This window comes from Streptomyces gobiensis, from assembly GCF_021216675.1.
Taxonomy (GTDB): Bacteria; Actinomycetota; Actinomycetes; order Streptomycetales; family Streptomycetaceae; genus Streptomyces; species Streptomyces gobiensis.
The window spans coordinates 171334-226380 of sequence record NZ_CP086120.1; the positions used below are offsets into that span (position 1 = coordinate 171334).

The 55047-nt window shown below is 70.4% G+C and carries 54 protein-coding genes and 7 tRNA genes (1 of these 61 only partly in view); 20 read left to right on the forward strand and 41 right to left on the reverse strand.

The features are described 5' to 3' along the window. A protein-coding gene (locus tag test1122_RS00810; protein WP_232267215.1) for a hypothetical protein crosses the window boundary here: on the forward strand, positions 1-579 show its 3' end. 1089 nt of this gene lie to the left of the window's left edge; only the last 579 of its 1668 coding nucleotides appear in the window; its start codon lies off the left edge, out of view; the stop codon is at positions 577-579. Positions 580-605: 26 nt separating this feature from the next. Here the strand turns inward: test1122_RS00810 and test1122_RS00815 are convergent, their stop codons facing one another. From test1122_RS00815 to test1122_RS00825, 3 genes are all read right to left on the reverse strand, one after another. Next, positions 606-1190 (reverse strand): HIT family protein, encoded by a 585-nt coding sequence (locus tag test1122_RS00815; RefSeq protein WP_232267216.1) that lies wholly within the window; start codon positions 1188-1190, stop codon positions 606-608. Positions 1191-1321: 131 nt separating this feature from the next. After that, a complete protein-coding gene (thrS, locus tag test1122_RS00820) occupies positions 1322-3301 on the reverse strand; it encodes a threonine--tRNA ligase (protein ID WP_232267217.1) in 1980 nt (659 codons plus the stop codon). Positions 3302-3392: 91 nt separating this feature from the next. Continuing rightward, positions 3393-4271, reverse strand: a complete 879-nt coding sequence (locus test1122_RS00825) for a hypothetical protein (protein ID WP_338423499.1) — start codon at positions 4269-4271, stop codon at positions 3393-3395. 149 nt (positions 4272-4420) lie between these two features. Here test1122_RS00825 and test1122_RS00830 point away from each other — a divergent pair, with 149 nt between their 5' ends. Beyond that, a complete protein-coding gene (locus test1122_RS00830; RefSeq protein WP_232267218.1) occupies positions 4421-5107 on the forward strand; it encodes a 3'-5' exonuclease family protein in 687 nt (228 codons plus the stop codon). 3 nt (positions 5108-5110) lie between these two features. Here test1122_RS00830 and test1122_RS00835 read toward each other — a convergent pair. The 3 genes from test1122_RS00835 to test1122_RS00845 form a co-directional block, all read right to left on the reverse strand. Beyond that, positions 5111-5182, reverse strand: a tRNA-Val gene (locus test1122_RS00835). Positions 5183-5221: 39 nt separating this feature from the next. Next, positions 5222-5680 carry an SRPBCC family protein gene (locus tag test1122_RS00840; RefSeq protein WP_232267219.1) on the reverse strand — a complete coding sequence of 153 codons (459 nt, stop codon included), beginning with the start codon at positions 5678-5680 and terminating at the stop codon, positions 5222-5224. Between the two features lie 125 nt (positions 5681-5805). Then, positions 5806-5877: transfer RNA gene (locus tag test1122_RS00845), tRNA-Val, on the reverse strand. Positions 5878-6153: 276 nt separating this feature from the next. On the opposite strand from test1122_RS00845, the gene test1122_RS00850 reads away from it, so the two are divergent. Together test1122_RS00850 and test1122_RS00855 are read left to right on the forward strand one after the other, a co-directional pair. Continuing rightward, entirely contained in the window at positions 6154-6567 is a 414-nt protein-coding gene (locus test1122_RS00850; protein ID WP_003959770.1) for an SsgA family sporulation/cell division regulator, read from the forward strand. A 188-nt stretch (positions 6568-6755) separates the two neighbouring features. Next, positions 6756-7316, forward strand: coding sequence for a CGNR zinc finger domain-containing protein (locus test1122_RS00855; RefSeq protein ID WP_232267220.1), 561 nt, complete (start codon positions 6756-6758; stop codon positions 7314-7316). Between the two features lie 34 nt (positions 7317-7350). Here test1122_RS00855 and test1122_RS00860 read toward each other — a convergent pair whose 3' ends face one another. Continuing rightward, positions 7351-7539, reverse strand: a complete 189-nt coding sequence (locus tag test1122_RS00860; protein WP_232267221.1) for a hypothetical protein — start codon at positions 7537-7539, stop codon at positions 7351-7353. A gap of 68 nt (positions 7540-7607) precedes the next feature. Beyond that, the gene (locus tag test1122_RS00865; RefSeq protein WP_232267222.1) at positions 7608-8042 is read right to left on the reverse strand and encodes a hypothetical protein; all 435 of its coding nucleotides are present in this window, start codon (positions 8040-8042) and stop codon (positions 7608-7610) included. Between the two features lie 82 nt (positions 8043-8124). Here test1122_RS00865 and test1122_RS00870 point away from each other — a divergent pair, with 82 nt between their 5' ends. After that, positions 8125-8649, forward strand: coding sequence for a DsbA family protein (locus tag test1122_RS00870; protein ID WP_232267223.1), 525 nt, complete (start codon positions 8125-8127; stop codon positions 8647-8649). 6 nt (positions 8650-8655) lie between these two features. Here the strand turns inward: test1122_RS00870 and test1122_RS00875 are convergent, their stop codons facing one another. From test1122_RS00875 to test1122_RS00885, 3 genes are all read right to left on the reverse strand, one after another. Beyond that, positions 8656-9513, reverse strand: coding sequence for a GNAT family N-acetyltransferase (locus test1122_RS00875; RefSeq protein WP_232267224.1), 858 nt, complete (start codon positions 9511-9513; stop codon positions 8656-8658). Positions 9514-9578: 65 nt separating this feature from the next. After that, complete coding sequence (locus test1122_RS00880) at positions 9579-10397, reverse strand: aminotransferase class IV (RefSeq protein WP_232271694.1); 819 nt, start codon at positions 10395-10397, stop codon at positions 9579-9581. A gap of 10 nt (positions 10398-10407) precedes the next feature. Continuing rightward, positions 10408-11463 carry a chorismate-binding protein gene (locus test1122_RS00885; protein ID WP_232267225.1) on the reverse strand — a complete coding sequence of 352 codons (1056 nt, stop codon included), beginning with the start codon at positions 11461-11463 and terminating at the stop codon, positions 10408-10410. A gap of 140 nt (positions 11464-11603) precedes the next feature. On the opposite strand from test1122_RS00885, the gene test1122_RS00890 reads away from it, so the two are divergent. The 5 genes from test1122_RS00890 to test1122_RS00910 all read left to right on the forward strand — a co-directional run bounded on the left by test1122_RS00890 (position 11604) and on the right by test1122_RS00910 (position 12057). Then, a tRNA-Gly gene (locus test1122_RS00890) sits at positions 11604-11676 on the forward strand. A 34-nt stretch (positions 11677-11710) separates the two neighbouring features. Then, positions 11711-11781: transfer RNA gene (locus tag test1122_RS00895), tRNA-Cys, on the forward strand. 4 nt (positions 11782-11785) lie between these two features. Continuing rightward, positions 11786-11857, forward strand: a tRNA-Val gene (locus tag test1122_RS00900). Between the two features lie 21 nt (positions 11858-11878). Further along, positions 11879-11950 (forward strand) — tRNA-Val (locus test1122_RS00905). 32 nt (positions 11951-11982) lie between these two features. Next, positions 11983-12057, forward strand: a tRNA-Val gene (locus test1122_RS00910). Positions 12058-12151: 94 nt separating this feature from the next. Here test1122_RS00910 and test1122_RS00915 read toward each other — a convergent pair. The 3 genes from test1122_RS00915 to test1122_RS00925 all read right to left on the reverse strand — a co-directional run bounded on the left by test1122_RS00915 (position 12152) and on the right by test1122_RS00925 (position 13860). Then, positions 12152-12436 (reverse strand): TFIIB-type zinc ribbon-containing protein, encoded by a 285-nt coding sequence (locus test1122_RS00915; RefSeq protein WP_232267226.1) that lies wholly within the window; start codon positions 12434-12436, stop codon positions 12152-12154. 56 nt (positions 12437-12492) lie between these two features. Continuing rightward, positions 12493-13452: a phosphotransferase gene (locus test1122_RS00920; protein WP_232267227.1), complete on the reverse strand. Its 960-nt coding sequence runs from the start codon at positions 13450-13452 to the stop codon at positions 12493-12495. A gap of 186 nt (positions 13453-13638) precedes the next feature. Beyond that, positions 13639-13860 (reverse strand): hypothetical protein, encoded by a 222-nt coding sequence (locus tag test1122_RS00925; protein ID WP_232267228.1) that lies wholly within the window; start codon positions 13858-13860, stop codon positions 13639-13641. A 784-nt stretch (positions 13861-14644) separates the two neighbouring features. On the opposite strand from test1122_RS00925, the gene test1122_RS00930 reads away from it, so the two are divergent. Then, on the forward strand, positions 14645-15862 hold the full coding sequence (locus test1122_RS00930) for a serine/threonine-protein kinase (protein WP_232267229.1): 1218 nt from the start codon (positions 14645-14647) through the stop codon (positions 15860-15862). Between the two features lie 294 nt (positions 15863-16156). On the opposite strand, the gene test1122_RS00935 is transcribed toward test1122_RS00930, so the two are convergent. From test1122_RS00935 to test1122_RS00970, 8 genes are all read right to left on the reverse strand, one after another. Next, complete coding sequence (locus tag test1122_RS00935) at positions 16157-16969, reverse strand: TrmH family RNA methyltransferase (RefSeq protein ID WP_232267230.1); 813 nt, start codon at positions 16967-16969, stop codon at positions 16157-16159. A gap of 40 nt (positions 16970-17009) precedes the next feature. Next, positions 17010-18239, reverse strand: a complete 1230-nt coding sequence (gene cobA, locus test1122_RS00940) for a uroporphyrinogen-III C-methyltransferase (RefSeq protein ID WP_232267231.1) — start codon at positions 18237-18239, stop codon at positions 17010-17012. Between the two features lie 84 nt (positions 18240-18323). Then, complete coding sequence (gene cobT / locus test1122_RS00945; RefSeq protein ID WP_232267232.1) at positions 18324-21398, reverse strand: nicotinate-nucleotide--dimethylbenzimidazole phosphoribosyltransferase; 3075 nt, start codon at positions 21396-21398, stop codon at positions 18324-18326. Between the two features lie 244 nt (positions 21399-21642). Beyond that, on the reverse strand, positions 21643-22938 hold the full coding sequence (gene cbiE / locus test1122_RS00950) for a precorrin-6y C5,15-methyltransferase (decarboxylating) subunit CbiE (protein WP_232267233.1): 1296 nt from the start codon (positions 22936-22938) through the stop codon (positions 21643-21645). Positions 22939-23023: 85 nt separating this feature from the next. Beyond that, complete coding sequence (locus test1122_RS00955; RefSeq protein ID WP_232267234.1) at positions 23024-23662, reverse strand: GNAT family N-acetyltransferase; 639 nt, start codon at positions 23660-23662, stop codon at positions 23024-23026. Between the two features lie 115 nt (positions 23663-23777). Continuing rightward, positions 23778-24629, reverse strand: a complete 852-nt coding sequence (locus tag test1122_RS00960) for a MetQ/NlpA family ABC transporter substrate-binding protein (protein WP_232267235.1) — start codon at positions 24627-24629, stop codon at positions 23778-23780. 66 nt (positions 24630-24695) lie between these two features. Further along, a complete protein-coding gene (locus tag test1122_RS00965; RefSeq protein WP_232267236.1) occupies positions 24696-25367 on the reverse strand; it encodes a methionine ABC transporter permease in 672 nt (223 codons plus the stop codon). Continuing rightward, a complete protein-coding gene (locus test1122_RS00970; RefSeq protein ID WP_232267237.1) occupies positions 25364-26413 on the reverse strand; it encodes a methionine ABC transporter ATP-binding protein in 1050 nt (349 codons plus the stop codon). Before test1122_RS00970 ends, test1122_RS00965 begins: the two co-directional genes overlap by 4 nt. 436 nt (positions 26414-26849) lie before the next feature. On the opposite strand from test1122_RS00970, the gene test1122_RS00975 reads away from it, so the two are divergent. Both test1122_RS00975 and test1122_RS00980 read left to right on the forward strand, forming a co-directional pair. Further along, on the forward strand, positions 26850-27218 hold the full coding sequence (locus test1122_RS00975) for a hypothetical protein (protein WP_232267238.1): 369 nt from the start codon (positions 26850-26852) through the stop codon (positions 27216-27218). After that, positions 27190-27639 carry a hypothetical protein gene (locus test1122_RS00980; RefSeq protein ID WP_232267239.1) on the forward strand — a complete coding sequence of 150 codons (450 nt, stop codon included), beginning with the start codon at positions 27190-27192 and terminating at the stop codon, positions 27637-27639. Before test1122_RS00975 ends, test1122_RS00980 begins: the two co-directional genes overlap by 29 nt. Before the next feature lie 28 nt (positions 27640-27667). On the opposite strand, the gene test1122_RS00985 is transcribed toward test1122_RS00980, so the two are convergent. The 3 genes from test1122_RS00985 to test1122_RS00995 all read right to left on the reverse strand — a co-directional run bounded on the left by test1122_RS00985 (position 27668) and on the right by test1122_RS00995 (position 29971). Continuing rightward, a complete protein-coding gene (locus tag test1122_RS00985; RefSeq protein WP_232267240.1) occupies positions 27668-28171 on the reverse strand; it encodes a GNAT family N-acetyltransferase in 504 nt (167 codons plus the stop codon). Between the two features lie 90 nt (positions 28172-28261). Then, complete coding sequence (locus test1122_RS00990; protein WP_232267241.1) at positions 28262-28780, reverse strand: RNA polymerase sigma factor; 519 nt, start codon at positions 28778-28780, stop codon at positions 28262-28264. Between the two features lie 51 nt (positions 28781-28831). Beyond that, positions 28832-29971 carry a glycerophosphodiester phosphodiesterase gene (locus tag test1122_RS00995; RefSeq protein WP_232267242.1) on the reverse strand — a complete coding sequence of 380 codons (1140 nt, stop codon included), beginning with the start codon at positions 29969-29971 and terminating at the stop codon, positions 28832-28834. A gap of 284 nt (positions 29972-30255) precedes the next feature. Here test1122_RS00995 and test1122_RS01000 point away from each other — a divergent pair, with 284 nt between their 5' ends. After that, positions 30256-30954: a lysophospholipid acyltransferase family protein gene (locus test1122_RS01000; protein WP_232267243.1), complete on the forward strand. Its 699-nt coding sequence runs from the start codon at positions 30256-30258 to the stop codon at positions 30952-30954. Positions 30955-30998: 44 nt separating this feature from the next. Here test1122_RS01000 and test1122_RS01005 read toward each other — a convergent pair whose 3' ends face one another. The 6 genes from test1122_RS01005 to test1122_RS01030 all read right to left on the reverse strand — a co-directional run bounded on the left by test1122_RS01005 (position 30999) and on the right by test1122_RS01030 (position 37423). Next, positions 30999-32549 carry an MFS transporter gene (locus test1122_RS01005; RefSeq protein WP_232267244.1) on the reverse strand — a complete coding sequence of 517 codons (1551 nt, stop codon included), beginning with the start codon at positions 32547-32549 and terminating at the stop codon, positions 30999-31001. Continuing rightward, positions 32546-33097, reverse strand: a complete 552-nt coding sequence (locus tag test1122_RS01010; protein WP_232267245.1) for a TetR/AcrR family transcriptional regulator — start codon at positions 33095-33097, stop codon at positions 32546-32548. Before test1122_RS01010 ends, test1122_RS01005 begins: the two co-directional genes overlap by 4 nt. Positions 33098-33190: 93 nt before the next feature. Beyond that, positions 33191-34162 (reverse strand): aldo/keto reductase, encoded by a 972-nt coding sequence (locus test1122_RS01015; RefSeq protein ID WP_232267246.1) that lies wholly within the window; start codon positions 34160-34162, stop codon positions 33191-33193. Between the two features lie 64 nt (positions 34163-34226). Next, entirely contained in the window at positions 34227-35672 is a 1446-nt protein-coding gene (argH, locus tag test1122_RS01020; protein ID WP_232267247.1) for an argininosuccinate lyase, read from the reverse strand. Positions 35673-35773: 101 nt separating this feature from the next. Then, complete coding sequence (locus test1122_RS01025) at positions 35774-36970, reverse strand: argininosuccinate synthase (RefSeq protein ID WP_232267248.1); 1197 nt, start codon at positions 36968-36970, stop codon at positions 35774-35776. Positions 36971-37054: 84 nt separating this feature from the next. Further along, complete coding sequence (locus tag test1122_RS01030) at positions 37055-37423, reverse strand: DUF488 domain-containing protein (RefSeq protein WP_232267249.1); 369 nt, start codon at positions 37421-37423, stop codon at positions 37055-37057. Positions 37424-37484: 61 nt separating this feature from the next. Here test1122_RS01030 and test1122_RS01035 point away from each other — a divergent pair, with 61 nt between their 5' ends. The 3 genes from test1122_RS01035 to test1122_RS01045 all read left to right on the forward strand — a co-directional run bounded on the left by test1122_RS01035 (position 37485) and on the right by test1122_RS01045 (position 40872). After that, entirely contained in the window at positions 37485-38081 is a 597-nt protein-coding gene (locus test1122_RS01035) for a pyridoxamine 5'-phosphate oxidase family protein (protein ID WP_232267250.1), read from the forward strand. Between the two features lie 35 nt (positions 38082-38116). Next, entirely contained in the window at positions 38117-38971 is an 855-nt protein-coding gene (locus test1122_RS01040; protein WP_232271695.1) for an SCO6745 family protein, read from the forward strand. 545 nt (positions 38972-39516) lie between these two features. After that, positions 39517-40872, forward strand: a complete 1356-nt coding sequence (locus test1122_RS01045; protein WP_232267251.1) for a hypothetical protein — start codon at positions 39517-39519, stop codon at positions 40870-40872. Here the strand turns inward: test1122_RS01045 and test1122_RS01050 are convergent. From test1122_RS01050 to test1122_RS01085, 8 genes are all read right to left on the reverse strand, one after another. After that, positions 40869-43124 carry a tetratricopeptide repeat protein gene (locus tag test1122_RS01050; protein WP_232267252.1) on the reverse strand — a complete coding sequence of 752 codons (2256 nt, stop codon included), beginning with the start codon at positions 43122-43124 and terminating at the stop codon, positions 40869-40871. The genes test1122_RS01045 and test1122_RS01050 overlap by 4 nt on opposite strands. 58 nt (positions 43125-43182) lie before the next feature. After that, positions 43183-43725 carry an arginine repressor gene (locus test1122_RS01055; RefSeq protein ID WP_232267253.1) on the reverse strand — a complete coding sequence of 181 codons (543 nt, stop codon included), beginning with the start codon at positions 43723-43725 and terminating at the stop codon, positions 43183-43185. Between the two features lie 14 nt (positions 43726-43739). After that, complete coding sequence (locus test1122_RS01060) at positions 43740-44930, reverse strand: acetylornithine transaminase (protein ID WP_232267254.1); 1191 nt, start codon at positions 44928-44930, stop codon at positions 43740-43742. After that, entirely contained in the window at positions 44927-45844 is a 918-nt protein-coding gene (gene argB, locus test1122_RS01065; protein ID WP_232267255.1) for an acetylglutamate kinase, read from the reverse strand. Before argB ends, test1122_RS01060 begins: the two co-directional genes overlap by 4 nt. Then, positions 45841-46992: a bifunctional glutamate N-acetyltransferase/amino-acid acetyltransferase ArgJ gene (gene argJ / locus test1122_RS01070; RefSeq protein ID WP_232267256.1), complete on the reverse strand. Its 1152-nt coding sequence runs from the start codon at positions 46990-46992 to the stop codon at positions 45841-45843. Before argJ ends, argB begins: the two co-directional genes overlap by 4 nt. A gap of 22 nt (positions 46993-47014) precedes the next feature. Further along, entirely contained in the window at positions 47015-48043 is a 1029-nt protein-coding gene (gene argC / locus test1122_RS01075; RefSeq protein ID WP_232267257.1) for an N-acetyl-gamma-glutamyl-phosphate reductase, read from the reverse strand. A 93-nt stretch (positions 48044-48136) separates the two neighbouring features. Further along, positions 48137-48724, reverse strand: a complete 588-nt coding sequence (locus tag test1122_RS01080; RefSeq protein ID WP_232267258.1) for a histidine phosphatase family protein — start codon at positions 48722-48724, stop codon at positions 48137-48139. A 133-nt stretch (positions 48725-48857) separates the two neighbouring features. Further along, complete coding sequence (locus test1122_RS01085; protein ID WP_232267259.1) at positions 48858-50321, reverse strand: aminotransferase-like domain-containing protein; 1464 nt, start codon at positions 50319-50321, stop codon at positions 48858-48860. On the opposite strand from test1122_RS01085, the gene test1122_RS01090 reads away from it, so the two are divergent. Together test1122_RS01090 and test1122_RS01095 are read left to right on the forward strand one after the other, a co-directional pair. Beyond that, positions 50320-51261 (forward strand): DMT family transporter, encoded by a 942-nt coding sequence (locus test1122_RS01090; RefSeq protein ID WP_232267260.1) that lies wholly within the window; start codon positions 50320-50322, stop codon positions 51259-51261. The genes test1122_RS01085 and test1122_RS01090 overlap by 2 nt on opposite strands. A gap of 77 nt (positions 51262-51338) precedes the next feature. Next, positions 51339-51539, forward strand: coding sequence for a DUF1918 domain-containing protein (locus test1122_RS01095; RefSeq protein ID WP_232267261.1), 201 nt, complete (start codon positions 51339-51341; stop codon positions 51537-51539). Between the two features lie 4 nt (positions 51540-51543). On the opposite strand, the gene test1122_RS01100 is transcribed toward test1122_RS01095, so the two are convergent. Further along, on the reverse strand, positions 51544-52770 hold the full coding sequence (locus tag test1122_RS01100) for a glycoside hydrolase family 10-like protein (protein WP_479685733.1): 1227 nt from the start codon (positions 52768-52770) through the stop codon (positions 51544-51546). A 232-nt stretch (positions 52771-53002) separates the two neighbouring features. On the opposite strand from test1122_RS01100, the gene test1122_RS01105 reads away from it, so the two are divergent. Further along, positions 53003-53863 (forward strand): 3-hydroxybutyryl-CoA dehydrogenase, encoded by an 861-nt coding sequence (locus tag test1122_RS01105; RefSeq protein WP_232267263.1) that lies wholly within the window; start codon positions 53003-53005, stop codon positions 53861-53863. Here the strand turns inward: test1122_RS01105 and test1122_RS01110 are convergent. Further along, positions 53860-55029, reverse strand: a complete 1170-nt coding sequence (locus test1122_RS01110; RefSeq protein WP_232267264.1) for a PP2C family protein-serine/threonine phosphatase — start codon at positions 55027-55029, stop codon at positions 53860-53862. The genes test1122_RS01105 and test1122_RS01110 overlap by 4 nt on opposite strands. Positions 55030-55047: the final 18 nt, after the last annotated feature.

The window sequence follows — 55047 nt, forward strand, 5'->3', positions numbered from 1 at the left end:
ATCTGCAATGAGCAGCAGTTCGGCAGCGGGAACCGGCACTATCTCGGGGTGCAGTTCGTGCTGTGGGACGGCCAGTTGATTATCACCATGCTCATCACCGTCACCGTGCTGCACCACACCCTGCGCATCGAGGTGACCGGGCACGCGCTCGGGCCGGTGCATCCGCTCTTCACCACAAAGCCCAGCCCGAAGCAGAAAGAGGTCGCCAAGAGCGTCAGGTTCTGGGAAACCAAGAGCGTGCCGCTACCGCTGGTGGAGGCGCGCGAGGTGGTACGGCTGACGGCACGTGCACCGCTCACCTGGTATCCGCCGGTGCTGGACTTCCTGGGCGGGAAGCTGACCCTGCCCGAGCCCTTCGGGCTCCGGCACACCTGGGCGGACAAGCCGTGGCGGCACCGCTTTATGGCCGATGACGCGCTGCGCGCCGCCACCCCGGTGCTGCGGGTGGTACACGCGGCGGCGATCCGGGTGCTGGAGGAGAACGGCGTGCACACGGAGAAGTTCGGTGCCCGCGCGCAGTTCCTCAGCGGCGGGGTGCAGGCCCCCGTACCGAGCCAGGCCGACGAGTACAACGCCTGACCGGAGCGGCTGGCCGGACGGCTGGCTCAGGCGTCGGAGGAGGCGTCGGAGCCGACGTCGGGCCAGGCGTCGGCGAGCATCCGGCGGGTGTCGGCCAGCAGCTGCGGCAGCACCTTGGTGTGGCCAATGACAGGCAGAAAATTGGTGTCCCCGCCCCAGCGCGGCACGACGTGCTGGTGGAGATGGGCGGCGATCCCCGCACCTGCCGCGCTGCCCTGATTGATGCCGATATTGAAACCGTGTGCACCCGAAACATTACGCAGGGCGGTCATGGCCTGCTTGGTGAACTCGGCCAGCTCGACCGTCTCCTCGGCGGTCAGCTCGGTGTAGTCGGCGACATGCCGGAACGGGACGATCATGAGGTGGCCGCCGTTGTACGGGTACAGATTCAACACCGCGTAGACGTGCGAGCCGCGCGCGACGATGAGCCCATCGGTATCGCTCTTCTCCGGGATGGCGCAGAACGGGCAGCCGTCACCGGCGCCCGGGCCGGTGGGCTTGTTCTCACCCTGGATGTACGCCATCCGGTGCGGCGTCCACAGCCGCTGGAACCCGTCCGGCGTCCCGACCCCGATCTGCTGCTCCGGCTCACTGCTCATGCGGGCCAGCATATGGCGTAGGGGCAAGGGGAAGGGCCCCGGGGTTTGACCCCGGGGCCCTTCCCCGCGGAGTGCGGGGACCACGGTGACAGTGACATCGCGCGGGATGCCGTGAGCGGATCACCCCGCCTGGCGGGGAACATTCACACCTGGACCCGGCGCTCCACCACGTCAGCGATTTCGGCCAGGGCAAGGTGACGGGGAATCCCGTTTTTCTGGGACCCGTCGCGGTAGCGGAACGAAACCGCGTCGTTGGCCACATCCTCATCCCCGGCGATCACCATGAAGGGGATCTTGCTGCGCTGAGCGTTGCGGATTTTCTTCTGCATCCGGTCCGAGGAGGAGTCCACCTCCATGCGGAGCCCCTTGGCCTTGGCTGCGGTGGCGAACTGCTCAAGGTAGGAGACGTGATCGTCGCCGATCGGGATACCGACCGCCTGCACCGGCGCCAGCCAGGCCGGGAAGGCGCCCGCGTAGTGTTCCAGCAGGACCGCGAAGAAGCGCTCAATGCTGCCGAACAGCGCACGGTGGATCATGACCGGGCGCTGCCGGGAGCCATCGGCCGCGGTGTACTCGAGGTCGAAGCGCTCAGGCAGGTTGAAGTCGACCTGCACCGTGCTCATCTGCCAGGTGCGGCCAATGGCGTCGCGTGCCTGCACCGAGATCTTGGGCCCGTAGAAGGCGGCGCCACCGGGGTCCATGACGAGTTCCAGTCCCTGCTTCTCGGCGGCCTGGCGCAGCGCCTCGGTGGCCTGCTCCCAGTTCTCGTCCGAGCCGATGAACTTCTCCGGATCCTTGGTGGACAGCTCCAGGTAGAAGTTCTCCAGGCCGTAGTCGCGCAGCAGGTTCAGCACAAAGGTGAGCAGCGAGTCCAGTTCCTCGCCCATCTGCTCCTTGGTGCAGTAGATGTGTGCGTCGTCCTGGGTGAAGCCGCGGGCCCTGGTGAGGCCGTGCACCACGCCGGACTTCTCGTAGCGGTACACCGTGCCGAACTCGAACATCCGCAACGGCAGCTCACGGTACGACCGCCCCCGGGCGTCGAAGATCAGGTTGTGCATGGGGCAGTTCATGGGCTTCAGGTAGTAGTCCTGGCCCTCGTCGAGCTGCATGGGCGGGTACATGCCGTCGGCGTACCAGTCCAGGTGGCCGGACCGTTCGAAGAGAACGCCCCTGGTGGCATGCGGGGTGTAGACGAACTGATAGTCGGCCTCTTCGTGCCGCTTGCGGGAGTAATCCTCCATCACCCGGCGGACGACACCGCCCTTGGGGTGGAAGACCGCCAGGCCGGAACCGATGTCCTCCGGGATGGAGAACAGGTCCAGCTCGGCGCCCAGTCGGCGGTGATCGCGCTTCTCGGCCTCGGCGAGGAACTCCAGATGCGCCTTGAGCTGGTCCTTGGACGGCCAGGCGGTGCCGTAGATCCGCTGAAGCTGCTTGTTCTTCTCACTGCCGCGCCAGTACGCCGCAGCGGAGCGCATCAGCTTGAACGCCGGGATGTTCCGGGTGGTGGGCAGGTGCGGGCCCCGGCACAGGTCGCGCCAGGCCAGCTCGCCGGTCTTCAGGTCGATGTTGTCGTAGATGGTCAGCTCACCGGCGCCGACCTCCGCGGAGGCGCCCTCGGCCGCATCGGCGGCGGCGCCCTTGAGGCCGATGAGTTCGAGCTTGTACGGCTCTGCTGCCAGCTCCTCGCGGGCGTCCTCGTCGGTGGTGACCCGACGGGAGAAGCGCTGGCCGCGCTTGACGATCTCCTGCATCTTCTTCTCGACGCGCTTGAGGTCGTCCGGGTGGAATGGCTGGTCGACGTCGAAGTCGTAGTAGAAACCGTCCTTGATGGGCGGGCCGATGCCCAGCTTGGCCTCGGGGTAGAGCTCCTGCACGGCCTGGGCCATGACGTGCGCGGTGGAGTGCCGCAGGATGTCCAGACCGTCCGGGCTGGACATCTCGACCGGCTCGACCACCTCGCCGTCGGCGACCTCGTACGCCAGGTCCTTGAGCTGACCGTCGACCCGGGCGGCGATGACGGTGCGCTCACCCTCGAAGAGCGCGGCGGCCGTCGTGCCCGTGGTCACCACGCGCTCTTCCCGCTCGGGTTCGCGTTGGATGATCACACGGACGTCTGACACCGGATCTCTCCTGACTCTGGGCTGGGACGCGCCGACGATTGCCGTGCGCAGCAGGAATCGTACCGAGACCGGTCCCCTCCGCGCGAAACGGTTACGGGCCGGGCGGCCGGAGGCCTTCGCAGGCGCCCTCGAAGAGGCCAAGGCTCTCGTGGGCGGACTTCAGCACCCGGTCCCGTCCCGTGCCGCTCACCGGGACCGGGGCGACCCCGGTGGCGCCGGTGATCCGCCGGAAGCCGCCCCGGCTCTCCAGCCGGCCGCAGACGCGTACCGGCAGCCCGGTGAGGTGGGCGTGCGCGGCGATCCGGTAGTCGTCCTCGCCGAGGGCGATACGGACCTGGGGAACCTCCGCCCCGGCCAGCACCCGCAGCCGCACGGCCCCGGGCCCGGCGGGCAGGGCGCGGCGCAGCCGGACGACGGCGCCGGTGACCCGTACCGGCACGGATGGCTCCGCACGGATGTAGCGCTTCCCGGCCTGCTGGAGTGCGGGCAGATCGGCCGCTGTGAACTCCACGGCCGCCGGGCGGGCGGGGCAGCCGGGCGGCGCTCCATGGGCGGGTGACCAGCGGAGGGTGATCCGTACCCGCTCGGCCGTGCAGAGCAGAGTGGACAGCGCCTCGGCGAGCTCCTGGCTGACCCCTGCCTCAACCGCCGGGCCGAAGGCGTCCGGGCGCCCGGTGGCGCGCTGCTGGTCGAGGGCGTCGCGGGTCGCGTGCAATGCGTGACGCAGTGTGGTGACCACGCCGCGCCCGTCCTCGACGGGCACCCGGGCGGCCAGTTGTCGTCCGTCGGCTGCCGGGACGAGCCGGACCCGGTCGGTGAGGGCCTCGGCCTGTCTCCGGTGCCGGGATCCGTGGTAGCCGACGCGGGCGCGGGTGGCCAGTGCCCCGGCGAGCAGCATCGCCCGGGCGGCGTGGGGGTTGGCGCGGCTCCAGTGGATCTCGTCGCCGGACGCGGTGGGGTCAGGGTCCATGGCGCGCTCCCTTCTAGCGGTTCCCTGTGTCTTGTCTCCGGGGAAGTCCTGAGCAAACCGGCCTGGTTGGAGCGCTGGGGCCAGCGGGTATCAGCCATGGGGAACGTATCGGTGGTGCGGGTCGGCGTGTTTCCCGGGGGAGTTGGACCATGGCTGTCTGGTGTGACGGGGCGCTGACCGCTTTCGCCACGGGTGGCCGGGGCGAGGACGTGGAGCGGGACCGGATGGGCTCGGCGGCGGTGTTCGCGCAGGCGGGGCGCGGGGTTCCAGGACATATCCTGCGCTGGCCCCGGCGTGGTGGCCGCCCGGCGGTCATGGTGGAGGAGATCGCCCGCACGCTGGCGGCGCGGGCGGCGGCTGGGGTGCCGCTGGTCGTGCTGGACGCTCCGTATGATCTGTCGCTGCTGGACCGGGAGTTGGGGCGCCACCGGGATGCGGGGCTGCCCCGCTATCTGGGGCGTTCTTCGCTGTGTGTGCTGGATCCGCTGGTGCTGGACCGGCAGTTGGACCGCTCCCGTCCGGGTGGCCGTTCGCTGGCGGAGTTGGCCGCGCACTATGGGGTGCGGCTGCCCGGCGACCTGGACGCCGGGGCGCGGGCGGTCGCGGCGCTGGGGCTGCTGCGGGCCATGGGGCGCCGGTTCGGACCGGGGCTGTCCCGCCACTCCCCCGCTGAGCTGCATGCGTTGCAGGCGGTCTGGCACGCCGTTCAAGTTCGTGCGCCGCAGGACTGGTTCGCGGGGACGGGACCGGCGGGGCGGGTGGACCCGGCGTGGCCGCTGCGCCCGGGTGTGCGTACGACGAAGGCCGGTCCGTCTGTCGACAAACCGGCCTGTTGAGGGTGGGCGATACTGGGTTCGAACCAGTGACCTCTTCGGTGTGAACGAAGCGCTCTCCCACTGAGCTAATCGCCCGCAGCGCTCTGCGGCACGCAGAGAACCATACAGTGCGGCTCACCCTTCATCCAAACCGTTTCCCAGCCGTGCCCGCAGTCCGCGCCGGCCGCCGCGCATCATCAGTGCGTGGTTGACCAGGAAGAGGGGGCGACCGGGCAGGGCGAGCAGCCGCATCAGCGGTTTGCGTACCTCCACCTGCTGCTCGAAGAGTGCCCGGGTGCCCTCGCGGTGCGCCGTTACCGTCCAGCGGGCCCAGCCCTCCAGGTCGCCGGTCATGGTGATCTCCAGCAGTCCGGCCTCGGGGTCATTCCGGGTCTCCCGGGCGGTTACCACCAGGTCGTACGGGAGGAAAGAGCGGAACCGCGCGGTGCCCGTGCGGCTGTCGGTCTCGGTCACCTCGCGCACCTGCGGCCACCAGGCCGGGTACTCCCGGGCACGCGCCAGGACGGCGAAGACGACGTCGGGTGGGGCCGGCACTTCCCACACATCCCGGAAGCGGTAGCGGGTCCATTTCATGCCTGGCTCCCTCCCCGGTGCGGCCGGAGCGCCCGGCTCCGGGCTGAGTATCCCGGCTGGATTCTGACCCGGACCGGACACCACTCAGGGCCCGGAGGCGAAAAACTCCGGGCCCTGGTGTGCGGTGGGCGATACTGGGTTCGAACCAGTGACCTCTTCGGTGTGAACGAAGCGCTCTCCCACTGAGCTAATCGCCCGCGCGGTGCGGCGACCACATTACCGCATGTCAGAGGGGCTCATGACCAACGGTGACCACCGGACACCGGTCACCCACAGTGACCGGATCGCCTCATCCGTCACTCTGGCCCCGTTCACCGGAATGGAGTCACCCCCTAAATCATCAATCCGCTGTACGAACGACTTGAAGACGCACAAATCCGACAGAGGGGTTTACAACCGGCCGGTAGGTGGCATGTCGATTTCGCCGACGTGCGAATCCCCGAGCGCACACTGAGCGAAAGGCCTTGGCGCTTATGAACACCACGGTCAGCTGCGAGCTGCACCTGCGCCTCGTTGTATCGAGCGAGTCCTCCCTGCCTGTACCTGCGGGCCTGCGGTATGACACGGCCGATCCCTACGCCGTGCATGCGACCTTCCACACCGGTGCCGAGGAGACGGTCGAGTGGGTGTTCGCCCGCGACCTCCTCGCAGAGGGGCTGCACCGCCCCACCGGCACCGGAGACGTCCGCGTATGGCCGTCCCGAAGTCACGGGCAGGGCGTCGTCTGTATCGCCCTCAGCTCCCCAGAGGGTGAAGCACTGCTGGAGGCCCCCGCGCGGGCCCTGGAGTCGTTCCTCAAGCGGACCGACGCCGCAGTGCCACCCGGTACCGAACACCGTCACTTCGACCTCGACACGGAGCTCTCGCACATTCTCGCCGAGAGCTGAGACCCACCGGATCACCCGCGCCGTCCGACTCGGGGCGACGGCTCGGGCCCGGTGTCCCGCCCAGGCACAGCGACGCCGTCGCCGCGCACCCACCGCGGCGGCGGCGTCCTCGCGCCCCTGAACCGACTAGAGTCTCCCGGCAGCGAGGCCCGCAGGGAAGCCGACGAGACACTGGCCAGGGAGCGACCGTGCTGATCAACCACGACACCCGGTGCGCGCTCGACAACGTGGTCGACCTGCTCAACACCGCACCCGACAACGACACGCCGGACAGCCTCACCGATGTGGACGCGCTGCGCGCCTACGTGGAGCGCAATGCCGTCAGCGATGTGGGCGACCTCAGCGACGCGGATCTCACCGCCGTACGGGCGGTACGCGACCATTTCGGCCAGGTCTTCGCCGCTGTCGACGCGCGCACCGCCGCGGAGCTGGTCAACGCGCTGGTCGCGGAGGCCGGGACCACGCCCCGGCTGACCGACCACGATGGCTATGACTGGCATGTCCACTACTTCGCCCCGGGCGCCTCCCTCGCCAACCATCTCGCGGCCGATGGCGGCATGGCCCTGGCCTTTCTCATCGTCGCCGGGGAACGGGAGCGGCTGCGCCGCTGCGCCGCGCCGGACTGCCGTCAGGCGTTCATCGATCTCTCCCGGAACCGGTCACGGCGTTACTGCTCCAGCCGTACCTGCGGTAATCGGCTCCATGTGGCGGCGTACCGGGCCCGCCAGCGAGGCACCGCCAGGGGGTAGCCCGAGTGGGCACAGCAGGGGACGGATTTGCTGCTCAGAGCAGGAAAAGGTCGTGGGTGGCTGTGATGAGGAGCAGGGCGCCGATGAAGGCCAGGAACAGCATCAGCGGTGGCTGGGAGAGGGCAAACAGACAGCCGCGTGTCTCCTGGGGAGCGGCGCTCTCATCAGCGGTCTGCGGCTCGGGCGGTGAGGGCGGGGCGTGATCCCCGGGGGTGTACGGCATCTCGCCGCGATCATGGCGTAGCTACGCTCAGCAAGTGGATCAACACGCCCAGCCCGCAGTGGAGTTCTTCAGATTCCGTGCTTCTTCAAGATGGCTTCGATATCGGAGAAATCCTCCGCCTCCGCCTGGCGCTTCGGCTTGGCCGCGTCGCCTGAGGTCACCGCGGGCCGCGAGGCTTCCGGCTGCACCGCCGGCCGCTGCTTGGCGCCCTCGTCCGAGCGGCCTTCCGCGAACTTGGCGATCAGGTAGAGCAGCACCGAGAGAGCGAGCACCGCGAAGCCCGCCCAGACGGTGGGCTTGAGGACGAGATCCGCGGCCCAGCTGCTGGCCGCCTGGATGACCTTGCCGCCCAGGCCCACCAGACCGGCCATCGCCAGCCCGATGGGCAGCAGCGAGACGGCGGCCAGCCGGGTGGCAGCAACAAAGCGGCGGCGGTAGGCCATCAGGAAGGAGACGGCCAGTCCGGCCGCGGAGAGTGCGGCACAGATGGTCAGGGTCAGCATGTCTCCATCCTGCCTCGTCCGGCGGGGACTGTGCCATGCCCGAACGGAGGTTCAGGACATCTGAGCTGTCAGACTGTCCTGCATGACCGCCCGCATCAACGATGACGCCGCCGCCCGCCCCGTACTCGATGTCTGGCTCGACCTCCAGTGTCCCGACTGTCATACGGCGCAGAGCGATCTGCGTGCGCTGCGTGAGCGGTACGGGGACGCCCTGGAGATCCGGCTGCGGCACTTTCCGCTGGCGAAGAACAAGCATGCCTACGCGGCCGCGCAGGCCGCCGAGGAGGCGTTCGTACAGGGCCAGGGCGAGGCGTACGCCGAAGCGCTGTTGGAGCGCACCACCGAGCTGCGTGAGCGCGGCGAGGAGGTGCTGGCGCAGGTCGCGGGGGAGCTCGGGCTGGACGTCGAGGAGGTGGAGACCTCGCTGATCGACGGGCGGCATCTGCTGGCCGTCGACGCGGACCAGGCCGAGGGCAAGGCGCTGGGCGTCAGCGGCACGCCGACGTATCTCATCGGCGGGGAGCGGCTGGATGGCGGCGAGAGCCAGCAGGGGCTGCGTCAGCGGCTTGAGGAGATCACCGACCGGCTGCTGGCCGAACGGGGCTAGGGGCCGCTAGAGCAGCGGCTTGCGGAGGTGGCGGGTGGTCGTCCGGTAGCCGAGTGATGTGTACAGCCGTCGGGCTGGGGTGTTCCCCGCGAACACCGTGAGCCCGAGGACGCGCGCTCCGGCTGCCAGGCACTCCTGCTCGGCCAGGTGCATCAGGGCGCGGCCGTGACCCCGGCCGCGGTGCTCCTCGGTGACCTGCATGTCGTACACATAGCCATCGCAGCCACCCGCCCCATCGCAGCCGTCGGTGTGGTCCGGCAGCCGCAGCCCGGCCCAGAGCGTGCCCACATCGGTGCCCTGGTGGGCGAGGATCCGCAGGATGGCGGCCCTGGTCGCGGCGCCGTCCGGGAGCATCCGGCGATGATCGGTCCCGGACTTTTCCTCGGCGGCCGCGCGGGGCAGGCCAAGGTTCATCCAGCTCTGGGCGTAAGTGGCCTTGGCGGTCGCCTGCCACACGGTGAACTCGGTACTGTCCATGGGCCGGGCGGCGCTGCCGATGGGCAGCTGTGGCGGCGTGGTCAGCTTCTTGGCCAGCGTGCGGCCGCGCTCGGTGTAACCGAGCGCGGTGGCGAGGTGCAGCGCTGCCTCAGCGTCGGCGGGGATGGCCAGCATTATCTGGCCGCAGCCCCAACCGCGCAGCACCTCTTCGGCGGCGAGCGCGGCGACGGTGGCCCGGCCCCAGCGGCGGTCGGGCACGGCGATGGTAAGCCCCTCGATCCGGCCGACCCCGGATGCCGGGGAGGCGTCCGTGGCGAGCCGGACGCTGCCGACGGGGCGGCTGTTGACGCAGACGTCGTACGTACGGGAGCGGGCGCCGTCCGTGGCCCGCAGCTCCGGCCCGCTGGGGCGCAGTGTCGTGGTCATCGCTGGATTTCTACCCGCTGGCGCGGTGCCGCGCTATAGGAATGGCAGCCTCAGGAACGGCAGCCTCACGGGTCGATGTCCGCGGCGGACCGCTCGTCAAAGATCCGCATGGCCTTGGTGGTGACCGGTCCTGGCGCGCCAGGGAGTTCCCGGCCGTCGATCCGGCGGACGGCCTGGACATCGCGGAGGGTGGAGGTGAGGAAGACTTCCTCGGCCCGGTCCAGGGCGTCCAGCGGGAGGTCGGTCTCCGTGGCACCGGTCCACTCCCTGACCAGGGCACGGGTGATTCCGGCAAGGCAGCCGGAGGCGAGCGGCGGGGTGTGCAGCTCGCCGTCAAGGACGACGAAGACATTGGAGCCGGTGCCCTCGCAGAGCTGTCCGACGGTGTTACCGAAGAGCGCTTCGGAGGCCGCCTGCTGGCGTGCGCGGGCCAGGGCCACGACGTTCTCCGCGTATGAGGTGGTCTTGAGGCCGGTCAGCGCACCACGCTCATTACGGACCCAGGGGACGGTGATCACAGCGGTGGTATCGGGGCGACGTGCGGTCTCGCCCACGGCGACGACAAGGGTGGGTCCCGTCTCGCCCCGGTCAGAGCCGAGCGGGGACAGACCGCCGGTGTAGGTGATGCGCAGCCGTCCCAGGGGCATCGGGTTGGCCTCCAGGACGGCGGCGCAGGCGCGGCGGACCTCCGCGCGGTCCGGCTCGGGCAGGCCGAGGCCACGGGCGGAGCTGGCGAGCCGGTCGAGGTGCCGGGTGAGGGCGAAGGACTTGCCGTCGGTGGCCTTGAGCGTCTCAAAGACGCCGTCGCCCACGGTCAGGCCATGGTCGAGCACGGAGACCCGTGCGCTGTCAGGGTCCCTGAGCTGCCCGTCCAGCCAGATCAGCGTCACGGTGTTACCTCCCGGTCGTACTCGGCTCGTACGCCCCCGACGCTACCGCGAGCAGCCGGGAGGCCTTGAGTTCTGTCTCCGCCCACTCCCGTTCCGGATCGGAGCCCCAGGTGATCCCGGCGCCGGTGCCGAAGCGCAACAGGGGGCCGTCGGGGCCGGTGCGCTCGATCCAGAAGGTGCGGATGCCCACCGCCAGCTCGCCGGTGCCGCGGTCGGCGTCGACCCAGCCGATGCCACCACAGTACGGGCCCCTGGGGGCGGTCTCCAGTGCGCTGATGATGCGCAGGGCGCTGGACTTCGGGGCGCCGGTGACCGAGCCGGGCGGGAAGGTGCCCTGGAACAGCTCGGCCCAGCCCGCGCCGTCAGCGAGTTCACCGCGCACGGTGGAGACAAGGTGGACCAGCCCGGGGTGCGGCTCGACCGCGCAGAGTGCCGGTACGGTGACCGATCCGGTGGCACAGACCCGGCCGAGATCATTGCGGACCAGATCGACGATCATCACGTTCTCCGCATGGTCCTTCTCCAGAAGGTCCTCGGCGGTGCGTCCGGTGCCCTTGATGGGGCCGGACTCGACGGTACGGCCGTCGCGGCGCAGATAGAGCTCGGGGGAGGCGGTGGCCACCTCAACACCATGGGCGGGGAGCCGGACGGTGCCCGCGTACGGGGCCGGGTTGCCGTGGGCGAGCAGGGCGCTCAGCTCGTCGATGTCAGCGGCCGCGGGCTCGGGCAGCGGCGCCGTGAGCACCCGGCAGAGGTTGGCCTGGTAGACCTCGCCGGCCGCTATGTACTCGCGTATCCGCCGCACCCTCGCGATATATCCGGCCCGGTCCAGGGAGGACGTCCAGTCGGTGGCCGCCGGACCCCGCCAACGGCCGGGTTCCGGCTGGGGGGCCGGAGCGGGCCGTATGTCGCCGAAGCGGGCGCACACGGTCCGGCCCTCGAAGTCCACGACCACCGCCCACCAGCCCGTGGAATCCAGGGCGGCGGGGTCGCTGGTGACATCCCGCAGGTCGGAGGCGACGAGGCCGCCGAAGCGGGCGAGGGGGACCTGATCGAGCACAGCTTCGAGTCTATGGGGGTCACACTGCGGAAACGGAATTTGAGCTGGCCCAGGAATCCGCTAAAGTTCAACACGTCGCCGGGACGTGGAAGCGGACCGGCGATGGGAGCACCTCTCAGCAATGGCTGGGGGAGGCACCTGCGGACGTGGCTCAGTTGGTAGAGCATCACCTTGCCAAGGTGAGGGTCGCGAGTTCGAATCTCGTCGTCCGCTCGAAGTGGGGGATCTTCCCGACCCCCGCACTCCTGGTGGAGTGGCCGAGAGGCGAGGCAACGGCCTGCAAAGCCGTCTACACGGGTTCAAATCCCGTCTCCACCTCTGCGGACGATTAGCTCAGCGGGAGAGCGCTTCCCTGACACGGAAGAGGTCACTGGTTCAATCCCAGTATCGTCCACTGGTCCGCGAGGACCATCCCGCGCGATTAGCTCAGCGGGAGAGCGCTTCCCTGACACGGAAGAGGTCACTGGTTCAATCCCAGTATCGCGCACGCACCACCAGGGCGGCTGTCACGGCCCGCATGGACGATTAGCTCAGCGGGAGAGCGCTTCCCTGACACGGAAGAGGTCACTGGTTCAATCCCAGTATCGTCCACCAGTTGAAGCCCCCGGCCAACGGCCGGGGGCTTCGCGGTGTTCCGGCCAGGGGGCTTGGGTCAGAGGGCTTGGGTCAAGGGGCTCGGGGGCTTGGGTCAGGAGGAGAAGAGCATCCGGCCGAAGCCCTTTTTGTGCCGCCGGTAGCCATGCTGCCCGTGCTGCGGGGCGCCCCAGGCGGGACCGGACGGGTACGGCTGGTGGGCCTGCGGGGCGGGTGGGGGCGGCGGGGCGGCCTGCTGTGACCACTGGGCCTCGAGGTTGGTGAGTGCTTCCAGCTCGCCGTAGTCGAGGAAGATCCCCCGGCAGCCGCTGCACTGCTCGATCTGGACACCACTGCGGTTGTACGTCTGCATCGGCGCACGGCACTTGGGACACTGCATGGTCGGTATCTTCTCCTCGGTGGCTCCGGGCTGGCCGCTCCAGCCCATTGTGCAGCTTACGGCCCCTGGTCAGGTGGAAGTTCGGCGATTCGGTAACAGGCGTCGGCCATCGCCCGCTCGACCTCGTCCAGTTCACGCCCGGCGGCCGCCGCTCCGGCGACGGCCACTGCGGTGATCTGGACGGTCAGTGCGCGGGCGGGCACATCCAACCGCGGCCAGGGGTCCTGGCCGCGGCCCGCGGGGACGGCCGTACCGCCCGCGGCCCGGTAGGCGCCGAGGAAACGGTCCCAGTCGGCGGGCGGCAGCAGCCCGGCGGCGAACCAGGCGGCCGGGCGGGCGAGATCCCACGCGGGATCGCCCAGGCCGAGGTCGTCGATGTCGATCAGCTGCCAGGGCCCGTCCGGCGCCGGGTGTCTCACCAGCTGGCCGAGGTGCAGGTCACCATGGCAGAGGGTGTTGCCGGTGCGTGGTGGCACGGCTCTACCGCGTGCCCAGGCGGGCAGCCGGGCCCAGGCCCGCTCGACGACTCCGGCGGCGGCTGTTCCGCCCGCGCCGCTGCGGCGCATCCGGGTCATCGCCCGGGCGGCCTTGGTGGGCCCGCGCATCGGGGGCAGCGGTCCGGGCAGCGCGGCCACCGGCACCGTGTGCAGCCGGGCGAGCAGCGTTCCGGCCTCCGCCCAGGGGGCGGATTCGGGGGCGTCGGGCGCGACCGGGGTCCCGTACGGCCACAGGGTCATCGGACGGCCGTCCGGCAGCGCCCCGAGCAGGCCGTCCGGGCCGGGGCCCGTACAGGCCAGCGGAGTGAGCAGGACGCGGTGCAGCAGAGGGTGGGCGGCGACGCGCAGCCTGAGCGCGAGCTGTGCCGGGTCGGCGTCGGGCGCATGCGCCTTGGCTGCCACGGACCCGCTGCGGACCACCGTGCCGTCGGGCCGCTGGGCGAGCACGACGGGCTCGGCTCCCGGCCCGCCCCGGGCGGCGGCGAGGGCTGACAGCCGCCGCACCGCTGATGTGCTCATGCGTCCCCCTGAGGTTCCCGGCCCAGATCTGGCGCCCCATGGATGGTACGGCCGCGACAGCGCGATGCCCGGGGCAGCTCCCCAGCTGCCCCGGGCATTCGTGCCGTCCGTCGCACCCCCCGTCCCCACGGGGTTGATGGCTGGAAGTCCCCGGCTCGGGCCGCTCTCCCGAGCCCGGGGCGCCGCTCAGCGCCCCAGCATTCCCGCCACGGACGACGCCTGTGTGACCACCGCTTCCACCCCGCCGAAGATGACGGCGAGCAGCAGCGCGAACGGGAGCACCATGGCGACGGCCACCAGGGGATGGCGGCGGCCGGAGGGTCGGGTACCGATGGCGGAGATCCCGGTGAGGACTCCCGCCACCCGCTCCTGAGCCCGGACCGCTGTACGCCCTGCTGTGTGCGCCATGGTTGAAGCTCCCGTCGTGGTCCGGGCGGCGGACGTCTGACCTCGGGGGACGAGTGCTGCGCCCGCCGCTTGACCTCAACATTAGGACCGCTCCAGGGCGCGGGCGTCATGCCGGCGTACTGGCTGCGGGGCCTCCCCCAGGATGACGCCGGACGCCCCCGGATACTCCCCAGGGTGGAGACGCGGCCTGAAATCCCCCAGGTCATCCCGGAGGGGTCAGGCTCCACCGCAGGTCAGCGCGCTGGCTCCGGACGAGTGTCGTGACGCGGCATCGGGTGTTCCACCAGGGCCAGAACGCGGTCCGCCATCCGATCTCCTGCTGATTCCCTGGTTTGTGGTACTTTTTGCCCATTCCGCGAGGGACCGGTTCGGGGGGAGCGGAATCACCAAGCGAGCGGTACGCAACACTCGTGCCGGTGGGGGCACTTCCATGCGCCTCAGCTATGAGGAGGTGACTTCTCTCACCTCCCCCACTCCCTATCGCAGCTGCGTCCCGACCCGGCGATCGGCCTTTCCAGCCACCGTTTCGTGGTCCGTGTGGCGTCCCGGCGTCCACTCGTATTTACACCCCATCACCTTTCAGCGCGTCATTCCCCCTACTGCGGCGGTCTGTTGGGCAGGACGGCGCGGCATGCCGTCGGCACTGACTGTCCGCATGCCGTTACTCCCAGGTTTTCACCGGGCACTGACATTGAGTTCGGCGCCGCGTGCGCGGCCTCTCGGCAGGCGCGGGCGGCAGTCCGTAAGCTGTGGACGTCAGACGGACCGGGCAGCGGGGATGGACATGGCGATGATGCGGCTCCGGCGCGAGGACCCGCGAGTCGTCGGCTCGTTCAGGCTCCATCGGCGGCTGGGCGCGGGCGGTATGGGCGTGGTGTATCTCGGCTCGGACCGGCGTGGGCAGCGGGTGGCCCTGAAGGTGATCCGGCCGGACCTCGCCGAGGACCAGGAGTTCCGTTCGCGCTTCGCACGCGAGGTATCGGCGGCACGGCGGATCCGTGGTGGCTGCACGGCCCGGCTGGTGGCGGCCGATCTGGACGCGGACCGGCCGTGGTTCGCCACCCAGTATGTGCCGGGGCCTTCACTGCATGACAAGGTGAACGAGGGCGGGCCACTGCCCCCGGCACAGGTCGCCGCCATCGGTGCGGCGCTCACCGAGGGGCTTGTGGCGGTGCACGAGGCCGGGGTGGTGCACCGGGACTTGAAACCGTCCAACATCCTCCTCTCGCCCAAGGGTCCGCGCATCATCGACTTCGGTATCGCCTGGGCAACGGGCGCGAGCACGCTGACCCATGTGGGTACGGCGGTCGGGTCGCCCGGGTTTCTCGCGCCTGAGCAGGTGCGGGGGGCGGCGGTGACGCCGGCGACGGACGTCTTCTCGCTGGGCGCGACGCTGGCGTACGCGGCGACGGCTGACTCACCCTTCGGGCAGGGCAGTTCCGAGGTGATGCTGTACCGCGTGGTGCACGAGGAGCCCCAGCTGCAGTCGGTGCCCGCGGCGTTGGCACCCATCGTGCACGCGTGTCTGGCGAAGTCGCCGGAGGACCGGCCGAGCACGCTGCAGTTGTCGTTGCGGCTCAAGGAGATCGCGGCGCGGGAGGCGCGGGGGCTGCCGGAAGGCGGGGCGGCGGGGGCTCGGCCGAGTGACCCTGGGCGCCGTGCCCAGGAACCCACGGAGCGGGCGGCGGCTCCCCGGACGCCCGCGGCGCCGCGGGCGTCGACGCCTCGCCCGGCGCCGCGCACGGCGCCGCGCACGGCGCCGCGCACGGGTTCCACCCGGGGGCGTGGCGGGCGCCCGGCAGCCCGCACGGGGGGCCGACCGCCGGCCCGGAACGGGCGGCGCCCTTCGCCCGGGCCGGACCGCAGGCTGCTGCGGCAGCGGCTGGTCGTCTTTGTCACCGTCACGCTGCTGGTGGCGCTGGGGATCGCGGCGGCACAGGGCTGCCAGGGGCCGGCCCGTAGTCTGCCCGCGCTGACGGTGCCGGTGTCCGCGGCGGGGTGACATTCGCTGTGCGCTTGGCTGCGCCGCCTGGGTGGGGTTCCCCGTGTCCCGCCCCTTTCCGGCTGTGCCGATGTGCGGCTGCGCCGCGTGGCGGGCTCCGCCCCGGGTGCGGGGTGCTGGGGGTGGGTTTCCCCAATTCCCGCCCCTTCCCGTAACCGGGGCTTCGCCCCGGGCCCCGGGGTTGGCCCGGTGCGGGCCGGTGGCCGGGTGTTGTGCCCACCCGTTCCGCCCCTCGGGCGGCCCGAGTGCCCACAACACAGTGGCGGCCCGGCGCTGGGAGGCGGGAGGACGCCGTTAGAGAGGGGTGGTGCCCAGAGCGTAGAAGGCGACTGCGGCGGCGGCGCCTACGTTCAGGGAGTCGACGCCGTGGGCCATCGGGATACGGACCCATTCTTCGGCGGCCATCAGAGCACGGGTGGACAGCCCTTCGCCCTCGGCGCCCAGCATCAGGGCGACGCGGGCCAGCCCGCGCGAAGCGGCATCGCCAATGGGCACGGCCTTTTCATCAGGGGTGAGGGCGAGCAGGGTGAAGCCCGCCTCCCGGACCGTCTGCAGGCTGTGCGGCCAGCTCTCCAGACGGGCGTACGGCATCGAGAAGACCGCGCCCATGGAGACCTTGACGGACCGCCGGTAGAGCGGATCGGCGCAGTCCGGGGAGAGCAGGACCGCGTCCATGCCGAGGGCGGCCGCGCTGCGGAAGATGGCGCCGATGTTCGTATGGTCGTTGACCGATTCCATCACCACGACCCGGTGCGCGGTCGCCAGCAGCTCCGACGGGTCGGTGAGCGGCTTGCGCTGCATCGAGGCGAGGGCGCCGCGGTGTACGTGATAGCCCGTCACCCGCTCGGCCAGCTCGGGGCTCACGGCGTAGACGGGTGCGGGGACCTCGTCGATGACATCGCGCATGACCTCGACCCACTTGGCGGAGAGCAGCATCGACCGCATCTCGTAGCCCGCGTGCCTGGCACGACGGATGACCTTCTCGCCCTCGGCGATGAAGAGGCCTTCGGCGGGCTCGCGTTTGCGTCTGAGCTCGACATCGGTCAGTCCGGTGTAGTCGCTCAGCCGTGGGTCATCGGGGTTGTCGATGGTGATGAGATCAGCCACAGGGTGATACTGCCTTGTCCGGCTCGAAGTGCCAATGCGGTCAGGCGTGGCTCCGGCGTGTGGCCGACGCTACGTTCACCACATCGCCGATGACGATGACCGCCGGAGGCCGTACGCCCTCCGCCGTCGCGGTCTCGGCGACCGTGGCGAGGGTGGCGTCCACCCGGCGCTGGGCCGCCATGGTGCCCTCCTGCACGATGGCCACCGGGGTTTCGGCGTCCCGGCCGTGGGCGACCAGGGCCTCGGCGATGGCGCCGATACGTTCCACCGCCATCAGCAGAACGAGCGTGCCACGCAGCTTGGCGAGCGCCGCCCAGTCAACGAGCGAGCGCTCATCGTCGGGGGCGACATGGCCGCTGACCACGGTGAACTCATGGGCGACCCCGCGGTGGGTGACCGGGATACCGACGGCGCCCGGCACGCTGATGGAGCTGGAGATGCCGGGCACGACGGTGACCGGGACACCGGCCTCGGCCAGCGCCTCGGCCTCCTCCATGCCCCGGCCGAAGACGAAGGGGTCGCCGCCCTTGAGGCGGACGACGGACTTGCCCGCCTTGGCATGCTCGATCAGGGCGTTGTTGATGGCTTCCTGGGCCATGGCCCGGCCATAGGGGATCTTCGCGGCATCGATGACCTCGACATGCGGGGGAAGTTCATCGAGAAGGTCGCGGGGGCCAAGGCGGTCGGCGATCACTACGTCCGCCTCGGCGAGCAGCCGGCGGCCCCGGACGGTGATCAGGTCCGGGTCGCCGGGGCCCCCGCCGACCAGCGCGACTCCCGCCGTACGGGCCCGGTGCTGGGGCGCTACGAGGCTGCCGTCGCGGAGGCCCTCGACCACGGCGTCCCGCACGGCGGCGGAGCGGCGCGGGTCACGGCCGGTGAGGACGGCGACGGTGACGCCCTCGCTGCGTCCGGTCGCCGGGGTCCAGGCGGTGGCGGCCTCGGCGTCATCGCTGCGGACGCACCAGACGCGGCGCCGCTCGGCTTCGTCGGAGGCGGCGGCGTTGGCCTCCAGATCGCTGCTGGCGATCAGTGCGTACCAGGCGCCGTCCAGGTCGCCGTCCTGGTAGCCACGGCGCTCCCACTGGATTTCACCCGCCTCGGCCATGGCCTCCACCGAGGGGGTGGCCGAGGGTGCGATCAGCAGGATGTCGGCGCCCGCGGCGACCAGCGCGGGAAGCCGGCGCTGGGCGACGGTGCCGCCGCCGACGACGACCACGCGACGTCCGCTCAGGCGCAGTCCGACGGGATACGCGGGGGTGTCCGGCATGACGGTGCGGCTCCTTGGGCGCTGGTGCTGGCCGCTGCGACGACGAAGCGGTGTTATGGGCACACTGTAAAGGTCGGGCGGGGGTCAGTTCTTCTCGGTGACGCCCGCCGAGTCAAAGGTGGCGACCTCGTGCATCGCACGCGCGGCGCTCTGCACCACCGGCAGGGCCAGCAGGGCGCCAGTGCCCTCGCCCAGCCGGAGATCGAGGTCGACCAGTGGACGCAGGCCCAGCTTGGTCAGCGCCGCCACATGGCCCGGCTCCGCGCTGCGGTGGCCCGCGATACACGCCGCCAGCGCCTCCGGGGCGATCGCCCGCGCGACCAGCGCCGCGGCTCCCGCGCTGACGCCGTCCAGGATGACCGGTGTACGCAGTGAGGCACCGCCGAGAATCAGACCGATGATGGCGGCGTGCTCCAGGCCGCCGATCGCGGCGAGGACACCGATGGGGTCGGCGGGATCCGGCTGGTGGAGTTCGAGCGCGCGACGCACGATATCGACCTTACGGGCGTGCATCTCGTCATTGATGCCGGTGCCCCGTCCGGTCACCTCAGCCGGGTCGGAGCCGGTATACACCGAGATCAGGGCGGCCGAGACGGTGGTGTTGGCGATGCCCATCTCGCCGGTGAGCAGCGCCTTGTTGCCCGCCGCGACCAGATCGCGGGCGGTCTCGATGCCCACCTCGATGGCGCGCAGCACCTCTTCCCGCTCCAGCGCGGGTCCGAGGGTGAAGTCCGCCGTGCCGGGCCGGACCTTGCGCGGCAGCAGCCCGGGGGTGCTGGGCAGTTCGCCCGCGACGCCGACATCGACGACACAGACCTCGGCGCCGACCTGGTTGGCGAAGGCGTTGCAGACGGCGCCGCCACCGAGGAAGTTGGCGACCATCTGCGCCGTGACCTCCTGCGGCCAAGCGGTGACGCCCTGGCTGTGCACCCCGTGGTCACCGGCGAAGATAGCGACGGCCGCGGGCTCCGGAATCGGTGGCGGGCACTGCCGCGAAAGGCCGCTGAGCTGTGCGGAGATGATCTCCAGCATGCCCAGCGCACCCGGGGGCTTGGTCATCCGCTTCTGCCGCTCCCAGGCCTCGCCCAGTGCCTTGGCGTCCAGTGGGCGGATGCCCTCCAGCGTCTCGGCCAGCAGATCGTGCGGCTCGGCGCCGGGCAGGGCGCGGCGGCCGTAGGACTCCTCGTGGACGACCCAGGACAGCGGGCGGCGCTTGGACCACCCGGCCTGCATCAGCTCGGGCTCCTGCGGGAACGCGTCGACGTATCCGACGCACAGATAGGCAACGACCTCCAGGTGCCCCGGCAGGCCGAGCGCGCGGACCATCTCGCGCTCGTCGAAGAAGCTGACCCAGCCGACGCCCAGGCCCTCGGCGCGGGCGGCGAGCCAGAGGTTCTCGACGGCCAGCGCGGAGGAGTACGGCGCCATCTGCGGCTGGGTGTGACGGCCGAGGGTGTGGCGGCCGCCGCGGGTGGGGTCGGCGGTGACGACGATATTGACCGGGGTATCGAGGATCGCCTCGATCTTCAGTTCCTTGAACTGCTTGGCGCGGGCCTTGGGCAGCGACTTGGCGTAGGCCTCACGCTGCCGGGTGGCCAGCTCGTGCATCGTCCGGCGGGTCTCCCCGGAGCGGATGATGACGAAGTCCCAGGGCTGGGAGTGCCCGACGCTGGGCGCGGTGTGGGCCGCCTCCAGAACGCGCAGCAGCACCTCATGGGGGATGGGATCGGGCCGGAAGCCGTTGCGGATGTCGCGTCGCTCGCGCATCACCCGGTGCAGCGCTTCCCGTTCGGCCTCGGGGTATCCGGGAGCGGGGGGCGAGGGCTCGGTCGGCTCTGCGGGCTCGGCGGGCTGTGCCGCGGGCTCGGCGGGCTGCTCGGGAGGGCCGGGGGGCCCGGCGGCCTCCGTGGCTTCGGCGGACTTGGGGCTCTCGGGCACCGGCTGCGGGGTGCCTTCAGCGGGGGTGCGCTCAGCCGGGGTGTTCAACAGCGCGGCGTCCTCGGAGCGCGGGGCGGGTACGACCTGTACCCCGGCGGGTGGGGTCGCGGGGACGGCCGCCGGGTTCTCCTGCGGCTCAGCGGGCTGCGGCTCGTCGGGCTCGCTGGGCTGGGTCTGGGCGGCGGGGGCCTGGGCGGGAACGGGTACGGCTTCCATGATCTGGGGCCCCGCCCCGGGCACGGCGGCGACGGCGAGTTGGGGCTCGGCCGCAACGGGGGCGGGCCCGGACTGGGCGTCGGCCGGGGTCTCGGCGGCCACGGGAGGCGCCGGGTTCAGCGGCTCCTCGGTGGCCGCGGGAGGCTCGGCGGCGGCCGGGGCGGGGGCGGGTTGCGGTGGCTCCGGCGCGGGCTGCTGAGCGGCCATGGGCGGCACCGGTACGGCCTCGGCCGCAGGCGCGGGCTCGGCCGCCGGTACGGGCTCGGCCGCCGGTACGGGCTCGGCCGCCGGTACGGGCTCGGCCGCCGGTACGGGCTGGGCAGCAGGCGTGGGCTCTGCCGCCTCCGGGCTGGGCGGCGGGGTCTCGGACGGCGTGTGGTCGACCGTTTCTGCTGAGGTCGCAGGCGGGGCTTCGGCGTGCCAGGCGCCTGGCTGCGGTGGCAGTGCGCCCAGCTGAGGGGCGGGCAGCGGCGCCGATTCCTCCGGTGCCGGGGCGGCAGCCTCCGCCGCGGCGGGCGGCGCGGCGGGCTCCTCGTGTGCGACGTCCAGGTACTCGGGGCCGGCGGTGGGCGGCCCCGGCTGCCGGACGGGCGCGTGCGCTTCGGGTCCGGGCATGGCGGGCGGCGGGCTGGCCGCCGCGCTGGGGCCACGGTCGGCGAGCGAACGTACCGCGCCGGACTGTTCCGGCACGGGCGGGCCGAGGTGCAGCGGACGGCGCGGTGCGGCACCAGGCGGTGTGCGGACAGCGCCGTAGTCAAGGGACCCGGAGTCACGTCCCTCGGTCTCATGCGCTCCCGGCACCGAACCGGCGGGCGACTGCTGGCCGGGGTCGCTCCAGGGGCCCTGGGTGCCGGGCATCAGGAGCAGATCGTCCTCATCCGCTGCCGCACCGCCGGCGGCCGGGTCCGCGAAGTACGCGCCGGGAGCCGGTACGCCCGGCTGCTCCGGCTGTGCGCCTGCGCTCTCCGGCTGTCCCTCGCCCGGGACCTGGCCGGTGTCAGTCATGCGTACCCCTCGCCCATCGGTAGTGCTCCTTCCAGCCCCGGCGGGACCTACGCGCCTCCCGTAGAGAAGAACGAGCGTGCACAGCACGCGGTACGTCTCCCCGCCTACACCATCCCGACATTGTCGACATAGCGTCAACCCCGGTTGGTGGCACAACAGTCCATCAGCCTACCCGGGACGTCAGGCCGCACCAGCCATGGGTGCACGAGTGACCCCGGTTGGTCACGCTTCGCTCCGCGAAAGATCACATACGGCTGCCGGACAGCAAGAAGACAACGGAGCGTTCACGCTCGGTCCACTGCGCCGTGTGCCCGGTCTGCCCGGTGTACTCGGTGTTCAGCTCCACCGACTGCAGCAGCGCGCACTCCACGGTGTATCCGCCGTCAGCGAGCACCCTGCCAATCCCTTCGGCCTCATCCCGGGTGGTGGCGTGGGTGACAATGCACTCGGGGCGCCGGTCGGCGCAGGCCGCTACGGTACGCAGGCCCCCGCCGCCGATGCGCACCACATCGGGCTCGGGGAGGTTCTCCAGCACCTGCGGGGCGCCACCGTGCACGACCTGAAGCTGAGCACCGAAGCGGCGGGCGGCAGCGGTGGTGCGGGCGCAGGCGTCGGCGTTACGGTCAACGGCGATCACAGCCGCGCCGAACCGGGCAGCCGCCACCGCGGTGGCGCCGCTGCCCGCGCCAATATCCCAGACCAGATCGCCGATACGGGGACCAAGCCGGGCGAGCTGGGCGGCGCGCAGCTGAACGGATTCCCCAACAGTCCCGGCGCTGACGCCCGCAGGTGCTCCGGCGTACTCCCCCACCGGCTGCGCCCAGCCGCGCGGTGCGTCCGGATAGCCGGGGTGGTGCGCGGCGAGCCACCCTCCCCCGGACGCGGCGGCCTGGGCGGACCCCCGGCCCTGCACGGTGCCGGAGGGCGCACCGGCGCCATGGCCGCCGACGACGATGACGATATTGGGGTCCCGCCAGATGTGGTCGGCGGCCTTGTCGGATGTGAGGACGGTGATCCGTTCCTGTGCGGTGCCCAGTGCCTCACAGATGACGAAGGTGCGGTGCACCCCGGCGAGCAGCAGGGCGAGTTCGGCCGGTCCCGCTCCCGGTGAGGTGAGGACGGCGACCTTGGTATGTGCCCGGCAGACATTGACGGCCCGGCGCAGGGTGCGGCTGTGGGCCACCACGATCTGGGCGTCATCCCAGGGCATTCCGGCACGGGCGAAGGCGGCGGCGACCGCCGACACAGCGGGGACGACCTCGACCTCGAGTCCGTGTTCGGGCGCCCGCAGGGTGCGTACGACCCCGAAGAAACCCGGGTCACCGTCGGCCAGCACCACCGCGGTGCCCCGGTGCTGCGCGATCCGCTGAGCGGCGAGGGAGACACTGCCCAGCCGGATCCGTTCAGCCCCCGGCGGCACCTCGGGCATTGCCAGATGGTGGGCGGCCCCCGCGACGAGGGTGGCCGCGCCGAGCGCGGCACGGGCGGCACCGGTCAGCGGCGAGCCGTCCCACCCGATCACGGTGACACGGTCGGCCATCGGCGGGACTCTCCTGGGCTCGTCGCAGGTCGGGGGCGCCAGTGAGACTACCTCCCGCCGCCGTTCCGCTCGTCCCCGGGTGCGGTCAGTTCCAGTCGGCGTACGGTGTGTAGCTGCCCAGCTCGGCCGACTGCTCGGCGACACCGTCGAGGTCCTCGGGGATCAGGCTCCATACGATCAGGTCGGTACGGATATCCGTCCAGCCACCGTCCTCGGTACGGCTGCGCGCTATCCAGGCGTTGCGCAGCACGCCCTCGCTGATACAGCCGATCCGCTGAGCGACCTGCTGGGAGGCGGTGTTGTCGGCGGCGGTACGCAGTTCCAGACGCTCGAACTTCTGGTCCTGGAAGAGCCACCCCGCGACCGCGAGCACCGACTCGGACGCATAGCCCTCGCCGCGCGCCCAGGGCGCGACGACATAGATGGCCTCGGTGGCCAGGGTGCGCCAGTCGGCGTTCTTCAGCTGGACGGTGCCTACCAGTCGCTGAGTGAGGAATTCGGTGACGGCGAAGACGATGCCGCGCCCCGTGGCGCGCTCGGCGGGCGCGCGCCGGGTGATCCACTGTCTGGCGTCATGCTCGGTATACGGGACAGGCGCACTGGTCCAGGCGGTGACGAGCTCATCGTTCATCATCTCCGCGAAGGCGGGGATATCCGCTTCCTCGAACGGGCGCAGCACGAGCCGGTCCGTACTGATCGAGATGTCCGGGAAGGTGGAAGTCATGCGCCGCTCCATGCCTTTGGGGTCAAGTGCACAGCATGCAGCATTGGCCCGTGGATACGCAGCGCCGGGCCCCAATCGTGGGCGGGGCCCGGCGCTGGATATTCCACCGCGGAGGTCAGGACTTGACGGCACCGAAGGCGGGAACGATGGACCCGTCGTATTCATCCTCGATGAACTTCTTGACCTCATCGGAGTTAAGGAGCTTCACGAGCTTCACGATCCCCGGTTCCCTCTCGTTGCCCTTCTTGACGGCGAGGAAGTTGGCGTACGGGTTGCCGTCCGCCTGCTCCAGGACCAGGGCGTCCCTGGTCGGCTTGAGACCGGCCTCGATGGCGTAGTTGCCATTGATGACGGCGGCGTCCACATCATCCAGGGAGCGGGGCACGGTGGCGGCCTCCAGTTCCCTGAACTTCAGGCCCTTGCTGTCCTTGATGTCACCCAGGGTGGCGCTCTGGCCCGCACCGGCCTTGAGCTCGATCAGACCGTGATCGTCAAGGAGCCTGAGCGCCCGGCCCTCGTTGGTGGTGTCGTTGGGCACCGCGATGGTCTGGCCGCTCTTGATGTCCTTCAGATCCTTGGCCGACTTGGAGTACAGACCCAGCGGCTCCAGATGGACGTTGACCACTGGGGTGACATGGGTGCCCTCCTTCTTGTTGAAGTCATCCAGATAGGGCTTGTGCTGGAAGTAGTTGGCGTCCACCTCACCGTTGTCGGTGGCGAGGTTGGGCAGGACGTAGTCGTCGAAGACCTTGACCTTGAGGTCAAGGTCTTCCTTCTTGGCCAGGTTGTCCCGTACGTACTCCAGGATCTTGGCGTGCGGGGCCGCCGACGCGGCCACGGTCAGCGACTCGCCGCCGCCCGTGGCGGAGCTGTTGCCGGGATCGGAGGCGGTGCCGCAGGCGGCCAGGCCAAGGGTGAGGGCGGCGGTCGCCGCGCCCGCTGAGGTGATCTTGATAATGGTGCGCACGAAGAGTGCCTCTTTCTGATGTGGTAGCTGCCCGACGAAGGGTTCGGGCCTTTGGGGGGAGAAGTCTCAGGAGCTGACCCGCTCCCGGCGGGCGAGGAGCCGCACCGCGGTGTCACCGAGCAGCTGCACGGCCGCCACGAGGACGATCAGAACTCCCACGGTGACGAGCATCAGTCCGGTCTCGAAGCGCCGGAAGCCGTAGGCGAGGGCGAGGTCGCCCAGGCCGCCGCCGCCGACCACACCGGCCATGGCGGAGTAGCCGATCAGCACGATGACGGTGGTGGTGAGCCCGGCGACCAACGAGGGCAGGGCTTGCGGCAGCAGTGCCTTGAAGACCACGGTGCCGGTGCCGCCGCCCATCGCCTGGACGGCCTCGACCAGTCCGTGGTCAACCTCCCGGACCGCGGTCTCCACCAGCCGGGCGAAGAAGGGTATGGCGCCGATAGCGAGCGGCACGATCGCCGCGGTGGGGCCGATGAAGGTACCCACCACTAGGCGGGTGAACGGGATCAGAGCGACCAGCAGAATGATGAACGGCAGCGAGCGCCCGACATTCACCAGGGCGCCGATGACGTTGTTCACCGGCGCGTTCCGCAGCATCCCGCCACGGTCGGTGAGGACCAGCAGGACGCCCAGCGGCAGTCCACCGAGGGCGGCGATCAGCGTGGACCAGCCGACCATATACAGGGTGTCCACGCACCCCTGGATCAGCAGTGGCTGCATCTCGGCCCAGCTCACTTGGCGCTCTCCTCTGTCAGTGCGTCCATAACGGCGGTGCCTGAGACAGCCGCGACATCGACGGTCAGCCCCTGCTCCCGCAGGAAGCCGATCGGCACGACGTTGTCCTCGAAGCCGCCCGGCAGCTCGATCCGCATCCGGCCGATCTGGCGGCCGCCCACGGTGTCCATGGCGGCGCCGAGGATCGAGATGTCGATGTTGTATGTCCGGGCGAGCTGGGAGATCACCGGCTGGGCCGCGGAGGCACCGTGGAAGGTGACGTCGACGACCGTGCGGTCCGGCGCGGAGGGCTCCCCGCCGACCGGGAAGAGCTCATTGGCCAGCTCGGAACCGGGAGTTGCCAGCAGGCCGGAGACGGTGCCGGATTCCACGATCTCGCCGCCCCGCATCAGCGCGGCCGAGTCGCAGACGGTTTTGACGACATCCATCTCATGGGTGATGAGCAGCACGGTCAGGCCGAGCTGCTCATTGAGATCACGCAGCAGCCGCAGTACGGAGCGGGTGGTCTCGGGGTCGAGGGCGGAGGTCGCTTCGTCGGAGAGCAGCACCTTGGGATCGCCCGCCAGCGCGCGGGCGATCCCGACGCGCTGTTTCTGACCACCGGAGAGCTGAGCCGGGTAGGCGCGGGCCTTCTCGGCGAGGCCGACGAGGTCGAGCAGTTCCAGGGCCTTGCGGCCGCGGTCCCGTCCGGAGACGCCGAGGATCTCCAACGGCAGTTCGACATTGCCCTGCACGGTGCGGGAGGAGAGCAGATTGAAGTGCTGGAAGACCATGCCGATGCGGCTCCGGGCCGCGCGGAGGTCCGCGCCCGCACGCTTGCCGCGTCCGGCCAGTGCGGTGAGGTCCCGGCCATCGACGGTCACCGTGCCGGAGGTTGGCCGCTCCAGGAGATTGACGCAGCGGATGAGAGAGGACTTACCGGCGCCGCTCTGTCCGATGACGCCGTAGACCTCACCCTCGCGGACATGCAGATTCACGCCGCGCAGGGCGGTGACCTCACGGTCACGCGTGCGATAGACCTTGCTCAGGTCCGTAGTGGTGATCACTGGGTTTCCGTCACTGTCGAGTGCGCGGCGCGGGAGCAGGTGAGCGCCGGGCAGGGGGCATTGCTTGGGGAGGAGGGGTTTCGGTGCGGGCCGCGCCGTCAGTGGGCGGCGGGGCCATGGGTGAGTGAGCGCGGGGGCGAGCGCGTCCGTGCCAGGGGAACGGGGCTCAGGTCTCGCTTCGGGGCGCGAGGCTGCTCAGGCGGGGGCCCTCAGCGGTCACACATTCGACACACGCGGCAGACACCGGGCGTGGTCATCGCCTCGGTCGCAGGGATGCGGCTGCTCGTCGTGGTCATGGAGATCAGTAAAGCAGACCCCGGTCCGGGGTCCCAGAGACCGAGATCCTTGTCCGGGTAGTGGACATCACCGCGTGTGGAGGCGCCCCGTGCCTGGGGCCCATACGGCGGGACCTCGGACCCGTAATAGAGTCACTGGCATGTTCATCCCGCTGACGGTCGCGGTCACCGTGACCGCCCTCGCGCTGGCCGCCTGGTGCGGCCACGCGGCCTACCGGGACCAGCCGACCAAGGACTGGCACTTCATCGGCATGGCCGTGGTCACCGTACTCGCCCTGCTTCAGCTGGTGGTCGGCGTGGTGTGGCTGGCACGGGGGCAGGAGCCGTCCGACAGCTCGGTGATCTTCGTTTCGTATCTGCTCGGCGCCGCGGCCGCGGTGCCCGCGGTCGGCTTCCTCTCACTGGCCGAGCGCACTCGCTGGGGCTCGGCCACGGTGGCGGCGGGCGCCGTGGTGCTGGCCGTGCTGGAGGTCCGCCTCTATGACATCTGGGGAGGCGGCGGTGGCTGATACCGCTCCCGGGAAGACGGTTGACGGCACCCGGACCGGGATCGGGGCGGGGCCCGGGCGGCTGCTGGTGACGCTGTACGCGGTCTTCACCATCGGCGCCGCCTCTCGCTCCGTCTACCAGCTCTCCACCCGCTTCGAGGAGGCGCCGCTGGCGTACCTCCTGTCCGCGGTGGCCGCGCTGGTGTACGCGTTCATCACGGTCGCCCTCGTCCGGGGCGGTGAGGGGGCCCGTAAGGCAGCGGTCGGCTGCTGCGTCGCGGAGCTCGCCGGGGTGCTGACCGTGGGCACCTGGACGCTGATGGACCCATCGGCCTTCCCGGATGCCACCGTGTGGTCGGACTACGGCATGGGCTATCTGTTCATCCCGCTGGCACTGCCGGTGACAGGCCTGATCTGGCTGCGGCGGTCACGGAGCGCGTAGCGCGGGACCGCCGCAGCCAGGGTCTGGGTCAGGCGCTCGTGGTGAACGCGTGTGCCACGGCCTCCTTCTCCAGGGTGATCACGCTGAGTTTCGGGGAGATCCGCTCGGTGGCCGCCGGTACGTAGCCGCAGCGGCGGTAGAGCCGGAGGTTGCCATCGCTGCGGTGGCCGGTGAAGAGCCGGAAGCGCTGCGCGCCCTGCTCACGAGCCAGCTGGTTCTCGACCGCGGTGAGCAACCGCCCGCCAAGGCCATGCCGCTGCATCCGGGGGTGCACGATGAGCTTGCCGATATGGGCGGTGCCCTCGCTGTCGACGGTGCCGCGTACGGATCCCACGACCTCCGCGCCGAGCCGGGCGACCAGGACGCAGCCGCCCGACAGCTCGGCGCGCAGGGCGTCCAGCGTCTGGGTGAGCGGCTCGATGGCGTAGTCGCCGTACAGCTCGGCTTCGGTCTGGTAGCAGAGATATTGCAGCTTGAGGATCTGCTCGGCGTCGTGCTCGGTCGCCGCAGAGATGGTCACGCTCATGCCCATGTGCGCACGCCTCTCCCTTGTTGTCGCGCCCGTCCGCGCCAAGAGTGAGGGTCGCGCGGCCCGGACTGTCTGCCCTGATGACGCCGGTTGTTATCGCACCCTTCCCCCGAGTTCAGGGATTCCAACCTCCGCCAAGAGCATTCTGCGCAGACATCCCAGGCAGCGGGAACGCAATGGCCCTAGACTCCCCTGTGAGATTCCCAACTCACCTGCGATTTCTTGGTACGTCAGATCCCTGGGTGACAGCAGCGCGGCCAGCACACGGGGGCAGCGGCCAGGCAGTCGCGCTACGGCTCCGCGCACCACGCGCCCCCGCTCCCCATCGAGAAACCGCCGTTCGGCGCTGTGCTCCGGGCCCCCGGCGGGTTCGGCGGCCGCCGGGTCGTAGGTGACTTCCCGGCTGGTCCGGTGCCCGATGGAACGCGCCTCGGCACGTACGGTCGCACGCAGCCAGGCGCCCGGCCGGGGCGGCGGCCCCTCGGCGTGGACGCGTTCCAGCCAGCGCAGCCAGACGGACTGTTCAAGGTCCTCCGCCTCGGCCCCGGCGGCATGGGCCTCGGCGGCGCACTCAGCAGCCAGCAGTGGACGAAGGTATTCCGGAAACTGCATGCCCGGCGGGACGCGAGGGTCCCGCCGGGCGGTTTCAGCTAGCGGGGAGGATCACCCACGTGAGCGACGGAAGTCCTCGGCGGCAAGCCGGGCGGTGTCCGGGTTATCAGAAAAGATCCCATCGATACCGGTCTCGTAGTACATGCGGTACGCGCCGAAGGCGTCCCCGTAGTCGTTGGGGTTGTCACCGCGCCGGAATTCGGCGGGCAGGAAGGAGTTCTCGTTCCGCATGGTGTACGGGTGCAGCACCAGACCGCGGTCATGCGCGTCCGGGACCAGCGTGGTGGGCTCACCGAGCTGGCCGTCCGGGCCCTTGGGAATGATGAGATCCAGCAGCGGGCCGATACCCCGGGCGTAGCCGGCGATCCAGTCCAGTCCCTCGGGGGTCACCAGGTCCGCGACGGTGCGCGGGTCGCCCGCCTCGGTGAAGTCCCAGGGCTGCGAGTCAGCGGTCCACAGCAGCACCACACCGGGGGTACCGACGAGCTTGCTGAGCCGCTGGATGCTGCTGGGTTCAAAGGACTGCAGAAAGACCGGCGAATTCCGCCGGTGCAGCCCGTACTTCCGCAGGAGCCTCGCCAACCGTTCCTCCAGCCCGAGTCCGAGCTTACGGAAGTAGCTGGGGTGCTTGGTTTCGGCATGGAGCCATACGGGGCGGCCGCGCTTCTTGCCCTCCCTGTGGGCCCATTGGATGACCTCTTCGAAGGTGGGCACGGTCCAGCGGCCGTTGTAGAGGGTGTTCTGCTGGCGCTGCCCGGGAATGCGCTCGGTGGCCCGGAGCTTCTTGATCTCCGCGAGGGTGAAGTCCTCGGTGAACCAGCCGGTGTGCTCCTCACCATCCACCGACTTGGTGGTCCTTCGGTCGGCGAACTCCGGGTGGTCGGCGACATCCGTGGTGGCCGTGATGTCGTTCTCATGACGGCAGATGAGATGACCGTCCTTGGTGGCGACCAGGTCCTGCTCGACGATGTCCGCTCCCATATCGAGCGCGAGATCGTATGACCCGAAGGTGTGTTCAGGGCGGTAGCCGCTGGCACCACGATGGCCGATGACGGCGGGCACCGGCAGCCCCGACGGCCTGAACCTCCCCGCGGCCTGAGCGGTCCCGGTGGTCCCCAGCACTGCCGCTCCCGCGCTCAGCGCCGCCGCCCCCAGCACCGTTCTGCGGCCCAGCCGCTGCTCCTGTCCCATGAACTCTCCTCACTGCGCGGTGCGGTGTCCCGCACCTGACAAACGACGGCTGAAGCGTAGGCGGGCAGACCTGTCCGGTGGGGATCACACGCCGGAACATGAGGGAAACGCGCGCCAACCCCGACATCAACAGGCGAGATCAGCGGGGACATCAACGGGGGACATCAACTCTGTGTATCGGTCCCATGAACCCGGTGCACCGCCCACCGAAAGCCGCGAGTATCGTCCTCACCTGCGCATCCGTTGCGCGTCATCCGCCCACGACCGGAGGCTGAATCTCTGTGATGCCCCGTTATGCTCGGTCTTTTCGGTTCCTGCTCATCAAGGCGCTGCTCGGCCCGCTCCTGCGCGTGCTGTTCCGTCCGCAGGTACAGGGAGCCGACCGGGTACCGGGCACCGGCCCGGTGATCCTGGCCGGCAATCACCTCACGTTCATCGACTCGATGATCCTGCCGCTGGTCGCCAAGCGACAGGTCTTCTTCATCGGCAAGGACGAGTATGTGACCGGAAAGAGCCTCAAGGGCCGCTTGATGGCCTGGTTCTTCACCGGGGTCGGCATGATCCCCGTCGACCGGGACGGCGGCCACGGTGGTGTGGCGGCGCTGATGACCGGCCGCCGGGTGCTTGAGGAGGGCAAGGCCTTCGGTATCTACCCGGAGGGCACCCGCTCCCCCGATGGACGGCTCTACCGCGGCCGCACCGGTATCGCCCGGCTGACGCTGATGACCGGTGCGCCGGTGATGCCGTTCGCGATGATCGGGACCGACCGGGTACAGCCCGGCGGCCGGGGCCTGCCCCGGATCGGCCCGGGCCGCCGCATCACGGTCCGCTTTGGCGAGCCGCTGGACTTCTCCCGCTACGAGGGGATGGACCGGGACCGCTATGTGCTGCGCGCGGTGACCGATGAGGTGATGAGCGAGGTCATGCGGCTCTCCGGTCAGGAGTACGTCGATATGTACGCCACAAAGGCGAAGGCGGCGTAAGAACTCACGCCAGGCACTCACGCCAGGAACTCACGCCGTCCAGGTCAGTGCCCGGCAGGGCTGGCGCTGTCCGCGAGCCGCTGACCGCGCAGCAGTCGCCAGGCCAGCCCGGCCGCGGCGAGCAGCACCACCGAGCCCACCGCGGCGGCGATGCGCAGCCCGTCGGTGAAGCTCTCCTGCGCGGCGGCCAGCAGCCGCTCACCGGAGGCCCCGGGCAGCCCGGCGGCCGTATCGACCGCGCCGCCCAGCGACTCATGGGCGTCCGCGCCCGCCTGTGCCGGTACGCCGGGCGGGACCGGGAAGCCGCGGTAGACACCGGTAACGATGGAGCCCAGTACGGCGATACCGAGAGCCGCGCCCAGTTCGTACGCGGTCTCCGACACCGCGGAGGCGGCCCCCGCCTGCTCCTCGGGCACGCTGGAGAGGATGACATCCGCGGTCACCGTAAAGGCGAGCCCGGCGCCCATGCCGACCACGAGCAGCACGGTGCCCAGCAGCCAGTAGCCGGTGGAGGCCTGCAACCACAGGCACGCGCCGAGGGCCAGCCCGACGGCGGCCAGTCCGCTGGAGACGGCGCCGCGCACCGAGGTACGGCGGGCGACCGTACCGGCGGCCAGTCCGGCGCCGATCGCGCCGATCGCGGCGGGCAGTTCAGCCAGTCCGGCTTGCAGGGGGCCGCGCATCTGCACCATCTGGAGGAACTGCGAGAGGAAGAAGATCAGCCCGGAGAGCCCGAGAATGGTGAGCAGATCGGCGAGTACCGCACCGGAGAAGCCACGGTTCTTGAAGAGCCGCATATTCAGCAGCGGGGACGCCAGCCGCAGTTGCCGCCGTACGAATATCACCAGCGTGAGCGCGCCGAGCGCGGCGGTGAGACAGACATCCCAGCGCGGCCCGTAGGCAGCGGCTTCCTTGACCGCGTAGACCACCGAGACGATGCCGACCATGGAGAGCGCGACGCTGGGCAGATCCCAGGGACCGGGGGCCGGGTTCTTGGACTCGGGCAGTACCCTGACGCCGACGATCACCAGAACGGCCATCACCGGCAGATTGATCAGGAAGACCGAGCCCCACCAGAAGTGCTCCAGCAGAAGGCCGCCGACGACGGGGCCCACCGCCGCACCCGCCGAGGCCATGGCGCCCCAGATACCGATGGCGAGGCTGCGCTCCCTGGGGTCGTGGAAAAGGCTGCGGATCAGCGCGAGGGTGGCGGGCATCAGGGTGGCGCCCGCGATGCCGAGCAGCGCCCGCCACAGGATCATCGCCTCGGCGCTGTGCGCATAGGCGTTGAGGACGGAGATCGCACCGAACGCGGCTGAACCGGTCAGCAGGAGCTTCTTACGGCCGATACGGTCGCCGAGGCTGCCCATGGAGACCAGCAGTCCGGCGATGACGAAGGAGTAGACATCGCCGATCCACAGCAGCTGGGTGCCCGAGGGCCGCAGATCCTCGCTGAGAAAGGGGGTGGCCAGGCCCAGGACGGTGACATCGACGCCCACCAGCAGCACGGCCAGTACCAGAACGGCGAGCGCGAGCCAGCGCCCCGCGCGGGGCGGGGCACCGGCGTCGGCCTGGCGGGGTATCGGGCGGGTCATGCGGCCGTCCTCCGCAGCGCTCCGCCGAGCAGCAGCTCGGCGACCATATGGGGTGCGTCCTTGGGTGCCATCCGCCCGTCCTGAACGGTCCAGGCGGAGGCCGCGATCAGTGCGTAAAGGGCTTCGGTGAGCCAGCTCGGCGCCAGCTCCGGGCGGAAGACGCCCTGCTGCTGACCGCGCCGGAAGAGCCCGCTGACCTTCGCGTCGACGCGCTGCCAGCCCTCGTCCATCCGGTCTGACTCATAGAGCTGGTTCTCGCCGTAGAGAAAGGCCAGGAAGCCCGCCACCGGCATCGCCTCGGCGACCAGCCGCCGCACCGCGTCCTCCGGCTCGCCCTCGTCGATACGGGCGGTGGCCAGGCCCTCCTCGATCTGCTCGATGCCCAGTGCGCCCAGCGCCAGCACCAGGGCGTCGCGCCCGGCGAAGTGCCGGTGGAGCGTGGCACGGCTGATGCCCGCGGCCTTGGCGATCTCATCCATGGAGGCTGTCGCCTTACGGGACAGCAGATCAGCGGCGGTCTTGAGCACACGTTCACGGTTCACCGTCATGAGACGACGATAACTCATCTGAGACACTCATGTCTCATCATTACGGTGTGAGCAGTGCCCCCCACCCCCACGGCGGAAGCCAGGTGTGGCGCGTCAGGACCAGGGCAGTTCCGAGCGATACCGCCAGTACGCCGAGGAATCCTCGGTCAGCTCCGCGAGACGGGCGAGCCGCTCCTCGTCGAGGTCCACGGTCACGGCGTGCAGATTGGTGAAGAGCTGCTCGGTGGTGGCCGCCCCGGACAGGACGACTCCCGCCCAGGGGCGGCACAGGGCGGCGGCCAGGGCGACCGCGTCAGGGCTGGCACCGGCCTCGTCGGCGACCTCACGCAGCACGGCCGGTGCCTGGGGCGCCACGAGGCGGCCGTTGGCCAGGGCCTCCTTGATAATCACGGTGAGACCGGCTTCGTGCGCCTCGGCCAGGGCCGCTTCCGCGGACGTCTCCAGAAGGTTGTAGGTGCTCTGGACCGAGCGGAATAGCGGGCGGTCCGCCACGGTGATATCGAGGGCGGCCCGGATGGTGTCGGCCTGGTGGGGGCCGCTCGTCGAGAAGCCGACGGACACCCCTTCATCAGCCAGCCGGGCCAGGCGCTCATGGAGGGCGGTGTCGGTGAGGGCCGGGCTGTCCGGGGTGAGGGAGTGGATCTGGTAGAGGTCGAGCCGGTCCCCCAGCAGCTTGCCGGTCTCGGCGCGCTGGGTTTCATACATCGCGAGGGTGTGGTCCTTCACCTCATGGACATCGGCGTCGGTACGCCAGTTCCCGGTGTACGAATAGCCCCACTTGCTGCCGATGACGACATCGTCAACCTCGGGGTGTGCCCGTAGCCAGTCGCCCAGGAACTCTTCGGCCCGCCCATAGGAGCGGGCGGCGTCGAAGTAGCGGACGCCCTGCGCGTAAGCGGCATCCAGCAGTTCATGGGTGCGCTCACGCAGGGCGTCGACGCTGCGCTCGGCCGGCAGATCGCGCTCCCGGCCGAGGTTGATGTACGCGGGCCGGCCGACGGCCGCCAGCCCGAGTCCGATGTGGGCGGTCGGCGTCGTCGCTCTGGCCAGGCGGGCGAACGGCATCGGGGCTCCCTGCGCGGTCGGTACGGCGGTCAGTTTGACCACCGTACCCACGGCGGCACCGGGATCACCGTTTGGCGTTCGCCCACTCCCGCTGCTTCACCAGATCGGCCTTGACCTCGGCGAGTTGCACCGCCACGGCAGACGGGGCGGTGCCGCCACGGCCGTTGCGGGCGGCGAGCGCGCCGGGGACGCTGAGAACCGTGCGGACCTCCGGGGTCAGCCGCGGGGAGATCTTGGCGAACTGCTCATCGGTGAGCTGGTCCAGCTCAATGCCCTCCCGCTCACACTCCTTGACGCACTCCCCCGCGACCTCATGCGCGACCCGGAAGGGCACCTCCTGCTTGACCAGCCACTCGGCGATATCCGTGGCCAGCGAGAATCCCGCCGGGGCCAGCTCCTCCATCCGCTCCCGGTTGACCGTGAGCGTGGCCATCATCCCGGTGAACGCCGGAAGCAGGATCTCCAGCTGGTCACAGGAGTCAAAGACCGGCTCCTTGTCCTCCTGCAGATCCCGGTTGTACGCGAGCGGCAGTGCCTTGAGGGTGGCCAGCAGCCCGGTCAGATTGCCGATCAGCCGACCGGATTTGCCGCGCGCCAGCTCGGCGATATCGGGGTTCTTCTTCTGCGGCATGATCGAGGAACCGGTGGAGAAGGCGTCATGCAGGGTGACGAAGGAGAACTCCTTGGTATTCCAGATGATGACTTCTTCGGCGATCTTCGACAGATCGACACCGATCATCGCGGTGATGAAGGCGAATTCGGCGACGAAGTCCCGGGAGGCCGTGCCGTCGATGGAGTTGGCCGCCGAGCCGTGCTCAAAGCCGAGTTCCGCCGCCACCGCCCGTGGGTCGAGGCCGAGCGAGGACCCGGCCAGTGCGCCGGAGCCATACGGCGAGACGGCGGTGCGCTCGTCCCACTGACGCAGCCGCTCCGCGTCCCGGCCCAGCGCCTGGACATGGGCGAGCACATGGTGTGCGAAGAGCACCGGCTGGGCGTGCTGGAGATGGGTACGGCCCGGCATGGCGACATCCGGGTGCGCCTCGGCGAGCCCGACCAGAGCCCCCTGAAGATCAGCCAGCAGGGCGCCGATGATCCGGGCGTGGTCCCGCAGATACATCCGGAAGAGGGTGGCCACCTGGTCGTTGCGGGACCGGCCCGCCCGGAGCTTACCGCCCAGCTCGGCGCCGAGCCGCTCCAGCAGGCCACGTTCCAGGGCCGTATGGACGTCCTCGTCGGCGATGGTGCCGGTGAAGGAGCCGTCGGCGACATCGGCCTCCAGCTGGTCGAGCCCCGCGAACATCCGGTCCAGCTCCTCGGCGCTGAGCAGCCCGGCCCGGTGCAGGACACGGGCGTGCGCCCGGGAACCGGCGATGTCGTACGGGGCGAGCCGCCAGTCGAAGTGGACTGAGGCACTGAGCCTGGCCAGTGCCTCGGCCGGTCCATCCGCGAACCGGCCGCCCCACAGCCGTACATCGCCGTCCTGGGCTGGCTTGTCCGGTCCGTTGCTCATCGCTGCGCTGCTCCTCATTGGCGTGATACGGATCCGCCTCCCCACCCGTGTGCACGGCGGGGAGGCGGGGTGAAGCTCATCCGCTGGCGCGGACTGGCAGACTACTGTGCCTGGTCCCGCTTGGCAGCGATCTTGCTCGACATGCCGAACAGCTCGATGAAGCCCTTGGACATCGACTGGTCGAAGGTGTCGCCGCTGTCGTATGTCGCCAGGTTGAAGTCGTAGAGCGACTGGTCGGACTTCCGGCCGGTGACAACGGCCCGGCCGCCGTGCAGGGTCATCCGGATGTCACCGCAGACATGCTCGTTGGCCTCGTCGATGAAGCCGTCCAGGGCCCGCTTGAGCGGGGAGAACCACAGGCCGTCGTAGACCAGCTCGGTCCACCGCTGCTCGACCTGCCGCTTGAACCGGGCGAGCTCCCGCTCGACGGTGACACTCTCCAGCTCCTGGTGGGCGGTGATCAGGGCGATGCCGCCCGGGGACTCGTACACCTCCCGGGACTTGATGCCCACGAGCCGGTCCTCGACCATGTCGATCCGGCCGATACCCTGGGCGCCGGCCCGCTCATTGAGCTGCTGGATGGCCTGCAGAACGGTGACGGGCCGGCCGTCGATGGCGACTGGCACGCCCTTCTCGAAGGTGATGATCACCTCGTCGGCCTCCCGGGGGACGGCCGGGTTCTGGGTGTACTCGTAGACATCCTCGATGGGCGCGTTCCAGATGTCCTCCAGGAAGCCGGTCTCGACGGCCCGGCCGAAGACGTTCTGGTCGATGGAGTACGGCGACTTCTTGGTGGTGGCGATCGGCAGGCCCTTCTCCTCGCAGAAGGCGATGGCCTTGTCCCGGGTCATGGCGTAGTCCCGGACCGGGGCGATGCACCGCAGAGCGGGCGCGAGGGAGGAGATCCCTGCCTCGAACCGGACCTGGTCATTGCCCTTGCCGGTGCAGCCATGGGCCACGGTCGTGGCGCCATGCTTCTGGGCGGCGGCGACCAGGTGCTTGACGATCGTCGGCCGGGAGAGGGCGGAGACGAGCGGGTACCGGTCCATATAGAGGGCGTTGGCCTTGATCGCCGGGAGGCAGTACTCCTCGGCGAACTCGTCCTTGGCATCGGCGACCTCTGCCTCGACCGCCCCGCAGGCGAGCGCGCGCTTTCGGATCACATCAAGATCCTCGCCGCCCTGGCCGACATCCACGGCGACGGCGATGACCTCGGCTCCGGTCTCCTCGGCGATCCAGCCGATACAGACGGAAGTGTCCAGGCCACCGGAGTAGGCGAGTACGACGCGCTCGGTCACGGGGGTCTCCTTACGATCCATACGGTGACTGGCATAAGTATGCACTGCTCCGTATGTTTCGTCAACGTACGCCGTCTGCGCAGGTCAGCGCAGATCGCGCAGCTCCTCCGCCAGGATCGGGGCATGGCTGTGGTCAAGATCCTTGGTGGCCGTCAGCAGGGTCAGCCGGGCAGGCCCCGCCAGCTCCCGGACCCGGTGCAGCGCGGCCTGCTGCCGTGACCCGGCCAGCTCCGCGCGGTAACGCTGTCCAAACTCCGCGAACCGCTCCGGATCATGGCCGTACCAGCGGCGCAGCTCCGCGGACGGGGCGACGTCCTTGACCCACTCATCCAGCCGCGCCGTCTCCTTCGCCAGCCCGCGCGGCCACAGCCGGTCCACCAGCACCCGCGTCCCGTCCTGCGGCTCCACCGCGTCGTACACCCGGCGCAGCCGCACCTCGAAACCGTCCTTCATGCCTCCAGCGTGCGGGGAAAACGCCGCACGCGCAGAAGATTCGAAACGCATAATGCGGGTCATGGGAAAGAGCCACGAGCACATAACCGGCCGACTGCGGACGTTCATCGAGCAGCAGCCCGTTTTCTTCACGGCCACCGCGCCGCTCTCCGGCGACGGCACCGTCAATCTCTCCCCGAAGGGCCTGGCGGGCTCCTTGGCGGTACTCGATGAGCACACCGTCGCCTATCTGGATTTCGCGGGCAGCAACGCCGAGACCATCGCGCATCTGCGGGAGAACGGGCGGATCACCCTGATGTGGTGCGCCTTCTCCGGGCCGCCGAACATCGTGCGGGTGCACGGCCGTGGTGAGGCGGTTTTCCGGGATGATCCGCGCTGGAGTGAACTGCTCGCCCGCTTCCCGGACATCGATCCGGCCAAGCACGGGCTGCGGGCCATCATCGTGGTCACCGCCGAACATATCCGGGACACCTGCGGCTACGCCGTGCCCCTGATGACGTATGACGAGGACCGGCCGCTGCACGCCGCCCGTTTCGAACGGGAGACGGACGACACCCTGGACGCGTACTTCCACAAGAAGGAGCACGTCGGCACCAGCCTCGACGGTCTTCCCGGCCTGCCGCTACCGTTGCCGCCGACCCCCGTAAAGGAACAGTGACCGTGACAACGGACTACGCAAACCTGGCCCGCCGGATGTGGCACCAGCTGGAACCGGTGTACGCCTCCCTCTACTTCGCGCCGGAGGCCTTCGAGGAGGCCAAGGCGCTGGGATATGACGTGGGGTCACGCTGGCCGGGCTACTTCGCCTACCGTGGCGCACCGCTGGGCGCGGCCGGACCCGAGCTGGTGACGGCCACGTTCCACAGCTTCAGCCCGCACATGGTGGCCGAGTATGTCCCGGCGGCCTGGGAGACGGCCGGCCCCGGCACCGTACTGGCCGCCCGGCTGCGCGCCGTGGACCGGATACTGCGCGGCTTCCTCGGGGACGCGGTCACCGGACCCGAGATGACGGAGGCGGCCGGGCTGGCCCGTACCGCCGCCGAGAGCGCCGATATGGCCGCCCGTCCGCTGGCCGCCGCCAACCGCGAGCTGCCCTGGCCCAAGGAGCCGCATCTGGCACTCTGGCAGGCCATGTCCGTACTGCGTGAGCACCGTGGCGACGGCCATCTCGCCGCGCTGCTGGCCGCCGGTCTGGACGGCTGCGAGACGCTGGTCTCCTTCGCCGCGATCGGGGCCGTGCCGGTGGAGAACTTCGCCGGGCGCGGCTGGAGTGAGGAGGAGTGGGCAGCGGCCCAGGACCGGCTCTTCGAGCGTGGCTGGGTCGACGCGGACGGCCACGCCACCGACCTGGGGCGCAAGGGCCGGGAGGACATCGAGCGGCTGACCGATGAACTGGCCGCGGCGCCGTGGCGCGCCCTCGGGGCCGAGCGCTGCGAGCGGTTCGCCAGGCTGCTCCACCCCGCGGTGGCGGCGGTCTTCGAGTCCGGCATACTGCCGCCCCAGCCCACGCTGGGCATCGCCACGGTGCGGGCTCCCGGCCCGCGGTAACCGGCGCCTGGCTGTCCCGGGGCAGGGATCAAGGTGACCGCCGCGAGTCCCATGATCTAAGTTGACCGCCGGGGCAGCGGAAGGGCGAACAGTGGTGGACGGCGGAGAGCTACGGGTGCCGGTGGGGGCGGACGCCGCGCGGTGGACGACCCGGGGTGACTGCCAGCGGGTGCTGTTCGTGGTCCACAACGTGACCTCCGCCTCCCGGCTGCTCGATGTGCTGCCCCTGTTCCGGGACGATCTGCGGGTGCAGTCCCTGGTGAGCTGCACCGGCTCATCACCGTTCCAGGCCGGGGTGCCGGAGCTGCTGGCGGCGACCGGGCTGCCGGTAGTGCCCTGGGAGCAGGTGGTACGGACTCCGGTCGACCTTGCGATATCGGCCAGCTATGGGGGCCAACTAGCTGATATATCAGGAAATTTGGCCGTACTCTCGCATGGCGTTGGCTACAATAAGAGATTGGCGACACCGGCCACCGGCCACCGGCCACCGGCCACCGGCCACCGGCCACCGGCCACCGGCCACCGGCCACCGGCCACCCGCGCCCGTGTTCGGGATTGGGCCGGAGTGGCTGCTGCACAACGGTCAGCCCATCGCCGACGCCACCGTTCTCTCCCACCCCGAGCAGCTTGACCGGCTCGATGCCGCCTGCCCGGAGGCCGTCCCCACGGCCGTACTGGCTGGTGACCCCTGCTACGACCGGCTGCTCGCCGCGCTCCCTCACCGCGAGCGTTTCCGGCGCGCTCTCGGCGTTGGTCCGGGGCAGCGGCTCATCGTGCTCAACTCGACCTGGAACCCGGATTCGCTCTTCGGCGACGGCGGCAGCGACGAGATACTGCCCTCACTGCTCCCCCGGCTCACCGCCGAGCTACCGGCCGATGAGTACCGCGCCGTCGCCGTGCTGCACCCGAACATCTGGTACGGCCATGGTCCCGGCCAGATACGTGCCTGGCTGGACCGGGCCCGCCGCGCCGGGCTCGCCCTGGTGCCGCCGTTGGAGGGCTGGCGCCAAGCGCTGATCGCCGCCGACTGCGTGCTCGGCGACCACGGTTCGGTCACCTTCTATGCGGCCGCCCTGGGCACCCCCGTGCTGCTCGGCGCCTTCCCGCACCAGAACCTCGACCCGCACTCACCGGTCGCCGCCCTCGGCCGGGCCGCCCCGAAGCTGCGCCCGTACGCTCCGCTGCGGCCCCAGCTCGACGCGGTGATCGAGCGCCACCGGCCCGGCCGGTACGCCGCGCTCGCCGCCCAGACCAGCTCCGACCCGGGCCGCTCGGCCGCCCTGCTGCGCCAGGTCTTCTACCGGCTTATGGGCATCCCCGAGCCACCACACCCCGCCCTGCTCGATCCCCTGCCGCTCCCCCGGTACGAACCCGCCGAGCGGACAGCGCCGCTGCGCGTGCTCACCCGGTTGCTGGGCGCGGACCCCGCCGAGATCGGTGTCACCCGCTATGCGGATCCGCCCTACGATCCAGCAGGACCGTACGGCGACGCCCTGCACACCGCCGTCCATGAGGACACCCAGGACCCCGCCCGGCTGGCCCTCGCTGATGTGATCGTGCGGTACGGCGCCGCTGACGACCCCCGGCTCGGCCCCCCGGAGATCTGGGCGAGCGAGGTGCTGACCCGGCACCCACACTGCTCGGTCGCGGCCTACATCAGCGCGCCGGACCGCTGCACGGTGTGTATGCGTGACGGCTCCCTCATCCGGCTCACCGCTGACCCCGGTGCCGACGGGCGTCCCGATCTGGGTGATCCGGCCGCGTACGCCTCCGCGCTGCATGCCTGGACCGGCTCCGGCAAGTCGCTCGGTGAGCTGGGCGGGACGATGACCGTGGTCACCGGCGACATCCGGCACCGGCTCCGGGTCCAGGTCCAGGTCCAGGTGGACCGTATCGGCTAGCCCAACGCGTCGAGTTGGGCGCGCATCCGGTCCGCGGCCGCCGTATCGCCGTTGCCCTCATAGATCTTCAGGGCGGTCCGCAGATAGCGCTCCTCCGCCGGGTCTCCCAGCTCATGGGCGCATCCCGCGCGCAGCACCGCGACCTCTGCCTGCTGGACGCCGGCGCCCTGATCCGCCATGGCGGCCAGCGCATCGTCCAGCGGGCCGATGGCGGCGGCCGCGCCGTCCATGGCGAGGCGGGCCTCGGCCACCGTGGTCAGCACCCGGATCTCGTTGTAGCGGTCGTCAAGGGCACGCAGCTGCCGTCGCGCGTCCTGGAGCTGGATGATCGCTTCCTCGTGCCGTCCCTGGCCACGCAGGGCGCGGCCGATGTGGTGGGCGAGCAGGGCGCGCGCCCGGGGCACATCCGCCCGGCCCTCTTCGTCCGCGCCGATGGTGCCGACGGTCTCCAGGGCCTCCCGGAAGAGCCGCTCGGCCTCCTCCCAGTGCCACTGCCGAAGGCACAGCAGCCCCAGTGACTCCACCGCGGTGGCATATCCGCGCTTGCGCCCCGCCGCCGCCTCGGCCGCCGCGACCGCGCTGAACTCCCGCTGTGCGTCCGCGTACTGGCCACGCCACATCAGCAGAAACGCCAGGTGGGTACGCATCCTGCTGGCCACCTGCGGCTGCCGCCCGGCTGCCCGGACGCCCTCCAGCAGGGCCGGGACTCCCTGCTGGTGGAACCCCACCTTCAGATGCAGGGCCCACATCGCCTCGCAGAGCTGCCATACGAGCTCGTCCTCGCCGCAGTCCACCGCGGCCCGTACCGCCTCAGCCAGGCTGTCCCGCTCCGCGCGCAGCGCCTCCAGCGCGTCCTTGCTCGTCGGGTACTTCCTGTCCCGTTCCTTGCAACGCGCATAGAGGGGGCCGAGGTGCCAGCGGTCCGGGAGGGCACAGTAGTCAGCCTCAACAGCGAAACTGAGGTAGTGCCGGACCGTACGGCGGACCACCTGCGCCATCGCCTGGACGCCGTCCTCGCGCTGTGCGACCCGCTCGACGTACTGACGGACCGTGTCCCGGAAGCGGTAGCGGCGGCCCTCCCCCTCGGCCGGACCGGTCTCCAGCAGCCGAACGGCAGCGAGTTCGGCCAGCAGCAGCCGAGCCTCCCCCTCGCTGATACCCGCCGCCGCGGCGGCGGCAGCGGCCGAGAGCGACGGCCAGGGCCGGACTGCCACTGTCCTGCAGACCCGGGCGGCCTCAGGCGACAGCGCGCGGTATGCGGCATCGGCGGCGATCCGCACCGGGTCGTCATCGGTCATGGCCTGGCCCTCCCCACGTCGATCGTGGTCGGCGAACTCCCGGACGATCTCGGACAGCGGGAGCCCGGGCTCTGCCATCAGGTGCTGACCCATCGAGCAGAGCGCCTCCGGTGAACCGCGCAGCCGGGAGATGACCGTCTGGAAGGCGGCCAGCTCCGCTGTGGCGCGTTCCGCACCGATCATGAGGGTCAGCAGCTCGGTGGCCGACTGCGGGGACAGCTCCGTCAACGGCACCGGGTGAGCACCGCGCAGGCCCGTGAGCCCGGTGACCGGACGGCGGGCGGTGACGATGATCATCACCCCGGCGGCGGGCGTGAGGAAGGGCTCGATCTGCGCGAGTGACCCCGCGTTGTCCAGGACGATGAGCAGTTTCCGGTCGGTCACCATGGTGCGGTAAAGATCGGTCCGGTCCTGCAGGGTGACCGGCAGCTCGTCCGGCTGGACGCCGAGTTGGCGCAGACAGCGGCCCAGGGACTCGGCCGGGTCGCCCAGCTCGATCCAGATCCGGCCGTCCGGGAACCGTTCGCCGTTGCGCAGGCCCCATTCCGCACCGGCCGCGCTCTTCCCGATGCCCGGCGGTCCAGTGATCTCCACGGTGCGAGGACCCGGGCGCTCGGCGACTTCGGTGCAGGAGGAGAGCGTGTGGGTGCGGTTGGTGAAGTGCGTGGTCAGCAGGGGCAGCGTCTGCGGGGCGGCGGCCTGGGCGAGCCGGGACGCGGCGCCGTACGCGAGCACGCGCAGCTCGCGGGCGAAGCCGGGGTCAGCTTGCGCGCGCCGTCGCAAGGCGCGGCCCAGCTCCTGGCGTTCCTCCGCGTTCCGGGGCACGCCGCGCCGTCCCCAGGGGGTGCGTCTGGCCAGCCCTCCCGCTCCGTCGATCAATCGCCTGCCGACCTCGCCGCCCGCTCCGGCGATGACCGTCATCACGACCCCGACCGCCAGCGATACCGGATCCATCGCCCCGCCTCCCCCAACTCATCGTCAGGGCAAGGCTACCCAGTGAGCCGATCTTGGGTCAGCGTGCCTTCTGCGCCAGTCGCAGCAGATGGTCGGCGAGCGCCTGCCCGCCGTCCGGCTCCCGGCTGATCAGCAGCAGTGTGTCATCGCCCGCGATGGTGCCGATGATGTCGTGGACGCCTGCCTGGTCGATCGCCGAGGCGAAGAACTGGGCGGCGCCCGGTGGGGTGCGCAGCACGACCAGGTTGGCGGACGCCTCGGCCGAAATCAGCAGTTCACCCGCCAGCCGTGCCATCCGGGCCTCGCTCGCGGACTCCCCGAGCGGGACCTTCGGGGTGCGGTCGCCGCCTTCGCTGGGGACGGCGTAGATGAGCTCGCCACCGGTATTGCGGATCTTGACCGCGCCCAGCTCGTCGAGGTCACGGGAGAGGGTGGCCTGGGTGACGGAGAGACCGTCGTCGGCGAGGAGCTTGGCGAGCTGGCTCTGGGACCGCACCGGCTGCCGGTTCAGGATGTCCACGATCCGGCGGTGCCGTGCCGTACGGGTCTGCGGTACGGCCTGGCCACCGTGCGGCTCGTGCTGCTCGTGCTCCTCGGTCATGGTTACTCTCCGGCTCATCGGGTTCTGTCGACGGTGTCGAGAACCGCGGGAAGGGCCTGGACGAGCGCGTCCGCTTGCCCGACGCTGATGATCAGCGGTGGGGCGAGCCGGATGACGTCCGGGGCGACCGCGTTCACCAGGAATCCCGCGTCTTGAGCCGCCTGCTGCGCCTGCGCCGCGACCGGCTCGGTGAGCACGATACCCAGCAGCAGGCCCGCGCCGCGTAGCTGGTCGATCAGTGGGTGGCCAAGTGCCCAGATGGAGTCGCGGAGATGGCCGCCAACGCGCTTGACATGGTCGAGGATGCCTTCCGAGGCGATGGTGTCCAGGACCGCCAGCGCCGCCGCGCAGGAGACGGGGTTGCCGCCGAAGGTGGAGCCGTGCTGACCTGGCGTCAGCAGTTTCACCGCCGGGCCGAAGGCGAGCGTCGCGCCGATGGGGAGCCCGCCGCCCAGGCCCTTGGCGAGGGTGACGACATCGGGTTCGACGCCCTGGGCCTGGCACTCGAACCAGTGCCCGGTGCGCCCGATGCCCGTCTGCACCTCATCCACGATGAGCAGGGTGCCGGTGGCCCGGGTGATCTCCCGGGCGGCGGCGAGGTAGCCCTCGGGCGGGGCGATGACGCCGTTCTCGCCCTGGATGGGCTCCACGATGAACAGTGCGGTGTCCGGGGTGATGGCGGAGCGCAGGGCGTCCACATCGCCGTAAGGGACATGGCTGACCTCGCCGGGCAGCGGCCGGAAGGGCTCCTGTTTGATGGGCTGCCCGGTGAGCGCCAGGGCGCCCATGGTGCGGCCGTGGAAGCCGCCGTCGGTGGCGACCAGGTGCGTACGGCCGGTGCGCCGCCCGATTTTGAAGGCGGCTTCGACCGCTTCCGCGCCGGAGTTGGAGAAGTAGACAGCCCCTTCCCGCCCTCCCCGCCCTGCCAGCTCCAGCAGCCGTTCGGCGAGTGCCACCGGCGGTTCGGCGATAAAGAGGTTGGAGACATGGCCGAGGGTGGCGATCTGGTCGGACACGGCCCGTACGACCGCCGGGTGCCCGGTGCCCAGGGAGTTGACGGCGATCCCGCCGACGAAGTCCAGATACTCCTTGCCTTCGGCGTCCCACAGCCTGGCGCCCTCGCCATGGGTGAGCGGGACCCGCGGGGTGCCGTAGTTGTCCATCAGCGCCCCCTGCCAGCGCTGGGTCAGTGCCTGGTTGCTCATGCCCGTTCCCCCTCGTCCGGCACGACCATCGTGCCGATCCCTTCGTCCGTGAAGATCTCCAGCAGGATGGAGTGCTGTACCCGCCCGTCGATGACGCGTGCGGTGCGCACCCCGTGGCGCACGGCGTGCAGACAGCCCTCCATCTTCGGCACCATGCCGCTGGCCAGATCGGGCAGCAGCTTCTCCAGCTCGCTCACGGTCAGTCTGCTGATGACGTCATCGCTGCTGGGCCAGTCCGCGTAGAGGCCTTCCACGTCGGTGAGGACCATCAGGGTCTCGGCGCCCAGCGCGGCGGCGAGAGCGGCGGCGGCCGTATCCGCGTTGATGTTGTAGACACCGTTTGCGTCATCGGTGTCGGTGCTGCGGGCGATGGAGGAGATGACCGGAATCCGGCCGTCGTCCAGCAGTGCCTGGATGGCGCCGGTCTCGATGGTGGTGATGTCGCCGACCCGGCCGATGTCCACCTGGTCGCCGTCGATGTCGGCATAGCGCTTTGTCGCCGACATGATGTGCGCGTCCTCGCCGGTCATCCCGACGGCCAGCGGCCCATGCTGGTTGAGCAGCCCGACGAGTTCGCGCTGCACCTGACCGGCGAGCACCATCCGTACGACGTCCATCGTCTCGGGGGTGGTGACGCGCAGCCCGGCCTTGAACTCCGATACGAGGCCGAGCTTGTCGAGCTGGGCGCTGATCTGCGGGCCGCCGCCGTGCACCACGACCGGGCGCAGCCCGGCGTGCCGCAGAAAGACGATGTCCTGGGCGAAGGCGGACTTCAGCTCCTCGTCGATCATGGCGTTCCCGCCGAACTTGATGACGATGGTCTTGCCGTGGTGCCGGGTCAGCCAGGGCAGCGCCTCGATGAGGATGCGGGCCTTGGGGAGGGCGGTGTGTTTACGGGTGGTCGGCTGGCTCATGAGGAGTAGGCGCTGTTCTCGTGGACGTAGTCGGCAGTGAGGTCGTTGGTCCAGATGACGGCGGACTCTGCGCCCGCGGCCAGGTCGGCGGTGATACGGACCTCGCGGTAGCGCATATCCACCAGCTCCCGGTCCTCGCCAACGGAGCCCTTCCTGCAGACCCAGACCCCGTTGATGGCGACATTCAGCTGGTCCGGGTCGAAGTCGGCGGAGGTGGTGCCGATGGCGGACAGCACCCGGCCCCAGTTGGGGTCCTCACCATGGACGGCGCACTTGAGCAGATTGTTCCGTGCGATGGAGCGGCCCACCTCGACGGCGTCGTCCTCGCTGGCCGCGCCCACGACCTCGATCCGGATGTCCTTGGAGGCCCCTTCCGCGTCCCGGATCAGCTGCTGGCCCAGATCGTCACAGAGGGCCCGTACGGCCTCGGCGAACTCCGCCGCGTCCGGGGTAACGCCGGAGGCACCGGAGGCGAGCAGCAGCACGGTGTCATTGGTGGACATACAGCCGTCGGAGTCGACCCGGTCGAAGGTGGTACGGGTCGCGGCGCGCAGCGCCTTGTCCAGTTCCGCGGTCTCCAGGTCGGCGTCGGTGGTGAGGACGACGAGCATGGTGGCCAGGCCGGGTGCGAGCATGCCCGCGCCCTTGGCCATGCCGCCGATGGTCCAGCCGGCACCCTCGACGACCGCGGTCTTGTGTACGGAGTCGGTCGTCTTGATGGCGATGGCGGCCTTCTCCCCGCCGTGCGGGGAGAGCTCCCTGACCGCGGTGTCGATTCCCGTCAGCAGCCTGTCCATCGGGAGCCGGATGCCGATCAGTCCGGTGGAGGCGATCGCGACCTCGCCCGCGTTGTGGCCCAGGGCCTCGGCGGCCTTCTCGGCGGTGGCGTGGGTGTCCTGGAAGCCGAGGGGGCCGGTGCAGGCGTTGGCGCCGCCGGAGTTGAGGACAACCGCCGAGACGCGGCCGCCCTTGAGTACCTGCTCGGACCAGAGGACCGGGGCGGCCTTGACCCGGTTGGAGGTGAAGACACCCGCGGCGCTCTGACGCGGCCCCTGGTTGACCACGAGGGCCAGATCCGGGTTGCCATTCTCCTTGATTCCGGCGGCGATGCCCGCCGCCGTGAACCCTGTCGCCGCTGTCACGCTCACTGCGTTTCTCCGTTCGCTTCGCTCACGGGGCAATTCCGACCGTGGAAAGTCCCAGCTCCTCGGGGAGACCGAGGGCGATGTTCATGCTCTGCACCGCGCCGCCCGCGGTGCCCTTGGTGAGATTGTCGATGGCGCTGATCACGATGATGCGGTCGGCGGCCTCGTCGTGGGCGACCTGGAGCAGCGCGGCGTTGGACCCGTACACCGCCGCGGTGGACGGCCACTGGCCCTCCGGCAGCAGCCGGACGAAGACCTCACCGGACAGCGCCTTCTCATAAGCCTCACGCAGGCCCGCCCCGGTCACTCCGGGCTTCGCCTTCGCCGTGCAGGTGGCGAGGATGCCACGCGGCATCGGGGCGAGGGTGGGGGTGAAGGAGACGCTGACCCGCTCACCGGCCACAGCGGAGAGGTTCTGGATCATTTCCGGGGTGTGCCGGTGGACACCACCGACGCCGTACGGGCTCATGGAGCCCATCACCTCGCTGCCGAGCAGATGCGGCTTGAGCGCCTTGCCCGCCCCCGAGGTACCGGTGGCGGCGACGATCACGGCCTCCGGCTCCGCGAGCCCGGCCGCGTAGGCGGGGAAGAGCCCAAGGGTGACGGCGGTGGGATAGCACCCGGGGACCGCGATGCGCCTGGCCCCCCGCAGCGTTTCACGGGCACCGGGCAGCTCGGGCAGTGCGTAGGGCCAGGTGCCCGCATGGGGTGTGCCGTAGTAACGCGCCCAGTCCCCGGCGTCCGCCAGCCGGAAGTCCGCGCCGCAGTCGACGATCAGCGCCTGGTCACCGAGCTGCTCGGCTACGGCGGCGGACTGGCCGTGCGGCAGCGCGAGAAAGACCACATCGTGCCCGGCCAGAGTCTCAGCGGTGGTCGCCGCCAGCACACGGTCAGCCAGCGGCGCCAACTGCGGCTGGAGCGCCCCCAGCGGCTGGCCCGCGTTGGAGTTACCGGTCAGCGCACCGATCTCGACCTCGGGGTGCTGAAGCAGCAGACGCAGAATCTCGCCCCCCGCGTAGCCACTCGCTCCCGCCACTGCCGCACGCACTGCCATCGGACCCTCCTTATTGATGGCATGACTATACGTACCTCAACAGTTTTATGCAATCGCGAGAGCGGTTGACCCCCCGCTCCCCCGGGCGCTCGGTCAGAGTGTGAGGCTCCAGTCACCGGCCCGGCCGGTCAGGGTGACGGCGGTGAGTGGCTGGACGTCGATGTGCCAGTACGAGCATGGGGGCGCCTTGAGCGTGTAGCAGAGCGCGGCCCGCACGACCGCGGGTTCGGTGACCGCGACGGCCCAGCCCGCCCCGGGGTCTTCGGGGGACCCCCCGTCGCCGAGGGGCCGGGTGTCGAGCCAGCCGCCGACCCGGGATATGAACGCCAGCAGCGACTCCCCACCGTGTGGTGCGGAGCACGGATCAGCCAGCCAGGTATCCACGGCCTGCGGTTCGCGGGCTGTGACCTCCTGCAGTGTGTGGCCGCGCCAGCGGCCCATGTCGCAGTCGCGCAGCGCGGGCTGGACAAGCGGGGACAGACCCAGCATCTCGCCGGTCTCCCGGCAGCGCGCGGAGGGCGAGCAGTAGCGCAGCTCGGCAGCGGCCAGATAGGAGAGGGCCGGGACCACTCGCTGGACCTCATGCCACCCGGCGTCATTGAGCGGCCGGTCATCATCGAACCGGGCGTCGAGCCGGGCGGAGCTGCGGGCGGTGGCGAGCAGCGTGAGGCGAGGGTGCATTTCGTGATCGTATGGTGAAGAGACCGTTTGTTCGATACCTTGTCAACGGTTCTTCCAGAGGATCACGCGAGCCCCGGACCATTGGCTTTTCCGGGGCAGCAGCCCGCCCGGACCGCACCTTCCCGGCCCGCTGTCACGGGCGTTCGCCAGCGCCCGCCGCGAGGCAGGCGGCGCGCAGTCGCCGTATCCCCTCGGTCAGCTCGGCGGTGCTTGTCGCCGAGGCGATGCTGAGCCGCAGATACGGGCCGGGAGGCTCGGCGGCGAAGTAGGAGCGGCCGGGGGCGACCGCGACTCCCGTGCGCAGCGCGGCGGCGGCCAGGGCGGTCTCATCGACGCCGTCGGGCAGCCGTAGCCACAGATGGAATCCGCCAAGGGGCACCTGGTGTGGCTGGAGCTGCGGGAGTTCCTGATGGAGCGCGGTGACGGCGGCGGTGCGGCGGGCGCGGAGTTCGGCTGCCACGGTGCGCAGATGACGGGGCCAGGCGGGAGCGCCGACGAGTTCAAGAGCGGCCTCCTGGAGAGGGCGCGGCACAAAGAAGCTGTCGACGATCTGGATGGCCCGCAGCCGCTCCAGCACCGGCCCACGGGCGGCCAGCGCGCCGACCCGCAGGCTGGGCGAGGTGACCTTGGTGAGTGAGCAGATGTGCACCACCACGCCATCCGGGTCGTCGGCGGCGAGCGTGGGCGGCAGCGGACCGGCGTCCTCATGGGCCATCCGGCGGGCGTAATCGTCCTCAACGATGAAGGCCCCCGCTGCCCGGGCCGCCTCGAGTACCGCTCGCCGCCGGTCCGCGGCGAGCACCGCGCCGGTCGGGTTCTGGAAGAGCGGCTGGCAGACGAAGGCACGGGCGCCGGTGGCGCGGAAAGCATCGGCGAGCAGTTCGGGCCGTACGCCGTCGGCATCGGCGGGGACCGGTACCGGGCGCAGTCCGGAGGCGCGGGCGACCGCGAGCATGCCCGGATAGGTCGGCGACTCGACCAGGACCGGGGCACCGGGCGGGGCGAGGGCCCGCAGCGCGGTGGTGATGGCGCTCTGGCCACCGGCGGTGACCAGCACCTCGGCTGCCGTGAGGGTGCCGCCCGGACCGCCGATCTCACGGGCGAACCAGGACCGCAGTTCGGCCACGCCCTCCAGCGGCGGCAGGCTCCAGGCACCCGGCCGCCGTCCGGCGCGGGCGAGCGCGGCGGCCAGCGCCCGCTCGGGCTGGAGCGCGGCGGGCAGATAGCCGCCGTGGAGCGCGATGGCACCCGCGGACGGGGTGGTCAGGGTGGCGAGCAGACCGGAGGCGTCCACGGTACGCGGCACCTGGTCAGGGGCCTGTTCAGCGCTGAGCGACACCTCCTGCCAGGAGGTGTCACCGCGGGACGCAGCGGCACCCCGCGTGGAGTCAGCGGCCCGGTAGGCGCCCGCGCCGGGACGGGTCACCACCAGGCCTTCCGCGGCGAGTACGGCCAGCGCCCGGGAGACCGTTACCGGGCTGACCCGGAACCGCTCGACCAGCGCCCGGCTTGAGGGAAGGCGCTCTCCTACTGAATAGCGGTCCAGCTCGGACCGCAGCGTACTGGCCAACTCCGCGACACTGCTACCCTGATTCATGGAAACACAGGATAGCGCTATCGCCCCCAGCACGATAGCGGTCCCCGCACCCGCACGGACCTCCGCGACGCGCGGTACGGTCCTCGCCGCACTCGGGGTGATCGCCTTCTCGCTCACCTTCCCGGGCACAGCCTGGGCCCTGGAGGGGCTGGGCCCCTGGTCGGTGACGAGTTGCCGGGTCGCGCTCGCGGGGCTGCTCGCCGTGGGCTGTCTCCTTGCCCTGCGGGTCCCGCTCCCGTCGCGCCGCCACTGGGGGCCGCTGGCGATCGTCGCCCTCGGCGTCGTGGTGGGCTTCCCGCTGCTGACCACCCTCGCTCTGGAGACCTCCACCACCTCGCACGCGGCCGTCGTCGTCGGTCTGCTGCCGCTCACCACGGCCGCCTACGGCTCCTGGCGGCACCGGACCCGGCACACCCGTATCTTCTGGGCCGCGTCCCTCGTCGGTGCGCTCGTCGTTGTGGCCTTCGCCGTATCGCAGAGCGGTGGCGCCCTCACGACCGGCGATGTCTTCCTCTTCGCCGCGCTGCTCGTGTGCGCGGCCGGATACGGGGAGGGCGGCCGGCTCGCCCGGGAGCTGCCCGGCTGGCAGGTCATCGGCTGGGCGCTGGTGCTGTGTCTGCCACTCGCCGCGCCGGGGGCGCTGCTGGCGCTGACGAGCGAGCCGGTGCGGCTCACGGCACACTCCGTCATCGGGCTCGGCTGGCTGGTCCTCGGCACCCAGTGCCTGGGGCTGGTGGTCTGGTACCGGGGCATGGGCGTCATCGGCGTCGGCCGTGCCAGCCAGCTACAGCTCGCGCAGCCGCTGCTCACCCTCCTCTGGGCCGTGCTGCTCGTCGGTGAACGGCTCGATCCCCTCGCCCCGGCCGCCGCCGTCACGGTGCTGGCCTGTATCGCCGTCACCCAGCGAACCGGTGGGTCACCCCCTCGTGTCATCAAGTAGGCGCGGCACGCCACCAGCCATAGACTGAAAACAGGAGCACAAGACGGACACCCCTGGGGAACAGGAGGGCCCTCCAGATGGAAGCAGAAGTGGGCGACAAGCTGTTGGTGCACGGCAGGACCGTGGGTCAGCATGACCGGATCGCGGAGGTCATCGAAGTGCTCGGGGAAGACGGTCAGCCGCCGTTCCGGATTCGCTACGAGGACGGCCATGAAACCGTGATGTCGCCGGGGCCCGACAGCGTGGTGCGGCACCTCACCGAAGAGTCCCGGCAGTAAAGCCTTACCCCCGGGGCCCGGGGCGCTGATAGTGGTCCTCGACCACCTTCGCCATCGCGCCGATCGGGTTGCTGGCGACCCCTTTGGCCGAGAAGAAGATATTGCCCCGGACCTGGGGGAAGTCCCGGCAGAAGGTGAGATGCCGGGAGAGTTCGTCCGGGTCGTGCCACTCCTTCGGCTGAGCCGGATCAGCCACCTTGTAGAGCGCCTCGCCGATATAGAGATCCACTCCGGTGCCCTTGGCCACCTGCGACCACCAGGGCACCAGCTTGGTGTAGTCGGCCGGCTCGAAGCCCATATGCCAGTAGACCTGCGGCACGATGTAGTCGATCCACCGCCGCCTCACCCAGCTACGGGTATCGGCATAAAGATCGTCATAGGTCTGCACCCCGGCTGTGGTATCCGATCCCGCCGGATCGGTGGCCTTGTTGCGCCATATGGCGAACGGACTGATGCCGAAGCGCACCTGTGGCTTGGTCGCCTTCAGCCGCCAGGACGACTCCCGCACCAGCAGATCGATATTGTGCCGTCGCCAGTCCCCCCGGTCATCGAAGTCACCACCGTGTTCCTCGTACGCGGCGGCGTCATCGAACTCCTCGCCCGCGACGGGATAGGGATAGAAGTAGTCATCCCAGTGGACGGCATCGATGTCATAGCGCTCCACGGCGTCGAACATCGCGTCCTGGACGAAGCGGCGGACCTCCGGCAGCCCGGGGTTGTAGTAGAGCTTTCCGCCATAGGGCACCACCCACTCCGGGTGGCGGCGTGCCGGGTGATCCGCCACCAGCCGGGAGGGGTCGTCATGGTTGGCGACGCGGTACGGGTTGAACCAGGCGTGCAGCTCCAGGCCGCGGGCGTGTGCCTCGCTCACCGCGAAGCCCAGCGGATCCCAGCCGGGGTCCTTGCCCTGCTCCCCGGTGAGATATTCGGCCCAGGGCTCAAAACGTGAGGGCCACATCGCGTCGGCCGTCGACCGCACCTGGAAGACCACGGTATTCAGCCGGCGCTCCACCACCGTATCCAGATGGGTCAGCAGCTGTCTCTGCTGTATCTCCCGGTCCAGCCCGGGCATGCTCGGCCAGTCGATATTGGCGACGGTGGCAAGCCACACACCGCGCATACCGGTCTTACGCCCCGGACCGCCCCGGGCTGACGCGGCACTGGCCGCCAGCGTGCCGGAGAGTGCTCCGACCGCCACGGCGGAGAAAGCTCTTCGTGTGATACGTCCCACCATGCCCCCTCTGTCTTAGTCGACCGTCCCTGTCGGTGTGTTCCAGAGCACAGCATGCACGTGAGCCCGGCAAGTAGGCCGCACAGACACGGAAGTCGGCCCTCACGTGGCGGGCTATCGGCACCCGCGGACCACCCCGGCACCGAACGGCGGTAACGTCGGTTGCCAAGGTGTCGCGGCCCCAACCCCATGGCCGCGCACCGCGGACCAGAGAATCAGCGAAAGGCACGATGTGACCGACATCGAACGCGTCGGAGTGGTGGGCTGCGGCCAGATGGGCGCCGGCATCGCCGAGGTGTGTGCGCGGGCCGGACTGGATGTGAAGGTCGCCGAGACCACCGGCGAGGCGCTGGAGCTGGGCCGCACCCGGCTGGCGAACTCCCTCAGCAAGGCCGCCGAACGCGGAAAGATCACCGAAACGGAGCGGGACACCGCACTGGAGCGGCTCTCCTTCACCACCGACCTGGGTGAGTTCGCCGACCGTGACCTCGTCATTGAGGCGGTCGTGGAGAACGAGCAGGTCAAGACCGAGATTTTTCAGGTACTTGACCAGGTGGTGACCCGCCGGGACGCCATCCTGGCTTCCAACACGTCTTCCATCCCGTTGGTGAAGCTGGCCGTGGCGACTTCCCGCCCGGACCAGGTGATCGGCATTCACTTCTTCAACCCGGCGCCGGTGCAGCAGTTGGTGGAGCTGATCCCGGCGCTGACCACCAGCGAGAGCACCATCACCCGGGCCGAGGCCGCGGTCGGCAAGGTGCTGGGCAAGCACGCCATCCGTGCCCAGGACCGCTCCGGGTTTATCGTCAACGCGCTGCTGATCCCGTATCTCCTCTCCGCCATCCGGATGTTCGAGTCGGGCATCGCCAGCCGTGAGGACATCGACAACGGGATGGAGCTGGGCTGCGCCCACCCCATGGGCCCGCTGAAGCTCGCCGATCTGATCGGCCTTGACACCGTCGCCTCGGTCGCGCATTCGATGTACGAGGAGTTCAAGGAGCCGCTGTACGCCGCTCCCCCGCTCTTGCAGCGCATGGTCGACGCGGGCCGTCTGGGCCGTAAGACCGGCGCGGGCTTCTACCCCTACGGTTAGGCCGTGTCGGACAGGGCCTGGCACGGGTCGGCAGCGCGGGCCAGCGTCGGCTGCTGCTCGGGGACCTGTCCGGGGGCATAGCAGAGGCTGAGCAGCGCCACATCGTCGGCGAACTGCCCGCCGGTGTGGCGCAGCAGCGCATCACGTACGGAGTCGACGACAGCCGCCGGCACGGGCGCCGCCGTGGCGTCGGCCAGGGCACGCGGCAACGGGAAGAACCCGCCGTCGCTGCTTCGGGCGTCCTCGGCGCCATCGGTGTGCAGAAACAGCGCGTCACCCGGCGCCAGCCGCAGCCTCAGTGGCGGCGGCACCGGGTGCGGCAGCGGGAAGAGCCCAACCGGCGGCAGTGGGCCTTCCCCGGTGACCGGCTCGGCCCGGGCGGGCCCCTCAGCACCGGGGCGCAGCCGGTACGGCCAGGGGTGTCCGCAGTTCAGCAGCTCGGCCGTGCCGTCAGGGCGGACCTCGGCCAGCAGCAGGGTGACGAACTCCTCCCCCGCCTCGTCCTCATCGCCCTGGGCGCGCAGCTGGCGCAGCAGCGTACGTTCCAACCGGTGGAGCACATCGGCGAGTTCCACCTCGTCGTAGGCGGCCTCCCGGAAGCAGCCCAGCAGCGTGGCCACCGTGCCGAGCACCGTCAGACCATGTCCGCGCACATCGCCGATCACGATCCGCACGCCCCGCTCTGTGCCGATGGCCTCGTACAGATCGCCCCCGACCACGGCGCCACGGGTGGCGGAGAGATACGCGGCGGAGACGGCCAGTGAGTCGATACGGGCGGGCAGCGGGCGCAGCAGCGCCTCCTGGCTGGCTACCGCGATCTCGCGGGTGTGCTCGAGCTCGTGCAGCAGCCGCACCCGGCGCCGGGCGGTGAGACAGCAGGCCACCACCACGGTGATGATCGCGCCACCGGTCCCGATGCGGGTCTCCAGGTCATATCCCGTGGCGCCCGGGCCCGGCGGGCCGAGAGTCAGCACTATGCACAGGGCGCCGCCCAGCAGTACACACAGCCGACGGCCGGTGGCGACGCAGGCGATCGCGGGAGCGGCGGCCAGCAGCTGGATGAGTTCAGTCCCCGCTGGGTGACGGCTCTCCCACAACAGCACGCCAAGAATCCAGCCGCAGGGAAGCGCATACAGGAGCGCGCGCTGTGCCCTGGTCCCGAACATGCCGACAGCCCCCTCGCG

Coding starts and splice junctions, on each gene's coding strand:
- test1122_RS00815 (WP_232267216.1), bottom strand. CDS start 1,190: ATGCTGGCCCGCATGAGCAGTGAGCCGGAGCAGCAGATCGGGGTCGGG.
- test1122_RS00825 (WP_338423499.1), bottom strand. CDS start 4,271: ATGGACCCTGACCCCACCGCGTCCGGCGACGAGATCCACTGGAGCCGC.
- test1122_RS00830 (WP_232267218.1), top strand. CDS start 4,421: ATGGCTGTCTGGTGTGACGGGGCGCTGACCGCTTTCGCCACGGGTGGC.
- test1122_RS00840 (WP_232267219.1), bottom strand. CDS start 5,680: ATGAAATGGACCCGCTACCGCTTCCGGGATGTGTGGGAAGTGCCGGCC.
- test1122_RS00850 (WP_003959770.1), top strand. CDS start 6,154: ATGAACACCACGGTCAGCTGCGAGCTGCACCTGCGCCTCGTTGTATCG.
- test1122_RS00860 (WP_232267221.1), bottom strand. CDS start 7,539: ATGCCGTACACCCCCGGGGATCACGCCCCGCCCTCACCGCCCGAGCCG.
- test1122_RS00865 (WP_232267222.1), bottom strand. CDS start 8,042: ATGCTGACCCTGACCATCTGTGCCGCACTCTCCGCGGCCGGACTGGCC.
- test1122_RS00870 (WP_232267223.1), top strand. CDS start 8,125: ATGACCGCCCGCATCAACGATGACGCCGCCGCCCGCCCCGTACTCGAT.
- test1122_RS00875 (WP_232267224.1), bottom strand. CDS start 9,513: ATGACCACGACACTGCGCCCCAGCGGGCCGGAGCTGCGGGCCACGGAC.
- test1122_RS00915 (WP_232267226.1), bottom strand. CDS start 12,436: ATGCAGTGTCCCAAGTGCCGTGCGCCGATGCAGACGTACAACCGCAGT.
- test1122_RS00920 (WP_232267227.1), bottom strand. CDS start 13,452: ATGAGCACATCAGCGGTGCGGCGGCTGTCAGCCCTCGCCGCCGCCCGG.
- test1122_RS00925 (WP_232267228.1), bottom strand. CDS start 13,860: ATGGCGCACACAGCAGGGCGTACAGCGGTCCGGGCTCAGGAGCGGGTG.
- test1122_RS00930 (WP_232267229.1), top strand. CDS start 14,645: ATGGCGATGATGCGGCTCCGGCGCGAGGACCCGCGAGTCGTCGGCTCG.
- cobA (WP_232267231.1), bottom strand. CDS start 18,239: ATGCCGGACACCCCCGCGTATCCCGTCGGACTGCGCCTGAGCGGACGT.
- cobT (WP_232267232.1), bottom strand. CDS start 21,398: ATGACTGACACCGGCCAGGTCCCGGGCGAGGGACAGCCGGAGAGCGCA.
- cbiE (WP_232267233.1), bottom strand. CDS start 22,938: ATGGCCGACCGTGTCACCGTGATCGGGTGGGACGGCTCGCCGCTGACC.
- test1122_RS00955 (WP_232267234.1), bottom strand. CDS start 23,662: ATGACTTCCACCTTCCCGGACATCTCGATCAGTACGGACCGGCTCGTG.
- test1122_RS00975 (WP_232267238.1), top strand. CDS start 26,850: ATGTTCATCCCGCTGACGGTCGCGGTCACCGTGACCGCCCTCGCGCTG.
- test1122_RS00980 (WP_232267239.1), top strand. CDS start 27,190: ATGACATCTGGGGAGGCGGCGGTGGCTGATACCGCTCCCGGGAAGACG.
- test1122_RS00985 (WP_232267240.1), bottom strand. CDS start 28,171: ATGGGCATGAGCGTGACCATCTCTGCGGCGACCGAGCACGACGCCGAG.
- test1122_RS00990 (WP_232267241.1), bottom strand. CDS start 28,780: ATGCAGTTTCCGGAATACCTTCGTCCACTGCTGGCTGCTGAGTGCGCC.
- test1122_RS00995 (WP_232267242.1), bottom strand. CDS start 29,971: ATGGGACAGGAGCAGCGGCTGGGCCGCAGAACGGTGCTGGGGGCGGCG.
- test1122_RS01000 (WP_232267243.1), top strand. CDS start 30,256: ATGCCCCGTTATGCTCGGTCTTTTCGGTTCCTGCTCATCAAGGCGCTG.
- test1122_RS01005 (WP_232267244.1), bottom strand. CDS start 32,549: ATGACCCGCCCGATACCCCGCCAGGCCGACGCCGGTGCCCCGCCCCGC.
- test1122_RS01010 (WP_232267245.1), bottom strand. CDS start 33,097: ATGACGGTGAACCGTGAACGTGTGCTCAAGACCGCCGCTGATCTGCTG.
- test1122_RS01015 (WP_232267246.1), bottom strand. CDS start 34,162: ATGCCGTTCGCCCGCCTGGCCAGAGCGACGACGCCGACCGCCCACATC.
- argH (WP_232267247.1), bottom strand. CDS start 35,672: ATGAGCAACGGACCGGACAAGCCAGCCCAGGACGGCGATGTACGGCTG.
- test1122_RS01030 (WP_232267249.1), bottom strand. CDS start 37,423: ATGAAGGACGGTTTCGAGGTGCGGCTGCGCCGGGTGTACGACGCGGTG.
- test1122_RS01035 (WP_232267250.1), top strand. CDS start 37,485: ATGGGAAAGAGCCACGAGCACATAACCGGCCGACTGCGGACGTTCATC.
- test1122_RS01040 (WP_232271695.1), top strand. CDS start 38,117: ATGTGGCACCAGCTGGAACCGGTGTACGCCTCCCTCTACTTCGCGCCG.
- test1122_RS01050 (WP_232267252.1), bottom strand. CDS start 43,124: ATGGATCCGGTATCGCTGGCGGTCGGGGTCGTGATGACGGTCATCGCC.
- test1122_RS01055 (WP_232267253.1), bottom strand. CDS start 43,725: ATGACCGAGGAGCACGAGCAGCACGAGCCGCACGGTGGCCAGGCCGTA.
- test1122_RS01060 (WP_232267254.1), bottom strand. CDS start 44,930: ATGAGCAACCAGGCACTGACCCAGCGCTGGCAGGGGGCGCTGATGGAC.
- argB (WP_232267255.1), bottom strand. CDS start 45,844: ATGAGCCAGCCGACCACCCGTAAACACACCGCCCTCCCCAAGGCCCGC.
- argC (WP_232267257.1), bottom strand. CDS start 48,043: ATGGCAGTGCGTGCGGCAGTGGCGGGAGCGAGTGGCTACGCGGGGGGC.
- test1122_RS01080 (WP_232267258.1), bottom strand. CDS start 48,724: ATGCACCCTCGCCTCACGCTGCTCGCCACCGCCCGCAGCTCCGCCCGG.
- test1122_RS01090 (WP_232267260.1), top strand. CDS start 50,320: ATGGAAACACAGGATAGCGCTATCGCCCCCAGCACGATAGCGGTCCCC.
- test1122_RS01085 (WP_232267259.1), bottom strand. CDS start 50,321: ATGAATCAGGGTAGCAGTGTCGCGGAGTTGGCCAGTACGCTGCGGTCC.
- test1122_RS01095 (WP_232267261.1), top strand. CDS start 51,339: ATGGAAGCAGAAGTGGGCGACAAGCTGTTGGTGCACGGCAGGACCGTG.
- test1122_RS01110 (WP_232267264.1), bottom strand. CDS start 55,029: ATGTTCGGGACCAGGGCACAGCGCGCGCTCCTGTATGCGCTTCCCTGC.